General features: G+C 71.8%; 51 protein-coding genes and 2 pseudogenes (2 of these 53 running past the window's edge). 26 read left to right on the top strand and 27 right to left on the bottom strand.

Going from position 1 to position 55,721, the window contains the following annotated elements; genetic code table 11:
- A protein-coding gene (locus tag ACZ58V_RS07760) for a class I SAM-dependent methyltransferase (RefSeq protein ID WP_471288920.1) crosses the window boundary here: on the top strand, window positions 1-177 show its 3' portion. Its footprint begins 672 nt before the window's first position; 177 of the gene's 849 nt are visible here — the last part of the coding sequence; its start codon lies off the left edge, out of view; its stop codon occupies window positions 175-177.
- 17 nt (window positions 178-194) lie between these two features.
- Here ACZ58V_RS07760 and ACZ58V_RS07755 read toward each other — a convergent pair whose 3' ends face one another.
- On the bottom strand, window positions 195-992 hold the full coding sequence (locus tag ACZ58V_RS07755; protein WP_471288918.1) for an SDR family NAD(P)-dependent oxidoreductase: 798 nt from the start codon (window positions 990-992) through the stop codon (window positions 195-197).
- A 63-nt stretch (window positions 993-1,055) separates the two neighbouring features.
- Here ACZ58V_RS07755 and ACZ58V_RS07750 point away from each other — a divergent pair, with 63 nt between their 5' ends.
- Window positions 1,056-1,532 (top strand): DUF4396 domain-containing protein, encoded by a 477-nt coding sequence (locus ACZ58V_RS07750; RefSeq protein ID WP_471288917.1) that lies wholly within the window; start codon window positions 1,056-1,058, stop codon window positions 1,530-1,532.
- Between the two features lie 27 nt (window positions 1,533-1,559).
- Here the strand turns inward: ACZ58V_RS07750 and ACZ58V_RS07745 are convergent, their stop codons facing one another.
- A complete protein-coding gene (locus tag ACZ58V_RS07745; RefSeq protein ID WP_468185715.1) occupies window positions 1,560-2,705 on the bottom strand; it encodes a winged helix DNA-binding domain-containing protein in 1,146 nt (381 codons plus the stop codon).
- 143 nt (window positions 2,706-2,848) lie between these two features.
- Here ACZ58V_RS07745 and ACZ58V_RS07740 point away from each other — a divergent pair, with 143 nt between their 5' ends.
- Together ACZ58V_RS07740 and ACZ58V_RS07735 are read left to right on the top strand one after the other, a co-directional pair.
- The gene (locus ACZ58V_RS07740) at window positions 2,849-3,523 is read left to right on the top strand and encodes a hypothetical protein (protein WP_468185718.1); all 675 of its coding nucleotides are present in this window, start codon (window positions 2,849-2,851) and stop codon (window positions 3,521-3,523) included.
- Window positions 3,524-3,671: 148 nt separating this feature from the next.
- A complete protein-coding gene (locus ACZ58V_RS07735) occupies window positions 3,672-4,304 on the top strand; it encodes a sigma-70 family RNA polymerase sigma factor (RefSeq protein ID WP_468185720.1) in 633 nt (210 codons plus the stop codon).
- A gap of 60 nt (window positions 4,305-4,364) precedes the next feature.
- Here ACZ58V_RS07735 and ACZ58V_RS07730 read toward each other — a convergent pair whose 3' ends face one another.
- The 4 genes from ACZ58V_RS07730 to ACZ58V_RS07715 all read right to left on the bottom strand — a co-directional run bounded on the left by ACZ58V_RS07730 (window position 4,365) and on the right by ACZ58V_RS07715 (window position 10,303).
- A complete protein-coding gene (locus ACZ58V_RS07730; protein ID WP_471288913.1) occupies window positions 4,365-5,573 on the bottom strand; it encodes a type III PLP-dependent enzyme in 1,209 nt (402 codons plus the stop codon).
- Window positions 5,570-7,315, bottom strand: coding sequence for an IucA/IucC family protein (locus ACZ58V_RS07725; RefSeq protein ID WP_471288912.1), 1,746 nt, complete (start codon window positions 7,313-7,315; stop codon window positions 5,570-5,572). Before ACZ58V_RS07725 ends, ACZ58V_RS07730 begins: the two co-directional genes overlap by 4 nt.
- 88 nt (window positions 7,316-7,403) lie before the next feature.
- Window positions 7,404-9,134: an IucA/IucC family protein gene (locus tag ACZ58V_RS07720; RefSeq protein WP_471288910.1), complete on the bottom strand. Its 1,731-nt coding sequence runs from the start codon at window positions 9,132-9,134 to the stop codon at window positions 7,404-7,406.
- On the bottom strand, window positions 9,131-10,303 hold the full coding sequence (locus tag ACZ58V_RS07715; RefSeq protein WP_471288909.1) for an ATP-grasp domain-containing protein: 1,173 nt from the start codon (window positions 10,301-10,303) through the stop codon (window positions 9,131-9,133). The genes ACZ58V_RS07720 and ACZ58V_RS07715 overlap by 4 nt, the downstream gene beginning before the upstream one ends.
- 167 nt (window positions 10,304-10,470) lie before the next feature.
- On the opposite strand from ACZ58V_RS07715, the gene ACZ58V_RS07710 reads away from it, so the two are divergent.
- Window positions 10,471-11,310, top strand: a complete 840-nt coding sequence (locus tag ACZ58V_RS07710) for a (2Fe-2S)-binding protein (protein WP_468185732.1) — start codon at window positions 10,471-10,473, stop codon at window positions 11,308-11,310.
- A gap of 7 nt (window positions 11,311-11,317) precedes the next feature.
- Here the strand turns inward: ACZ58V_RS07710 and ACZ58V_RS07705 are convergent, their stop codons facing one another.
- From ACZ58V_RS07705 to ACZ58V_RS07695, 3 genes and pseudogenes are all read right to left on the bottom strand, one after another.
- On the bottom strand, window positions 11,318-12,127 hold the full coding sequence (locus ACZ58V_RS07705) for an alpha/beta fold hydrolase (RefSeq protein ID WP_471288907.1): 810 nt from the start codon (window positions 12,125-12,127) through the stop codon (window positions 11,318-11,320).
- Between the two features lie 31 nt (window positions 12,128-12,158).
- Entirely contained in the window at window positions 12,159-13,541 is a 1,383-nt protein-coding gene (locus ACZ58V_RS07700; protein ID WP_468185738.1) for an FAD-binding oxidoreductase, read from the bottom strand.
- Between the two features lie 104 nt (window positions 13,542-13,645).
- Window positions 13,646-14,472, bottom strand: a pseudogene (locus ACZ58V_RS07695) (cytochrome P450 family protein); the annotation flags it as partial.
- Window positions 14,473-14,518: 46 nt separating this feature from the next.
- Here ACZ58V_RS07695 and ACZ58V_RS07690 point away from each other — a divergent pair.
- Window positions 14,519-15,390, top strand: a pseudogene (locus tag ACZ58V_RS07690) (amidohydrolase); the annotation flags it as partial.
- Window positions 15,391-15,406: 16 nt separating this feature from the next.
- Here ACZ58V_RS07690 and ACZ58V_RS07685 read toward each other — a convergent pair.
- Genes ACZ58V_RS07685 through ACZ58V_RS07675 form a run of 3 tightly spaced genes read right to left on the bottom strand, consistent with a single transcriptional unit; the run spans window position 15,407 to window position 18,050 of the window.
- Window positions 15,407-16,288, bottom strand: coding sequence for a metal ABC transporter permease (locus ACZ58V_RS07685; protein WP_471288906.1), 882 nt, complete (start codon window positions 16,286-16,288; stop codon window positions 15,407-15,409).
- Window positions 16,285-17,133: a metal ABC transporter ATP-binding protein gene (locus ACZ58V_RS07680; RefSeq protein WP_471288903.1), complete on the bottom strand. Its 849-nt coding sequence runs from the start codon at window positions 17,131-17,133 to the stop codon at window positions 16,285-16,287. Before ACZ58V_RS07680 ends, ACZ58V_RS07685 begins: the two co-directional genes overlap by 4 nt.
- Window positions 17,130-18,050 carry a metal ABC transporter solute-binding protein, Zn/Mn family gene (locus ACZ58V_RS07675; protein ID WP_468185747.1) on the bottom strand — a complete coding sequence of 307 codons (921 nt, stop codon included), beginning with the start codon at window positions 18,048-18,050 and terminating at the stop codon, window positions 17,130-17,132. The genes ACZ58V_RS07680 and ACZ58V_RS07675 overlap by 4 nt, the downstream gene beginning before the upstream one ends.
- A 174-nt stretch (window positions 18,051-18,224) precedes the next feature.
- Here ACZ58V_RS07675 and ACZ58V_RS07670 point away from each other — a divergent pair, with 174 nt between their 5' ends.
- The 4 genes from ACZ58V_RS07670 (at window position 18,225) to ACZ58V_RS07655 (ending at window position 21,173) form a co-directional block, all read left to right on the top strand.
- Window positions 18,225-18,905: a helix-turn-helix transcriptional regulator gene (locus ACZ58V_RS07670; RefSeq protein WP_468185749.1), complete on the top strand. Its 681-nt coding sequence runs from the start codon at window positions 18,225-18,227 to the stop codon at window positions 18,903-18,905.
- The gene (locus tag ACZ58V_RS07665) at window positions 18,902-19,879 is read left to right on the top strand and encodes a pyridoxal-phosphate dependent enzyme (RefSeq protein ID WP_471288899.1); all 978 of its coding nucleotides are present in this window, start codon (window positions 18,902-18,904) and stop codon (window positions 19,877-19,879) included. Before ACZ58V_RS07670 ends, ACZ58V_RS07665 begins: the two co-directional genes overlap by 4 nt.
- A 141-nt stretch (window positions 19,880-20,020) precedes the next feature.
- Window positions 20,021-20,377, top strand: coding sequence for a cupin domain-containing protein (locus tag ACZ58V_RS07660; RefSeq protein WP_189722058.1), 357 nt, complete (start codon window positions 20,021-20,023; stop codon window positions 20,375-20,377).
- A gap of 91 nt (window positions 20,378-20,468) precedes the next feature.
- A complete protein-coding gene (locus ACZ58V_RS07655; protein WP_471288897.1) occupies window positions 20,469-21,173 on the top strand; it encodes an SDR family oxidoreductase in 705 nt (234 codons plus the stop codon).
- A 12-nt stretch (window positions 21,174-21,185) separates the two neighbouring features.
- Here ACZ58V_RS07655 and ACZ58V_RS07650 read toward each other — a convergent pair whose 3' ends face one another.
- Both ACZ58V_RS07650 and ACZ58V_RS07645 read right to left on the bottom strand, forming a co-directional pair.
- Entirely contained in the window at window positions 21,186-22,550 is a 1,365-nt protein-coding gene (locus ACZ58V_RS07650; RefSeq protein ID WP_468185758.1) for a vWA domain-containing protein, read from the bottom strand.
- Window positions 22,547-23,404: an AAA family ATPase gene (locus ACZ58V_RS07645; protein WP_471289922.1), complete on the bottom strand. Its 858-nt coding sequence runs from the start codon at window positions 23,402-23,404 to the stop codon at window positions 22,547-22,549. The genes ACZ58V_RS07650 and ACZ58V_RS07645 overlap by 4 nt, the downstream gene beginning before the upstream one ends.
- 139 nt (window positions 23,405-23,543) lie before the next feature.
- On the opposite strand from ACZ58V_RS07645, the gene ACZ58V_RS07640 reads away from it, so the two are divergent.
- The gene (locus ACZ58V_RS07640) at window positions 23,544-24,116 is read left to right on the top strand and encodes a TetR/AcrR family transcriptional regulator (protein WP_468185761.1); all 573 of its coding nucleotides are present in this window, start codon (window positions 23,544-23,546) and stop codon (window positions 24,114-24,116) included.
- 69 nt (window positions 24,117-24,185) lie between these two features.
- Here ACZ58V_RS07640 and ACZ58V_RS07635 read toward each other — a convergent pair whose 3' ends face one another.
- Entirely contained in the window at window positions 24,186-25,493 is a 1,308-nt protein-coding gene (locus ACZ58V_RS07635; RefSeq protein ID WP_471288894.1) for an FtsX-like permease family protein, read from the bottom strand.
- Window positions 25,494-25,496: 3 nt separating this feature from the next.
- Window positions 25,497-26,285, bottom strand: a complete 789-nt coding sequence (locus tag ACZ58V_RS07630; RefSeq protein WP_468185768.1) for an ABC transporter ATP-binding protein — start codon at window positions 26,283-26,285, stop codon at window positions 25,497-25,499.
- 155 nt (window positions 26,286-26,440) lie between these two features.
- Between ACZ58V_RS07630 and ACZ58V_RS07625 the strand changes: the two genes are divergently transcribed.
- The gene (locus tag ACZ58V_RS07625; RefSeq protein WP_471288892.1) at window positions 26,441-27,235 is read left to right on the top strand and encodes an SDR family NAD(P)-dependent oxidoreductase; all 795 of its coding nucleotides are present in this window, start codon (window positions 26,441-26,443) and stop codon (window positions 27,233-27,235) included.
- 1 nt (window position 27,236) lies between these two features.
- On the opposite strand, the gene ACZ58V_RS07620 is transcribed toward ACZ58V_RS07625, so the two are convergent.
- From ACZ58V_RS07620 to rhaI, 6 genes are all read right to left on the bottom strand, one after another.
- Window positions 27,237-27,884, bottom strand: a complete 648-nt coding sequence (locus tag ACZ58V_RS07620) for a LutC/YkgG family protein (protein WP_468185774.1) — start codon at window positions 27,882-27,884, stop codon at window positions 27,237-27,239.
- The gene (locus tag ACZ58V_RS07615; protein WP_471288889.1) at window positions 27,881-29,359 is read right to left on the bottom strand and encodes a LutB/LldF family L-lactate oxidation iron-sulfur protein; all 1,479 of its coding nucleotides are present in this window, start codon (window positions 29,357-29,359) and stop codon (window positions 27,881-27,883) included. The genes ACZ58V_RS07620 and ACZ58V_RS07615 overlap by 4 nt, the downstream gene beginning before the upstream one ends.
- Window positions 29,356-30,111 (bottom strand): (Fe-S)-binding protein, encoded by a 756-nt coding sequence (locus ACZ58V_RS07610; RefSeq protein ID WP_468185780.1) that lies wholly within the window; start codon window positions 30,109-30,111, stop codon window positions 29,356-29,358. The genes ACZ58V_RS07615 and ACZ58V_RS07610 overlap by 4 nt, the downstream gene beginning before the upstream one ends.
- Before the next feature lie 70 nt (window positions 30,112-30,181).
- Window positions 30,182-31,630: a rhamnulokinase gene (locus ACZ58V_RS07605; protein WP_468185783.1), complete on the bottom strand. Its 1,449-nt coding sequence runs from the start codon at window positions 31,628-31,630 to the stop codon at window positions 30,182-30,184.
- The gene (locus ACZ58V_RS07600; protein WP_468185786.1) at window positions 31,627-33,666 is read right to left on the bottom strand and encodes a bifunctional aldolase/short-chain dehydrogenase; all 2,040 of its coding nucleotides are present in this window, start codon (window positions 33,664-33,666) and stop codon (window positions 31,627-31,629) included. The genes ACZ58V_RS07605 and ACZ58V_RS07600 overlap by 4 nt, the downstream gene beginning before the upstream one ends.
- A gap of 107 nt (window positions 33,667-33,773) precedes the next feature.
- Window positions 33,774-34,934: an L-rhamnose isomerase gene (rhaI, locus tag ACZ58V_RS07595; RefSeq protein ID WP_468185788.1), complete on the bottom strand. Its 1,161-nt coding sequence runs from the start codon at window positions 34,932-34,934 to the stop codon at window positions 33,774-33,776.
- A 272-nt stretch (window positions 34,935-35,206) separates the two neighbouring features.
- On the opposite strand from rhaI, the gene ACZ58V_RS07590 reads away from it, so the two are divergent.
- The 11 genes from ACZ58V_RS07590 to ACZ58V_RS07540 all read left to right on the top strand — a co-directional run bounded on the left by ACZ58V_RS07590 (window position 35,207) and on the right by ACZ58V_RS07540 (window position 47,002).
- A complete protein-coding gene (locus ACZ58V_RS07590) occupies window positions 35,207-36,724 on the top strand; it encodes a sugar ABC transporter ATP-binding protein (protein ID WP_468185791.1) in 1,518 nt (505 codons plus the stop codon).
- Entirely contained in the window at window positions 36,721-37,761 is a 1,041-nt protein-coding gene (locus ACZ58V_RS07585; RefSeq protein WP_382577205.1) for an ABC transporter permease, read from the top strand. Before ACZ58V_RS07590 ends, ACZ58V_RS07585 begins: the two co-directional genes overlap by 4 nt.
- On the top strand, window positions 37,754-38,728 hold the full coding sequence (locus tag ACZ58V_RS07580) for an ABC transporter permease (protein ID WP_468185794.1): 975 nt from the start codon (window positions 37,754-37,756) through the stop codon (window positions 38,726-38,728). The genes ACZ58V_RS07585 and ACZ58V_RS07580 overlap by 8 nt, the downstream gene beginning before the upstream one ends.
- A gap of 108 nt (window positions 38,729-38,836) precedes the next feature.
- Complete coding sequence (gene rhaS / locus ACZ58V_RS07575) at window positions 38,837-39,919, top strand: rhamnose ABC transporter substrate-binding protein (RefSeq protein ID WP_359892833.1); 1,083 nt, start codon at window positions 38,837-38,839, stop codon at window positions 39,917-39,919.
- A 32-nt stretch (window positions 39,920-39,951) separates the two neighbouring features.
- Window positions 39,952-40,272: an L-rhamnose mutarotase gene (locus tag ACZ58V_RS07570; RefSeq protein WP_359892830.1), complete on the top strand. Its 321-nt coding sequence runs from the start codon at window positions 39,952-39,954 to the stop codon at window positions 40,270-40,272.
- 16 nt (window positions 40,273-40,288) lie between these two features.
- Window positions 40,289-41,713, top strand: coding sequence for a BNR repeat-containing protein (locus ACZ58V_RS07565; protein ID WP_468185800.1), 1,425 nt, complete (start codon window positions 40,289-40,291; stop codon window positions 41,711-41,713).
- 88 nt (window positions 41,714-41,801) lie between these two features.
- Entirely contained in the window at window positions 41,802-42,827 is a 1,026-nt protein-coding gene (locus ACZ58V_RS07560; RefSeq protein ID WP_468185803.1) for a LacI family DNA-binding transcriptional regulator, read from the top strand.
- Window positions 42,828-42,945: 118 nt separating this feature from the next.
- Entirely contained in the window at window positions 42,946-44,247 is a 1,302-nt protein-coding gene (locus ACZ58V_RS07555) for an alpha/beta fold hydrolase (RefSeq protein ID WP_471288885.1), read from the top strand.
- 253 nt (window positions 44,248-44,500) lie between these two features.
- Window positions 44,501-45,235 (top strand): PIG-L deacetylase family protein, encoded by a 735-nt coding sequence (locus tag ACZ58V_RS07550; RefSeq protein WP_471288883.1) that lies wholly within the window; start codon window positions 44,501-44,503, stop codon window positions 45,233-45,235.
- 11 nt (window positions 45,236-45,246) lie between these two features.
- Window positions 45,247-46,140: an RNA polymerase sigma factor SigJ gene (gene sigJ, locus ACZ58V_RS07545; protein WP_471288881.1), complete on the top strand. Its 894-nt coding sequence runs from the start codon at window positions 45,247-45,249 to the stop codon at window positions 46,138-46,140.
- Between the two features lie 31 nt (window positions 46,141-46,171).
- Window positions 46,172-47,002 (top strand): pentapeptide repeat-containing protein, encoded by an 831-nt coding sequence (locus ACZ58V_RS07540; RefSeq protein ID WP_468185815.1) that lies wholly within the window; start codon window positions 46,172-46,174, stop codon window positions 47,000-47,002.
- Here the strand turns inward: ACZ58V_RS07540 and ACZ58V_RS07535 are convergent.
- Complete coding sequence (locus tag ACZ58V_RS07535; protein ID WP_471288878.1) at window positions 46,964-48,460, bottom strand: cytochrome P450; 1,497 nt, start codon at window positions 48,458-48,460, stop codon at window positions 46,964-46,966. The genes ACZ58V_RS07540 and ACZ58V_RS07535 overlap by 39 nt on opposite strands.
- A gap of 109 nt (window positions 48,461-48,569) precedes the next feature.
- Between ACZ58V_RS07535 and ACZ58V_RS07530 the strand changes: the two genes are divergently transcribed.
- Both ACZ58V_RS07530 and ACZ58V_RS07525 read left to right on the top strand, forming a co-directional pair.
- On the top strand, window positions 48,570-49,178 hold the full coding sequence (locus ACZ58V_RS07530) for a TetR/AcrR family transcriptional regulator (protein WP_471288875.1): 609 nt from the start codon (window positions 48,570-48,572) through the stop codon (window positions 49,176-49,178).
- 85 nt (window positions 49,179-49,263) lie between these two features.
- Window positions 49,264-49,992, top strand: a complete 729-nt coding sequence (locus ACZ58V_RS07525; RefSeq protein ID WP_471288874.1) for a DUF2470 domain-containing protein — start codon at window positions 49,264-49,266, stop codon at window positions 49,990-49,992.
- Here ACZ58V_RS07525 and ACZ58V_RS07520 read toward each other — a convergent pair.
- From ACZ58V_RS07520 to ACZ58V_RS07505, 4 genes are all read right to left on the bottom strand, one after another.
- Entirely contained in the window at window positions 49,960-51,150 is a 1,191-nt protein-coding gene (locus tag ACZ58V_RS07520) for a lactonase family protein (protein WP_471289920.1), read from the bottom strand. The two genes, ACZ58V_RS07525 and ACZ58V_RS07520, sit on opposite strands and share 33 nt — an antisense overlap.
- Before the next feature lie 294 nt (window positions 51,151-51,444).
- Window positions 51,445-52,704, bottom strand: a complete 1,260-nt coding sequence (locus tag ACZ58V_RS07515) for an FUSC family protein (RefSeq protein ID WP_471288872.1) — start codon at window positions 52,702-52,704, stop codon at window positions 51,445-51,447.
- An 87-nt stretch (window positions 52,705-52,791) separates the two neighbouring features.
- Window positions 52,792-53,286 carry an FBP domain-containing protein gene (locus ACZ58V_RS07510; protein ID WP_471288870.1) on the bottom strand — a complete coding sequence of 165 codons (495 nt, stop codon included), beginning with the start codon at window positions 53,284-53,286 and terminating at the stop codon, window positions 52,792-52,794.
- A gap of 133 nt (window positions 53,287-53,419) precedes the next feature.
- Window positions 53,420-53,995: a PAS domain S-box protein gene (locus tag ACZ58V_RS07505; protein WP_471289919.1), complete on the bottom strand. Its 576-nt coding sequence runs from the start codon at window positions 53,993-53,995 to the stop codon at window positions 53,420-53,422.
- Window positions 53,996-54,216: 221 nt separating this feature from the next.
- Between ACZ58V_RS07505 and ACZ58V_RS07500 the strand changes: the two genes are divergently transcribed.
- Window positions 54,217-55,721 carry the 5' end (the start) of a bifunctional cytochrome P450/NADPH--P450 reductase gene (locus ACZ58V_RS07500; RefSeq protein ID WP_471288868.1) on the top strand. Its footprint extends 1,675 nt past the window's final position, so only the first 1,505 of its 3,180 coding nucleotides appear in the window; its start codon is at window positions 54,217-54,219; the stop codon falls past the right edge of the window.

The raw sequence follows: 55,721 nt of genomic DNA, 5'->3' as shown, positions 1-55,721 counted from the left end.
GTCGCCTGGGTGTTCTCCATGTCGTTCTCGGCTCCGCATCTCTTCGAAGAGCGCCGGGACGACTTCGAGGCGGACCTGCGGCTGCTGTTGCGCGAGGCCTCGCCGTCGGGCCGGTTCTCCGAACGGGCCCCGAGCACGGAGATCTTCGTGTGGCGGAAGGGCCCGGCCGCTGCCTGAACGAAGGGTCGGCCGCGTCAGTGGACGGACATACCGCCGTCGACGTAGACGGACTGTCCGGTGACGTAGGCGGACGCCGGGCTCGCCAGGAAGACGGCCGCGCCCGCGAAGTCCTCGGCCAGGCCGTTCCGCCCGATCAGTGTGCGGGTGGCGAGGGCGGCCACCTTCTCCGGATCCGACGAAAGGCGCTTGTTGAGCGCTGTCATGACGAAGCCCGGCACCAGGACGTTGCAGGTGACGCCGCGCGGCGACCACGCCTCGGCCTGGGAACGCGCCAGCGCCTCAAGACCGCCCTTCGAGGCACCGTACGCGCCGCTCTGCACGAACGCCCGATGTGCCTGCTGCGAGCTGATGTGCAGGATCCGCCCGAACCCGCGCTCCGCCATGCCCGGGCCGAAGCGCTGCCCCAGCAGGAAGGGCGCCTCGAGGTTGACTGCCATCGTGAGGTCCCAGACCTCCTCGGTGAGTTCGTCCATCGGCGGGCGCAGATTGATCCCGGCACTGTTGACGAGAATGTCGGGCTCCCCGAACGCCTCGACCGCCCGCTCGGCGGCCGTCCGCACACCCTCACGCGTGCTCAGATCCGCGCTGACCCACGCGGCGCGGCAGCCCTGAGCCGTCAACTCCTCGACCGTCGCCGTCAGTCCGGCCTCGCCACGGGCCACGACCACGACGCTCGCGCCGGCGCGGGCGAGCGCACCGGTGATGGCGCGCCCGATACCCGAACTACCGCCGGTGACCACCGCGACGCGGCCGTCCAGGGAGAACAACTCGGAGAGATACGCCTGCGTTGACGCGGTCGCCTGTGTCGTCATGACCCGACACTCTAAGCGGATGGATCACGAGGGAAGCACGCGGCTGCCGCATACTGGCACGTCATGGACCACACCCCTCACCACCCCGAACGGCACCCGCGCGGGCCGGCGTCCTGGGGGACCGCCGTGAAGGCGACGCTGCACTGTCTGACGGGGTGTGCGATCGGCGAGATCCTCGGCATGGTCATCGGCACCGCGCTCGCGTGGGGCGACGTGCCCACCATGGCCCTGGCGATCGGGCTCGCCTTCCTCTTCGGCTACTCGTTCACCCTGTTCGCGGTCCTGCGGGCCGGCCTCGGCCTCAAGGTCGCGATCAAGGTCGCCCTGGCCGCGGACACGGTCTCGATCGCGGTGATGGAACTCGTCGACAACGCGATCATCGCGCTCACCCCGGGCGCGATGGAGGCCCACCTCACGGACGGACTGTTCTGGTCCGCGCTGCTGGGCGGATTCGCGGTCGCCTTCCTGATCACGACCCCGGTCAACAAGTGGATGATCGGCCGGGGCAAGGGCCATGCCGTCGTGCACGCCCACCGCTGACGTGAAGTCGCCTACGGCACAGGAGACTCACCCGCGGCCGGTGAGCAGGCGTACGTGCCCGTCGGGGAGTTTCGGCCACCAGTGGTGGTAGCGGCGGTAGACCTCGGTGTCGCGGTCGGTCAGGAGTCTTGTCAACGACGCGGCCTCCTCCGCGAGACCGTCCCACGTGGTGCGTGGCAGGTCGTGGAACGCCGTGGCCTCGATGCCGCCGTCGATCGCGCGCCACACGCCGGCGACCCGGCCGTCGACCAGGAGGGTGGGCAGCACGTCACCGTTGACGCGGATCACCAGACGGCGGTAGTCCGGGGGGATCACGCGGCTGCGGTCGGCGTGGGCCAGCAGGACGCTGTCCCACATGGCCATGAGCCGCGGTGGGGCCGGGGTGTCCGCCGGTGGGCGCGGGGCGTCCGGTACGTCGAACAGGACCGTTCCGTCCGGTCCGCGCAGCTGCTCCACCGCGTCGGACAGGGAGAGGAGCGCCTGGCGTACGGGCTGCCGCGGCAGCATCGCGAACTGCGCCACGTCCGCGACCGACGCCGGCCCGAAACCCTTCAGATACCGCAGGATGAGCTGCCCGAGCGCCTCCGCCGCCGGCTCCCGGCCCGTCGGCACGGGACCGGTCCGCGCCGCGACGAACGACGCCCGGGTGCCGAACGACCACGGCCCGCCGGTCGGGAGGTGCAGCAGCGGCGCGTACCCCTTGAGTCCCCACCACGCGCCGGCCTTCTTGTCCGCGCCGACCCGGTCCTCCAGCCAGGCCTGAAGCTCCGCGGCCGTCCGCGGCCGGTCGGCGAAGTCCAGCAGCTCCGGGACGAGGGCCTCGCCGTCGGCCGGTGTGAGACCCGCGGCGGCGAAGCGGTAGCCGAGCCGTGAGGCGTACAGCGTCTGCTGCATCGCCTCGCGGAACACCTGGTAGTCGTCCGCGTGGACCGCGTGCAGCGTGATCCGCATCAGGGTCGCCTTGACCACCGCACGCCGTGCGAAGGCGTCGTCCAGTTCGGCCGGAGAGAAGCCGGCCAGCCGGTTCCACAGCGCCACGTACGGCGAGGCGGCATGCTGCGCCTGGAGCGCCACCACACGCCGCACGGCCTCCCCGGCCCCCATCACCTCCCGGCCCAGCAGCATCTGACGGCCGAGGGTCGCCCGGTTGAGCTCCTGCGCGGTGATGTCCACGCCGGGGATTCTGCCGTGACCCGACCGGAGGCATCGATTCCTGGACAGTGGCCTGGATCACACGTCACGGATTGAGTATCAGGGCCGGGCGATTTCCGTACCCAGGGGTGACGGGGTGGGGCCGGATGCGAAGATGAGGCGCCATGACAGCTGGGTGGTGTGCTCGCGCGACACGGGCCGCGGTGTTCGCGGCCGTCTGTGTCGTGCTCGCCGCCCTGGGGCACGTCATGATGTCCGGCGACCATGTGCCCCTGTCGACACTGGTGGCCGGCTGGGCCGTGACGGGTGCGGCGGGCTGGTGCCTGGCGGGCCGCGAGCGCGGACTCCGGCTGGTCGTCGCCGTCGCCGTGATCGTCCAGACCGGACTGCACTCGGCTTTCTCGCTCGTGCCGGCGCCGGCCTCCGGGGCGGTGGGTGGCACGGACTCCATGGACACGCCCTCCATGGGTCATGGCATGGGATCCATGAGTCACGGCATGGGATCCATGGGGCACGAAATGGGCTCCATGTCCCACCACATGGCGTATACGGGACACACCCCGGGCGGTGACTCGTCCCTCGGTATGCTCGCCGCCCACCTGCTGGCCGCGCTGCTGTGCGGTCTGTGGCTGGGTCACGGCGAACGGGCGGTCTTCCGGCTGCTGCGCGCCGTGGGCAGCCGGCTGGCCGCGCCGCTGCGGCTCCTGTTCGCCCTTCCCACGCCGCCGCCCCCGCCCGCGCGCGTACGGCGTTGGTCCTCGGACCGCGCGCCGCGCCTTCTCCTTCTCGTCCACGCGATCACCTCTCGAGGACCGCCCGTGGGGGCCGCTGCCGCCTGACGGCAGCCGGCAGTCCCGGGGCAGCACTCCGCGCGCCCCGGTCTCGGTCGTGCGTCTGTGCGTCACGCCGTACGGATGCGGCCGTATCCCCGCTCACCGGGCCGCACGCGCGTTTCGCGTGCCCCCGGAATTCCGAGAAGGACACCAGGTGATCACTCCTGCCCTGCCCCTTTCATCCGAGCGATGCCCGTCGGCCGACGAGTCGATAACCGCCTGGGCGCTGGCCGCTCGCGGCGGCGACTCCGCCGCCGTCGACCGTTTCGTGCGCGCCCTGCACCGTGACGTCATCCGCTACGTCGCCCACCTGTGCGCCGATCCGCAGGCCGTGGACGATCTGGCGCAGGACACGTTCCTGCGGGCGCTCGGCAGTCTGCACCGGTTCGAAGGCCGTTCCTCGGCGCGCGTCTGGCTGCTGGCCATCGCAAGGCGTGCGGTGGCGGACAGCCTCCGGTACTCCGCCGTCCGCCCCCGCCCGGCCGATCTGGCGGACTGGGAGCTGGCGGTCGAGCTCGCCCAGCCGCGCGGCCTGCCCGGTTTCGACGACGGCGTGGCTCTGGTCGAGCTGATGGACGGACTGCCCGAGGAACGGCGCGAGGCGTTCGTCCTCACGCAGCTGCTCGGTCTGCCGTACGCGGAGGCCGCCGCGCTGAGCGACTGCCCGGTCGGCACGGTCCGCTCTCGGGTGGCCCGTGCCCGGGCGACGCTCTTGGCCCTGCTCGCTGAGGCGGAGCAGACGGTGACACCGGCTGGGCCGCGGTCACCCGCCCTGGCCGCGGCCTGACGTACCACGGCCCTCGGTGCCCGCCGGCTCCGTCCGGCGGGCACCCCGCTCGCAAGCGGCTCAGGAGGACTGGGCGTCGTCGTCCAGGAAGTGGAACCCGGGCCCGGGATGCATCAGGAAGTCGTGATGCGAGATGTTCCAGGCGTAGGCACCCGCCAGGGAGAACACCACCCGGTCCCCGGCCCTGAGTTCCGGCACCGGTACCCGGCGGGCCAGCACGTCCTTCGGTGTGCACAGCTGCCCCGCGAGCGTGATGGGCCCGCTCCTCGCCGCCGGTCGGGGCCAGGGGTGCGGCCAGGAGTCCACGGGCAGGACGGAGCAGGGCTGGTCGTGTCCCTTCGTCGCCGGGGTGCGCAGATGGTGCGTGCCGCCCCGGACGACGGCGAGCTCCTCGCCGTGGCTGTGCTTCACGTCCAGCACCTCCGTGGCGTACCAGCCGCAGTACGCGGTGAGCGCCCGCCCCGGCTCGATCCGCAGTGTCAGCCCCGGACGCGCCTCGGTGAGCCGGGCCAGCCCCTCGCCGTACGCGGCCCAGTCGAAGCGGCGCTCCGGGTCGGCGTAGTCGACGCTCATGCCGCCCCCGACGTTCACCTCCGCGACCGGCACACCGAGCCCCGTGGCCCAGCCGACCACGCTCCCCGCGACCCCCAGCAGCTCGGCCGCTCCCAGCCCGCTCGCCAAGTGGGCGTGTACGCCGCGCAGTTCGATGTGCGGATATGTCCCGTCGGCGAGCGCCCGGATCACGGACTCGGCCCGGGCGGGGTCCATGCCGAAGGGCGTCGGCCGCCCGCCCATCGCCAGCGAGCTCCCGGCGAGCGAGCCGTCGGGCACCGGCAGGTTGACGCGCGGCAGCACCGCGACACGCCGCCGGGGCGCGACGCGGCGGGCCAGCTCGGCCAGCACGCGCAGCTCGTGCTCGCTCTCGACGTGGAAACGCTCGACGCCCCGCTCCAGCGCGGCCGTCACCTCGTCCGGCGTCTTGCCGGGCCCGCCGAAGGCCAGCGGCCGGCCCGGCACCGCCTTGGCGACATGCGCGAGTTCACCGCCGGACGCGACCTCGTATCCGTCGACACAGGGCTCCAGCGCGGCCAGGATCTCCGGCTCCGGGTTGGCCTTGGCCGCGTAGTACAGCTCGACCCGCCCGGGCAGCGCGGCCCGGATCCCGGCGGCGTGTGCGCGCAGGGCCGCCAAGTCGTAGAGGTAGGCGGGGAGTTCCGGGGACGGCAGCGACAGGGAACGCTCGCGCACCGCGGGTGTCGGGTGGGTCATCGGGAGCTCCTCTTCGCCTCGTGCAGCACCTCTTCGCCCAGCGGCGACGGCAGCCGGACGTATCCGGCCCGGCGGTCGGCCTTGCGCTCCCAGCGGGTGAGCAGGTTGGTCTTGGCGGGCAGCGGCACCCCGGCGAGCAGGGCGGCCAGGCGGGGTGGGCAGCCGTGCCGGTCGGCGTAGGCGCGCAGCGTGTCCCGTACGCGTGCCCACAGTGCCGCCTCCGTCTCCGGGTGCAGGTCGGAGAGGGCCGCGAGCATCTCGGCCACGTGGTTGACGAGCAGGCAGTACACGACCCGGTCCCAGCCGCGTCGCGCGTCGTACGTCATCGGTCCGGCCACCTCGGGCGGCAGCGCGGCCAGTGTCTCCGTGTGCTGCTCGGGCACCAGCTTGGTGCCCTCCAGGTCCCGGAAGAGGACCTGGGCGGGCCGGCCGGTGCCGTCGACGCAGAGCAGCACGTTCTGCAGATGAGGCTCCAGGACCAGGCCGTGGTCGAAGTAGGCGGCGAGGACGGGCGGCAGGAGGAGGTCCAGGTAGGCCGACCACCAGTCGAGCGCCGTGGCCGCGTCCGCCCCGGCGAGGAGCCGGGAGACCTGGGCGGCACCCGTCGGGTACTCGTCGGCGACGGCGGCCGCGAGCAGCGGAGTGGTGCCGGGGGCGAGCCGCCGGGACAGTCCCTCGCGGACGATGACGCCGAAGCCCTCCAGCAGGTCGCGGTCCGGCACGCCGTCGGGGCCGGGCAGGGCGAGGGTACGGTACGCCGGTTCGCGGAGCACGGCACTGCCGGCGAAGCGCCCGGCCAGGTCGGCCAGGGCCGGGGCCAGCGCCCGGGTGAGGGCGACCGCCCCGGTCAGCTCGTAACTGCTGTTCTTGCGCAGACAGTTGGTGATCCGCACGTTCAGGCTGAACTTCAGGAACGTCTCCCCGTCGTACAGCGTGCGCACGGACGCCGTGGCCGCGAAGGGCCGGCCGCCCGGACCCAGGTCGAGCACGTCACCGCGGTCCAGGGCGGCGCGCAGCAGCGGGTGCTCCCGGAGCGTCTCGTACTGCCAGGGGTGGGCGGGCAGCAGCCGGTAGCCGGCCGGGACCTCCGGGCGCTGCCGGTCCAGGGCGGCGGTGGCCCACGGCTCCGCGCTCTCCTGGGCGATCAGGTGCTCCCGTACGGCGAGGTGCCGCAGCGGGAAGGAGGCACCCGTCTCGGGTGCGTACGCGGCCCAGGAACGCGGGTCGCCGGTGCGGGCCTTGGGCGTGGGGTGGAAGCGGTGCCCGAAGAGCAGGGACTGCTCGGAGGCGAGGTAGGCGGACAGCGGGTCGCCCGGAGGCTCCGGGACCTCCGGCAGGGCCGGCCGGGCGGTGAGCGCGCTCTCGACGGCCGCGTGGCTGGAGGCGACCTGCGCCAGGAACTCCTCGTTGCGCACACCGGTGCGCAGCGACAGCTCGTCACGCGTGTACTCGGCCAGCCGCCGCCAGTCCACGTCCGCCCAGCCGCCGGCCCGCTCCTCGCGCACCGGGCCGGTGAACCGGTGGGCGCCGAGCAGCGACGTACGGCGCAGGGTGACACACAGCAGCACCCCGCGGCGGGGCAGCCGCAGCAGCAGACGGCCGTCGGCGACGACGGTCTGCCGCTCGGGCCCGGACACCTCGCGCAGCAGACAGTTCAGCAGGGTGTGGGCCACCACGTCGTCGGCGGTGGGCAGGCGGACCGGTGCGGCGGTGCGGCCGGGAGATTCGGTCAGCGGGGGCATGGCAGGCTCCAGCGGTTGCGCGGCTTCGTGGGAAGGAGGGGCGAGTACGGGGGACGGACGGCGGAACCGGCGGTCCGGCTCGCGGCTCTCATGGCGTACTCCGGGACGGCAGCAGGTAGTTGGGCCCGTTGGTGTAGTGCTTGTTGATGTCGGCGGCGCCCGACCGCTCCTTGCTGAGCAGCGTCCCGGCGGTGACCATCGCCTTCACCGGCAGTTCCGGGGCGTCGAGGACCCGGGCGCGCAGGACGTCCCCCGCCTCGCCGCCGAGCCGCTCCACGGCCTCGGTCAGCCGTTCGCGCACCAGCCGCAGCAGCACGGGCAGCGGGGCGCGGCCGTGCCGGGCCAGCCCGAACGCGTAGGCGCCCGCGCACAGATGGACGGTGATGGTGGCGAAGAGGTCGGCCACCGGCCCGTCCTCCGTGTCGAGGACCCGGGGGTCGTCGAAGTCCCACCGGCCCGGGAGCCGGGCGTGCAGCCGTCGTGTGTCGACGCGCGGCCCGTCGTTGTCCTTGAACAGCAGGCGGAGGCTGCCCGGCCGCAGTACCAGGGAGATGTTCTGCTGGTGAGACTCCAGCGCGACGCCGTACCCGAACAGTGTGGTCTGCCAGTCGAACAGCAGCGTCAGACAGGCGTCGAGCAGGGCGAGCGGGTCGCCGTCGTGGAAGCGGTCGGCGAGATGGTCGACGACCAGCCGGCCGTCCGGCGCCTCGGCGAGGAGCGCCGCCATCGGCACGACGACCGAGTCCTCGAGACCGGCCGGGTGGCGGCGGCACAGCACGGCCAGCAGTTCGTGTCCCGCGTGGGCGTACGTGGTCTCGTCGGCGTGCAGGATCGTGTCCCGGAACCGGGGCTCGCGAGCGACCACGTCTTGGATGAGCCGCTGCCCGACGGCCCCGTCGACGAGCGTGCCGGGCTTGACGGACCGCTTGTTGCGCAGCCCCAGCGAGGAGGTGGCTAGGGGCAGTTTGAGGTGCAGCGCCGGTTCCGCCACGGTCGCCACCGTCCGCATGGACAGAGTGGGCACGACGTCGAGGCAGCCCCGTTCGGCCAATATCGCCCGCCCGCGCAGGCCGGTGGCGCGTAAGGCCGCGTCGAGCGGAGGGCCGACGGTCAGCGGGTGCACCGGCAGGGCGAGGTGCGTGCGCTCCAGCCCGGCCAGACCGAGCCGCCCGGGCGTGGGCCACAGCTCGGGAAGCGTGCCGGTCAGCAGGACGGCGTCCCGGGGCACGGCGAGCCAGCGCAGCGGGAACCGCGGATGGAACTCGGGCGCGTACGACCGCAAGTGCTCCTCGTCCAGCCCCGCCCGGCCGCGTGCGGTCGGGTACACCGGATGGTCCAGACGGGCGGCGAGCGTGTCGAACGCCGGACCACGGCCGAGGCCGGTCCAGCGTGCCGGATCGGCGCCGTGGCGGTCGGTCAGCCGCCGGGCGACGGCGTCGCGGGTGTCCGCGTGCAGCCGTAACGTGGCCAGAGTCTGCCGGCACTCCTGGGCGAAGGCGTCGAAGCCGGCCCGGTCCTCGGGCTCGGCGAGCGCGCGCAGCGCGTCCAGCACCTCTGCGTACGACGTCAGCTCGGCGCCGTCCGACGCGCGCAGGAGCAGCGGCAGCCGGGCGGCGTACTCGCACTGGAAGCCGTCCTCTGCGACCGGCAGCAGCAGAGCGTCTCCACCGGCGGTGAGCCGCAGCCAGGGTCCGTCCGGCCGGTGGACGAGGGTGCTCCGGGCGCGCAGTCCGACGACGTCCTCGCGCAGCAGCGCGCTCAGCACCCGGGTGAGCAGTTCGGACGCGCAGGTGTCCGGCGCGGGTGGCAGTACGGTCACGCCCGGATCTCCCAGCGGAGGGTGGCCAGGAAGTCGGCGGCCACGCGGTCCACGGTGTCCTGGTCGGTGCCGGTGGCCCGCAGGACGCCGAGGTAGTCGCGGTTGGTGCGGTACAGCTCGTGACGCTCGCCCACCGCCCGTAGTGGACGGTACGTCAGGCACACTCCGTCGACGCCGAGCTCGGTGGCGGCCGGGGCTTCGGTCAGGGTCCCGGCCCGGTCGGCGCACGGGTACTGCAGGAGGGCGGCGCGGTCGCGGCGGGCACCCGGACCGGGCGGGAGCGGTTCGCCCAGGTGGGTGCGGAGGATGTGCTCGAACAGCGGGATGCCGAGGAGCCGTTCGAGCAGCAGGTCGCACTGGTCGCCGATGGCCCGGTAGTTGACCTCGATGATCCGTGCCCGCCCCTCGTGCACCACGAACTCGGTGTGACAGGCGCCGAATCCGACGCCGAGCGCGTCCAATTGGGTGAGGACCTGCGCGACGACCGGCTCCGGGTGGGCGGGGACGAAGGTGAGGCGCTGCTCGACGAAGTGCGGCGGCGGCGACAGTTCGGTGCGGAAGCCGCCCAGGACGTGCCGGGCCCGGCCGTCGCCCAGCGTCTCCAGCGTGCACAGCTCGCCGGGGAGGTACTCCTCGACGACCAGGGCGGTGCCCGGCCGGCGCTCCAGGATCTCCTTCGCGCGGATCGCCAGGTCCTCGGGGCCGTTCACGAGCACGACGTCCTCGCTGGCCACGCCCTCACGGGGCTTGACGACACACGGGTAGGGCGCGTCCAGGGCGGTCGGCGCGGTGAGTTCGGCCGACCAGACGGTGTCCGCTCCGGCGGCGGCCAGCCGGCGGCGCGTCTCCGCCTTGTCCTTGCAGCGCAGGGTGGCCCGCCAGTCCTTGCCGGGCAGGCCGAAGTAGGCGGCGGCCAGGGCGGCCTGGGTCTGGAGGTGGTCGCTGTTGGTGAAGACGGCACCAGGGCTGTCGTGGGCCGAGATCCGCGACACGACGGCCCGGAAGTCCCGCACGTCACACTCCAGGACCTCGACGTCCGGGCGGGTTCTCCGGTGGGCGTCGGGCTGGTCGGTGAGGACGGTGACGTCCAGGCCCAGCCGGGCGGCGGCGGGCAGGAAACCCTCGGTGACGGAGTCGGTCGGATTGAGGGCGAGCAGGTACAGGCGCATGGCGGTCTTCCATTGGTGGGTGGGGGCGGCGGGCAGCCCGCGCGAGACCCCCGTGACGTGGACGGCCCTTGATCGGCCGGGCGTTCACGAGCGCGTCCGACGATCTTGTACCTTAGGTTAGCCTTGCCTATCCAATCGCGGGTTGCAACTGCCCGTAGGAGTGATCGATGCGCACTGTCCTGGAGTCACCGCCGACCCTCGCCTCCGTCCTCGGTACCGCCTACCGGCGGTTGACGGGCATCTGCGAGGCGCTGACCGTCGAGGTCGCGGACCCCCGGACGGCTTGCGATCAACAGACGGTCACCGGCGCCGAACTGATGTCGGATCAGTCAACCCTCGACGCCTTCCTGGAGGCCGAGGCGACACGCATCCACACCCGGTTCGCCCACACCCCCCGCCCCCACGTCACCGCCTCACGCGCCCTGCACGACTACGCCTGGTCGGTCGCCCTCCTGATGAGCGGCGTCTGGTACCTCGAGCGCCGGGTGCCGCGCGTCCGGCCCCAGTCGGTGCGCCTGGACCTCGCGGCCGGGGCGTACACGATCACGCCCGAGCCCCGCGTCGCCTGCCTGCCCGGCGACCCCGTCGCCGCGCTGCCCGGCGCGGTGACCGTCGCGGGCGAGGAGGCCCTGCGGGCCGAGCTGCGCGCCGCGGTCGCCGACCACATGCGCCCGCTGCTCACCGCCCTCGGCCCCGCCGTGCGTCGCGGACCGCGCGCCCTGTGGGGCATGGTCGGCGACGACCTCGTCTCCGGGATCTGGTACCTGGGCCGGACCCTCGGCCGCGAGGAGGACGCCGTACGCGCGGCGACCGCGCTGCTCCCCGAACCCGTCAGCCCGTACCCCTCGGGAGCGGACTTCCGTCTGCTGACCGGCACCGACGGCCGCCGTCACACGACCCGCACCCGCGCCGGCTGCTGCCTCTACTACGCCATCCGGCCCGACGAGGCCTGCGGCACCTGCCCCCGCACCCGCGACACGGAACGGCTGCGCCGGCTCGAGGAGTGACCAGCCGTCAGTCTGCTGCCTCCACCTCTCGCCAGAACGCGTCGACCCGCGCGTTGAACACCTCCGGCACCTCCTGGAACGGCTGATGAGCCTCTCCGGGCAGCACCTCGAACTCGGCGTCCGGGATGCCCTCCGCGACCTCACGGCCGAGGCGCGGCGGTGTGGCCAGGTCGAGTTCGCCGGAGAGGACGAGGGTCGGCGCGGTGATGCCGCCGAGGCGGTCGGACGTGTCGTGGCGGGAGAACGCCGCGAGCTGGCGTCGGAAGGCTTCGGCGGACTGCGGGTGTTCGAAGGCCAGCGTCTCGTCGATGAGACGGTCGACCAGGCCGTCGGAGTGGGCGCGTGGCGTGTAGATCCACAGGTAGAACGCCTCGAGCATGGCCCGTTCGTTCGGGGCCCGCTCCACCATCCAGTCCCAGAACCGCGTCATGGCGCGGAAGTAGGGGTCCGGGCGCGCCGTCGTGCTCATCAGGACCAGGCTGCGGACGAGGCCGGGATGCCTCAGGGCCAGCTCCTGGGCGATGAAGCTGCCTCCCGAGAAACCGGTCACGTGGGCGGTGGGGATCTGGAGCGTGCGCAGCAGTGCGGCGGCGTCGTCGGCCATCCGGGGCATGGTGAGCGGCCCCTCGGGCAGGGGTGTACGCCCGGCGCCCCGGTTGTCGAAGGCGGTGAGCCGGTAGCGGTCCGCGAGCCCGTCGAGCTGTGGCTGCCACGCCTCGACGGGATCCCCGAGACCCGAGATGAGCAGGACGTCGGGCCCCTGGCCCCGTCGCTCGACCCAGAGCTCCACGCCGCCGGCGTCGATCATCTGTCCCATGGCCGCCTCCCGGAGCAGGGAACCGTGGTCGTCACCCTCGCGCCGGCGCGATGTTCTGGTTGGCGTGGAACAGGTTGTCCGGGTCGTAGGTCCGCTTGACCCGGGCGAGCCTGTCGTAGTGGTCGCGGTACGTCGCCCGGACCCGCTCCTGGCCCTCGCCCGTCCCCATGAAGTTCACGTACGAGCCGCCCATGGAGTACGGGTGCAGTTCCTCCTGGTAGTCGACGCACCACTGCCTGATGGCCCCGGCGTTGACCGGATCGGGGTCCACACCGGCGAAGACGCCCGACCAGACCGCGTCCCGGTAGCTCCACGCCGTCTCGTCCGGGCCCACCCGGTGGGCCGCCCCGTCGACCGGGTAGAGGTGCATCAGCGAGAGCTGGGTGGGGTTGTTCTCCCCGTACTTGAGATGCACGTCCAGGGCGGCGTCCGGGATGTGGTCGAAGAAGTCGCCGCGCCAGTACCACTGGTAGCCGGTCGGGATCAGTTCGTCGAACATGCTCTGCAGCCCGACGTAGGGCATCGGTGTCGTGAAGTGGAAGGCCGGCGGTCCGGCCTCGTGCACCACGGAGAGCGTCTCGTCGAGCCGGTCCAGGTCGCCGGTGTGGCACCAGACGATGCCGCACACCTTCCGCCCGTGGAGCTCCTCGGGGAAGGGCGGGCCGGGCGGGACGACGAAGACGTTGAAGAAGCCGTACACGTCCTCGGGCGCCTGGGGGAGGAACTCGCGGTACCACGCCAGCGCCTCGCGGGCGTGCTCGACCGGCCAGACGGTCACCCCGACGCCGACCGTGTCCACCGGGTGCAGCCGGTAGGTGAGGGAGGTCGCGATGCCGAAGTTGCCGCCGCCTCCCCGCAGGGCCCAGAAAAGGTCGGGGTGCTCGTCCGCGTCGGCGGTGATGTAGCTGCCGTCGGCGAGTACGACGTCGGCGGCGATCAGGTTGTCCGCGGTCAGGCCGTACTTGCGGGTGAGATAGCCGTGTCCGCCGCCGAGGGTCAGGCCCCCGACCCCGGTCATGGAGATGATGCCGGTCGGGGTGGCCAGGCCGAAGGCGTGCGTGGCGTGGTCCAGGTCGCCGAGCTGAGCGCCACCGCCGGCCTGCGCGGTCCTCGCCGCCGGGTCGACGCGCACCCCGCGCATCGGCGACAGGTCGATGGTGACGCCGTCGTCCACCAGGCACAGGCCCGGGCCGCTGTGCCCGCCGCCCCGGACGGCGAGTTCCAGGCCGTGATCGCGGACATAGGTGACCGCGGCCATGACATCCGCGGCGTCCGCGCACCGCACGATGGCGGCGGGGTGTTTGTCGATCATCGCGTTGTAGATCCTGCGGGCCTGGTCGTACTCCGCGTCCCGTGGGCCTATGACCGGCCCTCGCAGCGTGGTCCGCATGTCTTCCAGGGTGGCGCTGTTCATGACGATCTCCTCGGGACGCGTGCCCGTGCTGATATCACCAGCCTCCCGCCGACCGCGCGGCTGTGCACGTCCGGCCGAGAGCCACCGCCCGGCTGTCCGCGGATTCAGGTCAGGGTGACCTCCACCGGCAGCTTCTTGATGCCGTTGACGAAAGTGGACCGCACCCGCGGCACGTCAGCTCCTCGAACATGATCCGGATCTCGGTGCTGCCGCCCAGTTCCACGTCGCGCGTGGCGGTGCGGCGGAAGTGGTAGACGGGGGAGGCCCAGCGCAGGAACTCCTCCACCGCGAGCGGGATCAGCGAGGGGTCCTCCCGGAGGCGGGCCAGCTGCTCGGGGGGCTGGATCAGGGCCAGCATCGAGTGGGAGATGGTGTGCCGGGTGGTCTCGTTGCCGGCGACGACCAGGAGCAGGAAGTAGTGGTCGAAGTCCTGCGGGGAGAGCGGCACACCGTCCCGGGGGGTGGTGTTGACCAGCCGGGAGACCAGGTCGGTGCCGTCGCCGCCGCGTCGCCGGCGTGCCAGCTCCCGGCCGTACTCGAAGACCTCCAGCGAGGCGGGCGAGCGGAACGGCAGATCGCGGTACCGCTCGCTCTCCCCGCTGTGCAGCAGGACGTCCGCGTAGCCGGGGTCGGTGTGGCCGATGATGCGGTTGCCCCAGTCGATCAGCCGCTGGTTGTCCTCCGGGGGCACGTCCAGCAGCCGGGCCAGGACGTTGATCGGGAAGTCCGCCGAGACGTCCTCGACGAAGTCGAAGCGGCCCTTGGCGGGCGCGGCGTCGAGGGTCCGTGCCGTCAGTCCGCGCAGGAAGTCGGTGTAGCCGCTGATCACGTTCGCGCCGAACTGCCGCTGGATCAGGCTGCGCAGCACCCGGTGCCGGACCCCGTCCAGTTCGAGGATCGAGGCGCGTTTCTTGATCTGGTCGTCGTCGACCCGCGCCCTCCCTCCTCGCCGTCAAGCAGGGCACCTTCTACCGGGCCTCCTGCCCGCCCCCATGGGCGGATCCGCCGACGACGTCCGCAAGGGCCTGGCCGAACTGTGCCGCCCCGAGTCGGCCGACCCCCGGCTGCTGCGGGCCATCGGCGTCAAGGTCTTCGGCGACGGCGTACCGCCCAACCGCACGGCGTGGATGAACGAGCCCTACCCGGAAGGCGGTCACGGCGCCCTCTGCGTGCACGGCGACACCCCCGCGCTCCAGGCGGACGAACTGCGCGAGATGATCCGGGTCGCCCACGAGGCCGGCTTCCAGCTCGGCGTGCACGTCACCGGGGACCGGGCCATCGACACGGTCGTGGACGCCTTCGTCGCGGCGAACACCGCCGCCCCCCCCGCCCCGACGCCCGCCACTACGTCATCCCCGGCGACTTCATCAGCCCCGGCAGCCTGGCCGAGCTCGCCGCACACGGCTATGGCGTCAACATGAACCCCGCCATCAAGTGGACCATCTCCGACCTGATGGTCGAGGTCGTGGACCCCGAACGCTCCGCCTACCAGTGGCCGGTGCGCTCCGCGCTCGACGCCGGGGTACGGGTCTGCGCCAGCTCCGACGCCCCGATCACCGAGCCCGACTGGCGGCAGGGCGTGGCCTCGATGATGCTCCGCGAGTCCAAGGCCAGCGGCCGGACCAGCGGCCCCGAACAGTGCGTGCCGCTCACCGACGCCCTGCGCGCCTACACGGCCACCGCCGCCTGGCAGGACTTCGCCGACGACTGGAAAGGCACCCTCGAACCGGGCCGGGCCGCCGACCTGTGCGTCCTGGACCGGCCGCTGCTGGGCCTCGACCCGCACGAGATCACCGAAGTGCGGGTGGACCTCACCGTGTTCGACGGGCGGGTGGTCTTCGAACGCTGAGCGGCCGGCCGGCGCGTCACGCCGCCCGCACCACCGCCCTCTTCGCTCCCCACCGCCGGGTCCGGTACCCGCCGGCCACCCGGCACACCGCGTAGATGCCGAACGAGATCGTCGTGACGTAGGGGCTGATGGGGATGCTGCTGCCCAGCGCGAGCAGGATGCCGCCCTCGATCGAGGCCAGGGCGAACAGCACGCTCAGCACGGGCAGCAGTACCGGCGACGCGGTGACGCGGGCGGCGGCAGCGGCCGGTGTGACGACCAGCGTGAGCACCAGCAGCGCGCCGACGACCTGCACCGACAGGGCGACCGCGAGCCCGAGCACCAGCATGAAGCCGAAGGACAGCGCCCGCACCGGCACCCCGCGCGCCTCGGCCACGTCCGGGTCGGTGCTGGCGAAGGCGAGCGGACGCCACATGACCGCCAGGGCGATGAGCACCAGCACGGACGTGCCGAGCAGCCATGACATCTGCGGGGTGTCCACGGCCACGATCTGCCCGGTGAGCAGTCCGAACTTGTTGGCCGCCCGGCCCTTGTAGAGGGCCAGGAAGAGCACGCCCAGGCCCAGCCCGAACGGCATGATGATGCCGATCACCGAGTTGCGGTCCCGGGCCCGCGTCCCCAGCACCCCGATGGCCCCGGCCGCGAGGAGCGAGCCGGCGATCGAGCCCGCCACGATGTTCGCGCCCAGCAGCAGCGCCGCCGAGGCGCCCGCGAAGGACAGTTCGCTGATGCCGTGCACCGCGAACGGCAGGTCCCGCATCAGCACGAACACCCCGGCCAGCCCGCCCACGAGCCCCAGCGCCACGCCCGCGACGAGGGAGTCGCGGACCAGGGCGAGGAGTTCGCCGTAGTCGGTGAAGTCGAAGATCTGGTGCCAGATCCCGGCGGCGAGTGTCATGCGCGCACTCCGTCCGTCTCGTGCGTCTGCTCGGGATGGTGTGCCGGTGCGGCCGGTTCGTCGGGCGCGCCCGCGACCACCACCCGGCCGCGCACCCGTACGACGTCGACCCGCGTGCCGTAGAGCCGGGACAGCGACTCGGAGGTCAGCACCTCGTCCGGGGTGCCGACGCGGTGGCCGCCGGGGGCCAGGTACAGCACCCGGTCGACCATGCCCAGCACCGGGTTGACCTCGTGCGTCACGAAGACCACCGCCGTGCCGTGGGCGTGGCGCCGGGCGTCGATCAGTTCGGTGACGGCCCGCTGATGGTTCAGATCGAGCGACAGCAGCGGCTCGTCGCACAGCAGGAGCCGCGGGTCGGTGGCCAGGGCCTGCCCGATGCGGACGCGTTGCCGTTCGCCGCCGGACAGCATGCCGAGCGGGACATCGGCGTAGGCCGAGGCCCCGACCGCCTCGAGGATCTCGTCCACCCGGCGGCGGACCCCGCCGGTGCGCAGCCGTGGCCCGAAGCGGTGCCCGTCGATGCCGAACCGTACGAGGTCCCGGGCGCGCAGCATGGCCTGGGCGGACAGCGCGGCCTGCTGCGGGACGTAGCCGATGTCCCGGGCGGCGTCGCGCGCGGGGCGGCCGAGGACGGTCAGCGTCCCGGCGGACAGCGGCCGGCGGCCCAGCAGCGCCCGTACGAAACTGGTCTTGCCCGCGCCGTTCGGCCCCAGCACGGCCAGGAACTCCCCGGCGCGTACGTCGAGATCGAGGCCGCTCCACACCCCGCGGGCGCCGTACGACAGGGCCGCGCCGCGCAGACTGATGACAGGAACGCCGTCCTGCCGGGATATCGCGGTCACTTGGCCAGCGCGCCCGCGAGCGCGTCGACGTTGGCGGTCATCCAGCCGAGGTAGTCCTTGCCCTTCGGCAGGGTCTCGGTCACGGGCACGACGGGGATGCCGGCCGCCTCGGCCGCCGCCTCGGTCTTCTCGGTCTGCGGGCCGGAGGTCTGCTCGTTGTAGACGAGTGCCTCGACCTTCCTGCCGCTGAACAGCGCCAGGTTCTCCTGGAGGATCCGCGGGGAGACGTCGTCACCCTCCTCGATCGCCTCGCTGAACTCGGCGGGCGTCCGGTTGACCAGACCGCTCGCCTCGGTCATGTACAGCGGCACGGGCTCGGTGATCGCCACGCCCGCGCCGCCGTGCTCCTTCTTGATCCGGGCTTCCTTCGTCTCCAGTGGCCTGAGTCCGGCCTTGAAGGCGGCGGCGTTCCTCTTGAAGACGGCCGCGTCGGTAGGGTCGGCCTCGGTGAGGGCCGCGGCTATCCGGTCGGCGACCTTGGCGACGGTGGGGAAGTCGTACCAGACGTGCTCGTTCAGCTCGCCGCCCTTCGGCGCGGTCTTGCCGGACACCTCGACCGCGTTGATCACCTGGGCGGAGTCGTTGTGGCCGCCCTTCAGCATGCGGTCGACGAAGCCGTCGTAGCCGCCGCCGTTCTCCACGACGACCCGGGCCTTGGAGAGGGCGAGCTGGTTCTGGGGGTCGGCCTCGTAGGAGTGCGGGTCCTGGTCGGGGTCGCTGATGACCGAGGTGACATCGACTCTGTCGCCGCCCACGTGCCGCACGATGTCGCCGTAGACGTCCGTGGAGGCGACCACCGCGACGCGGGCCGGTGTGCTCTTGCCGCCGGCGGAGTCCGACGAGCTGCCGCAGCCCGCGAGAAGGGCCAGTGACGCGCTGGTCAGCAGCGCCAGGCGGCGGGACGTGGACAGGGGCATGGCTCCTCCAGGGCGGACACGCACAGGGGTACTTGGCAGCGCCACGCTAGATGGGAATGAATGTCAAGAGCGGGTTCTGGTTGAAGTCATGTGAAAACCATTGCCAATTGTTGAAGCTGGGGCCCGGATCGATCTGGACTAGAAATCCAGACATTGGACGCGTAGTCTAAGTCCATGCGAGAGACTCTGACCGCGGAACGGGATGCGATCCTCGCCGCGCTGACGCCGGTCGTCGAAGGGATCGCCGCGACCTTCGGGCCGGTCTGCGAAGTCGTGCTGCACGACTATCGGAACCCGGAGAAGTCGGTGGTCGCCGTCGCCGGATCGGTGACCGGGCGGACGGTGGGCGGCGCGATGAGCGAGATCGGCATGCGCGTCCTCGCCGGGGGCGACGAGGCGGCCGACGAGCTGAACTACGTCACCCGCACCCGGAACGGGGCGCTGGTGAAGTCCTCCACGATGGTGCTGAGAGATTCCACGGGGGCCGTGTTCGGCGCGCTCTGCGTCAATGTGGACGTCAGTGCCGTCAGTCAGGTCCACGGCCTGCTCGGCGCCCTCGCCGGAATCCGTCCCGAGCCGACGGAACTGCCGACCACCACCTTCGGCAACGACATCGACTCCGTGGTCGACGCCCTCGTCGACGTCCACCAGTCGAAGCAGCGGGGGAGCTGGGCGGAACTGGACCGCGCGGAGCGCCTGGAGCTGTTCGGCGGGCTGGACACGCGCGGCGTCTTCGCCGTGCGGGGCGCGGTCGAGCAGGTCGCCGCCCGGCTCGGCATCTCCCGCGCCTCCGCCTACAACTACCTCTCCCAGGCCCGGGCCGCCCACGACACTTCCACCGGAGGATCCGCGTGACGACCACCACCCCACCGGTCACCCTCGACGACGTCCGGGACGCCGCCGCCCGGCTCAAGGGTGTCGCCCACCGCACCCCGGTGCTGCGCTCCCGCACCCTCGACACGCTCGCCGGTGCCGAGATCCATCTCAAGTGCGAGAACTTCCAGCGCGTCGGCGCCTTCAAGTTCCGCGGCGCCTACAACGCCGCCTCCCGCCTCACCCCCGAGCAGCTGTCCCGGGGCATCGCCGCCTACTCCTCCGGCAATCACGCCCAGGCCGTCGCCCTGGCCGCCCGCGAGCTCGGCACCACCGCCGTGATCGTCATGCCGGAGGACGCCCCGCCGTCGAAGAGGGCGGCCACCGCCGGCTACGGCGCCGAGATCGTCACCTACGACCGCTACACCGGCGACCGCGTGGCCATCGCCGAGGCCCTGGCCGCCGAGCGGGGCCTCACTGTCATCCCGCCGTACGAACATCCGCACGTGATGGCCGGCCAGGGCACGGCCGCGCTCGAGCTCCTCGAAGAGGTGGGGGAGCTGGGGGCGATGGTGACACCGGTCGGTGGTGGCGGGCTCATGGCCGGGAGTGCCACGGTGGCCAAGGGGCTGCACCCGGACATCCGGATGATCGGCGTCGAACCGGAGGCCGGAGACGACACCAAGCGCTCGCTGGAGGCCGGACGGCGCATCAGTGTCCCGGTGCCGCACACCATCGCCGACGGACAGGCCCTGCACACACCGGGCGAACTCACCTTCTCCGTCAACCGGCGGCTCGTCGACGAGATCGCGCTGGTCACCGACGACGAGATCAGGGACGCGATGCGGTTCGCCTTCGAACGCCTGAAGATCGTCCTCGAGCCGAGCGGCGCCACCCCGCTCGCCGCCCTGCTGACCGGCCGAGCGGGCCGTCTCCCGCGCCGCGTCGGCGTCATCGTCTCCGGCGGCAACATCGACGCCGGGCGTTTCGCCGAACTCTGTGGAAACGAGGTCTGAGGGGCGTTCTTCGGTTGGCGGCCCCGGATGGACGGGCGGACGATTGAGGGGTAGGAGGCCGGCCGCCGACGGCGGCGTCCAGGGCCGCCGGGGAGACCGGCCCCCCGGCCGCGGTGCGACGCGGCCGGAAGGGAGCGCGTCATGTTGGAAGTGAAGACGCTCGACAAGCCCGACGAGCGGCGTGATTTCCCCCGCGGTCACCTCGAAGCCGTCCACATGACGGATCTCGACTTCGCCGTGGCGACCTTCGAGCCCGGCTGGCGCTGGACCGAGTCCGTGGCCCCGATCGCGGGCACCGACACCTGTCAGATGCACCACAACGGCTACGTCCTCCAGGGCCGCATGCGCATCCGCATGGACGACGGCGGCGAGATCGAGGTCGGCCCCGGCGACGTCTACGTCGTCTCGCCCGGACACGACGCCTGGGTCGTGGGCGACGAGCAGGCCGTGGTCTACGACTTCCAGGGGCAGACGGCGAGGGAGTTCGCGAAGAAGTAGCGCTCCCTTGCTCTTTGGAAACCGATCGGTTTACGCTTCCCTCGCGGGAAACCGATCGGTTTCCTGTGTGGAGAACGTGAGGGAGACCCCTATGACCGCCATCGAAGGTTCCGTCGCGCTGGTCACCGGCGGCAGCCGCGGCATCGGCCGGGCCCTGGTCGAGGCCCTGTACGAGCGGGGTGCCGAGAAGGTGTACGCCACCGCTCGCGACCCGCGCACCGTCACGCACCCCGACGCCGTGCCGCTCGCGCTGGAGGTCACCGACCCCGCGTCCGTCGCGGCGGCCGCCGAGCAGGCGCAGGACGTCACCCTGCTGATCAACAACGCGGGCGCGTCGGTGAACGCGAACTTCCTCGACTCGCCCGTCGAGGACGTCCGCCGCGAGTTCGAGACCAACTTCTACGGGCCGCTCCTGGTGACCCGGGCCTTCGTCCCCGCCATCGAGCGCAACGGCGGCGGCCACATCCTCAACGTCCACTCCGTGCTGTCGTGGATCGGCCTCGCCGGCTCCTACAGCGCGTCCAAGGCGGCCTTCTGGTCCCAGACCAACTCGCTGCGCCTCGACCTGAAGCCGCGTGGCATCGAGGTCACCGGTCTGCACGTCGGCTACGTCGACACCGATCTGACCGCCGCCGTCGACGCTCCGAAGTCCACGGCCGAGAGCGTCGCGGCCCAGGCCCTCGACGGGATCGCCTCGGGCGCCTACGAGGTCCTGGCCGACGACCTCTCCCGGCAGGTCAAGGCCGGGCTGGCGGCCGACCCCGCCGCTCTCTACCCGCAGCTCGCCGTCGCCTGATCACGCCCTCGGTCACACCGGCAGCAGTCGCGCCACCAGCGCGCTGAGCTGTCCGACATTGCGGCACTCGTGCATCTCGACCAGCTCGGCATAGAGCGGCGCGACGGAATCGCCCGTGCCCCACAGGGAGCGCTGCTCGGGGTTCAGCCAGTAGACGCGGCGCGCCCGTTCGGCGATCCGCCGCACGGCGGGCGGATTCGGGTCGCTCCGGTTCGTCCGGGCGTCACCGAGGACGAACACGGTCGTGCGCGGACCGACCGCGTCGCCGTAGGCCTCGGCGAACTCGCCCAGCGCCGTGCCGTAGTCGCTGCTGTCGTGCCATCCGGTGAGGGTGGCCTCCGCCCCGATACGGGCGCTGAGCCCCTCCGGGTCCGCGGTGCCGTGCCGAAGGAGCGCGGTCACCTCGTCGACCCGGTTGACGAAGGCGAACACCCGCACCTTGCTGAACTGGTCGTGCAGCGCCTGGACCAGCAGCATCGTGAAGTCCGAGAAACCCGACACCGACCCCGACACATCGCACAGCAGCACCAGTTCGGGGCGGGCCGGGCGGCGCCGGCGCAGCACCGGCTTCATCGGCACCCCGCCCGTCGACAGCGAACCGCGCAGCGTCCGCCGCAGGTCGATCGTGCCCCGGGAGGCGCGGCGGCGCCGGGCCGCGAGCCGGGTCGCGAGCTTGCGGGCGAGCGGCTGGACCGCCCTGCGCAGCTCGGCCAGCCGGGCCTTCCCGGCGAACAGGAAGTCGACCCGGTCGGCGGTCGGGGCCACCGCCCGCCTCGCGATCTCGTCCCGGTCGCGCCGCTCGGCGACCCGGCGCCGCGCCTCCGTGGCCACCAACGCGCGGAAGCTCTCGATACGTCGCCGGATCTCGTCCTCCAGCAGCCGGTCGGCGAACCCCGAACTGCCGCCCTGCCCGCGCACGGTGTCGCGGACCCGGGCGAGCAGGGTCTGCGGGCGCAGCCGTTCGAGCGCCTGGTACGACGACCAGCCGTCCGACTCCGGCGAGGAGCCGTAGCCCCCGAAACCGTCGACCGCCTCGACCGCAAGCCGGCCCAGCAGCGCCTGGTCGTCGGCGGCCAGTGCGGCGGCCAGCCGGTCACGCAGATCCTCCCGTCCGGCGGCCTTCTGCTCCGGACCGCCGACACCGCGCGGGAAGTACAGGTCGAAGACCGGGTCGAACACCTGCCGTTGCCCGGTGCCGTGCAGCAGCGTCGCCGCCAGCCCCTCGCGCAGCAGCTCCCGGTCCGTGAGACCGAGCGCCTCGATCGCCTGCCCCGCGTCGACCGTCTCGCCCGTGCCGATCCGGATGCCGTGCGCGCGCAGCGCCCCGACCAGGGACGTGAGCCGCTCCGCGACACCCGCGCCCGCCGGGGTGGTCACAGGGCGTCCAGGTCGAGCTTGGCGCTCGCCTTGAGGACGTCCTCCTGATGCTTGAGGAGCACGCCGAGGCTGGCCCGCACGACCGTCTCGTCCAGGGTGCCGACGCCCAGCGCGAGCAGCGTGCGCGCCCAGTCGATGGTCTCGGCGACCGACGGCACCTTGCGCAGGTCCATCGCCCGCAGCGCGCCCACGACCCGGACGACCGAGCGGGCCAGTGCCTCGTCGAGCCCCGGCACCTTCAGCCGTACGATCCGGCGCTCCAGCTCCTCGTCCGGGAAGCCGATGTGGAGGAAGAGGCAGCGGCGGCGCAGCGCCTCGGACAGCTCCCGGCTCGCGTTGGAGGTGAGGACGACGAAGGGGCGGCGCGTCGCGGTGATGGTGCCCAGCTCGGGCACGGTCACCTGGAAGTCGCTGAGCACCTCCAGGAGCAGGCCCTCCACCTCGACGTCCGCCTTGTCGGTCTCGTCGATCAGCAGCACTTTCGGGTCGTCGCCCCGGATGGCGGTCAGCAGTGGCCGCGTGAGCAGGAACTCCTCGCTGAAGATGTCCGTGCGCGTCTCGTCCCACGACTCGTCGCGGCCCGCGCTGATGCGCAGGAGCTGCTTGGCGTGGTTCCACTCGTACAGCGCCCGGGACTCGTCGACCCCCTCGTAGCACTGGAGGCGCACCAGCCGCGCGCCCGCGACCTCGGCGACGGCCTTGGCCAGCTCCGTCTTGCCGACCCCGGCCGGGCCCTCGACCAGCAGCGGCTTGCCCAGGCGGTCGGCGAGGAAGACGGTCGTGGCGACGGCGGGCGAGGCGAGATACCCGGTCTCGGCCAGCCGTGCGGAGACGTCGTCGACGGATGTGAACAACGGGGCCTCCAGAGCGGCGGCGATGGTCAGAGCACTATCCAAGCGCTTGTTCAGCCAGGATGTCACGGGGGTTCCGCTTACCGGAAGGTGGTAGACCGATCGGTTTCCCCGCTTCCCGGGACGGGGTAGCCTCACCTCCATGGCCACCACAGACAAGGCGTCCACCAGGGACCGGCTGCTCGACGCGGCGGCCGAGATCTTCTACCGCGAGGGCGTCTCCGTCGGCGTGGAGGCGCTGTGCCGCAGCGCCGGGGTCTCGAAGCGGTCCATGTACCAGCTCTTCGCGAGCAAGGACGAGGTCCTGGCGGCGAGCCTGGCCCGGCGGCTCCCGGAGTACGAGGCACGGCTGGTGCCCGGCCCGCAGGAGGAGACCGGCACTCCGCGCGAGCGGATCCTGCACGTCTTCGAAAAACTGGAGAAGGCCTCCGCCGAACCCGCCTACCAGGGCTGCCCCTACCTCGCCGCGCTGGTCGAACTCAAAGACCCCGAGCACCCGGCCAGTGCGGTCGCCCGAGGGGCGAAGGAGTGGCTGCTGGGCTTCTTCCGCGCGCGGGCCGAGGAGGGCGGAGCGCGGGACGCGGAGCTGCTCGCCCGGCAGCTGATGCTGGTCTTCGACGGGGCCGGAGCCCGGGCGGGGGCCGGCATCGAGACGCTGGACGGCCTGACCACGGCGACCGTGACCGCGCTGCTGGACGCGTCCGCCATGCGGTGAAGGGTCGGCCGCCGCAGCGACCGCCCCCCCTCGCGGCCGCCGCAGCGACCCTCGCAACCGTCCTGTTCGTCACGCCACCGCGACCGCCCCGACAGCCGGAGTGCGCAACGTCCGCCGGGCCGTGGCCAGGCTCGTGCCCAGCGTCACCACCGCCGCGACCGCGACGACCGCCGCGCCGATGCCGAAGAACTCACCCGGCACCACCTCGTCGGTGCGCGCCACGGTGAAGGGCACGACCCCCGCCAGCGCCGCCAGCGTGCCGAAGAACACCCCCGTGACCATCAGGATCAGCCCTTCGACCCCCACCAGCCCGAGCACCTGCCCCGGAGTCGCCCCCGCGAGGCGCTGCTGCCCGAACTCCCGGACCCGGTAACTGGTCGCCGCGTAAAGCGAGTTGACCAGCATGACGCACACGAAGACCACGATGATCCCGACGACCGTGAAGTTGAGCGTCTCGAGGTTCTTCGCGTCGACCGACTTGACCGTTCCCGAAGCCTCGACGGCATCGCTCTCCACCGCCTGCATGGTCAGCGTCGCCGTGGCGACCGCCGTGAACAGGATCAGCGACATCAGGATCCCGGCGAGCTGCCCGGCCCGCTCGCGCAGATTGCGCACCGCCAGCCAGCCGCTCGCGCCGCCGAGCGGCAGCCGGTCCAGCACGGCCGCCAGCAGCCGCGGCGCCCGCAGCGCGCAGCCGACGGACAGCAGGATCGCCCCGTACGCCGGCGGCGCCATCAGCGCGGCGTCCGTCGCCGAGAACACGAACGTCGAGGTCGCCGACGCGGCACCCGCCACCAGAGCCGCGTAGGCGAGGACCGTCCGCGCCCGGCCCCGCTGCCGGCTCCCGCCCGTCGCCCGCCGCACGGCGAGGAACGCGGCCCCCACGGCGGCGGACAGCGTGATGCCGATGCCGGACGAAAGCGCCACCGGACCGAAGGAGTGGCCGACGGACCGCGCGACCTGACCGCTGTCCTGGAACACCTCCAGCAGCGCCCGGCCGCCGAGCAGCGCCGGGACGACCGCCAGCGCCGCGCCCACCAGGGCCACGGCCAGCGCCTCACCCACGACCATCCGCTTGATCTGCGCCGGAGTCGCCCCCGAGCAGCGCAACAGCTCCATCTCGGCGGCCCGCTGACGCACGTTCACCGTCAGCGTCGAGGCGATCGCGAAGAACACCAGCAGGGTGCCGTAGCCGCCGACCACGCCCGCGGCGGTGGAGAGGGTCTCCTTGCTCACCGGGTCCACGCCCGGCTGCCCGGCCGTGTCGTGCATCGAGTTGAACGTCATGACGATCGTCGCGCCGAGGAACGCGGACAGCAGGGTCGCGAGGAACCGCCCGGGCCGCTGCCGTATCGACCGCATCGCGAGAACGAACACGGCTCACACCCCCGCTCGCACGTCGTCGCCCAGGTGCGCCAGCCGCTCCGCGACCGCGTCGGCCGTCGGCGCGTCCATCCGGCCCGCGAGCCGGCCGTCCGCCAGGAACAGCACGGTGTCGGCGTACGAGGCGGCGACCGGGTCGTGCGTCACCATCACCACGGTCCGGCCGTGCACCCGCACCGCCTGCCGGAGCAGCCGCAGCACGTCCCGCGCGCTGCGCGTGTCCAGCGCGCCCGTCGGCTCGTCCGCGAAGATCACCCGCGGTTCGGTGACGAGCGCCCGGGCGATCGCGACCCGCTGGCGCTGACCGCCCGACAGCTGATCGGGCCGGTGTCCGAGCCGGTCACCCAGTCCCACCGCCGTCAGCACCTCGCGGACCCGCTGCCGGTCCACCCGCCGCCCGGCCAGCTTCAGCGGCAGCACCGTGTTCTGAGCGACGGTCAGTGTCTCCAGCAGGTTGTACTGCTGGAACACGAACCCGATCCGTCCGCGCCGGAACTTCGTCAGCTCGGCCTCGCCGCCACCCGTCAACTCGGTGCCGTCGACCTGCACGATCCCGCTGTCGGGCCGGTCGAGACCCGCCGCGCACTGCAGCAGCGTCGACTTGCCGGAACCGGACGGCCCCATCACCGCCGTGAACGTGCCACGCCCCAGACCGAGCGTCACACCGTCCAGGGCGGTCACGGCGCTGTCGGCGCTCCCGTACGTCTTGGTGACCTTGACCAGCCGCAGCGCCTCGACGGCGGGTCCCGGTTCCTGGTCCTGTCGTGGGCCCCTCGTGCGCACCATCGTCGTCCCCCTTCGTCCGACACGCCCTGTGTCTCGTCCTCGACGCTACGGAGAAGGTGACGTGACCACACTGGCCGCAGAACCCGTATCGGAGGGTGTACTCAGCGACACCCCGGGGGTACCCGATCAGACCGGCACGGAAAGGGTTGACAGGCATGCAGATCGATCTGAAGGGCCGCACCGCGCTGGTGACCGGCTCCACGCAGGGCATCGGCGCCGCGATCGCCTCGGGCCTGGCCCGGGCGGGCGCCAGGGTGGGTGTCAACGGCCGCTCGTCCGGGCGGGTGCAGGAGGCCGTGGACCGGATGCGGGGCGAGGCCCCCGGCGCCGACCTGGTGCCCGTGGCCGCAGACGTGACGACCGAAGAGGGCGCGCGGCAGGCGGTGGACACCCTGGGGCAGGTGGACATCCTCGTCAACAACCTCGGCGTCTTCGAGTCCGCGGACCCCCTGGAGATCAGCGACGACGAGTGGCGGCGCTACTTCGAGGTCAACGTCCTGGCCGCCGTACGCCTCACCCGGCTCGTCCTGCCCGGCATGACCGAACGCGGCTGGGGACGGGTGCAGTACATCGCCAGCGACTCGGCGGTCGTCATCCCCGCCGAGATGATCCACTACGGCATGTCCAAGACCGCCCTGCTCGCGGTGAGCCGGGGCTTCGCCAAGCAGGCGGCCGGCACCGGAGTCACGGTGAACTCCGTCATCGCCGGGCCGACCCACACCGGCGGCGTCGAGGACTTCGTCTACCAGCTCGTCGACCGCGACCTGCCCTGGGACGAGGCCCAGCGCGCCTTCATGCGACAGCACCGTCCGCAGTCCCTGCTCCAGCGGCTGATCGAGCCGGAGGAGATCGCCAACATGGTCGTCTACCTCGGCTCCGACCAGGCCTCCGCGACCACGGGCGGTGCCCTGCGCGTCGACGGCGGCTACGTCGACTCGATCCTGCCCTGAATCAGTCCTCGCCGACGAGGATCACCTCCAGGGTGCGCGGACCGTGCACCCCCTCGACCCGGTCCAGCTCGATGTCACTGGTCGCCGACGGCCCGGAGATCCAGGTCAACGGCCGCGCCGGGTCGAGGCGTTCGAGGCCCTGCGGCACCGACGAGACGACCTGCCCGGGAACGCGGACCACGCAGATGTGGTGGTCCGGGACGAGGGTGATCCGGCGCCGGCCCTGGTCGGGCGAGCCGTCCAGCACGATCGTCCCGGTCTCCGCGATCGCCACCGCACAAGCCGTCACCACGCTGTCCACCCGGTCGAGTTCGGCCGGAGTGCTCTCCGCCCGGTCCGCCACCCGAGTCACCCCGGTCCGCTCCAGCCACGCCGAGTCCAGCCCGGGCGGCGCCAGCACCGAAGCCGACCCGCGCTTGTCGAGCAGCCCCGCGATCAGCGCGGCCAGCCCCTCGGCGTCCGTGCGGTGCACGACGGCCCGGTAGTCCGCCAGGTTCTCGGCCAGCAACTCGACGGTCTGCTCGACACTCCGGTCCCCGTGCTCGCGCACATAGTCACGCGAAAACGCCTGCTCGTACGGGGTGTCGTCCCGCGGCACGTCGGCCAACGCGCGCCGCACCCGGCCCAGGATCCGCTCCCTGCTGTTCACTTGGCCCCGTCCTTCCCGCCACGCGTGCGCTGCCACCAGTCCCGGAACGGTTCGGCGGGCACCGGCGGCAGATCCCGGGTCCCGCTCCAGGCCCGGCCGGGCCCCGGCAGCGTACGGGGATGGAAACGACGGGTCCGGGAGGCGGCGCGCTGGCCGGTGCGCAGCGCGCCCGGGTGCGTGAACGCCCAGCGGGCCGCCCGCATCGCCGCACGCTCGGCGGCATGCCCCTTCGCGGGCCGCAGCACCACCTTGTTGCCCTCCCGGGTGACCTCACCGCCCTCCACGACCCGTTCCCGCAGATGCACCAGCACCTCCGGGATGTCGATGGCGACCGGGCACACCTCGTAGCACGCCCCGCACAGCGAGGACGCGTACGGCAGCGAGGCGTCGATCTCGCTGGCCGTGCCCCGCAGCTGGGGGCTGAGGATCGCGCCGATCGGGCCCGGGTACACCGATCCGTAGGCGTGGCCGCCGGCCCGCTCGTACACCGGGCAGACGTTGAGACACGCCGAGCAGCGGATGCAGCGCAGCGCCTGCCGGCCGACCTCGTCGGCGAGGGTGTCGGTGCGGCCGTTGTCCAGCAGCACCAGATGGAAGGTGCTCGGCCCGTCCTGACCGGTCGTGCCGGTCCAGGTGGATGTGTACGGGTTCATGCGCTCGGCCGTCGAGGAACGGGGGAGGGTCTGCAGGAACACCTCCAGGTCCTGCCACGTGGGCACGATCTTCTCGATGCCGACGACCGAGATCAGCGTCTCGGGCAGGGTCAGGCACATCCGGCCGTTGCCCTCCGACTCCACGACCACCAGGGTGCCCGTCTCGGCGACCATGAAGTTGGCGCCGGAGATGCCGACCTTGGCGCGCAGGAACTTCTCCCGCAGATGCAGCCGGGCCGCCTCGGCGAGTTCGGCGGGCGTGTCGGTCAGGCCCTCGGGGGCCGGGCGGCCCCACTCGCTCATCTCGGAGCGGAAGATGTCCCGGATCTCGCCCCGGTTGCGGTGGATGGCCGGGACGAGGATGTGCGAGGGCCGGTCCTTGCCCAACTGCACGATCAGCTCGGCGAGATCGGTCTCGTAGGCGTGGATGCCCTCGGCCTCCAGTGCTTCGTTGAGCCCGATCTCCTGCGTGGCCATCGACTTGACCTTGACGACCTCCGACTCGCCGGTCATCTTCACGAGCTGGGTGACGATCTCGTTGGCCTCGTCCGCGTCGGCGGCCCAGTGGACGATGCCGCCCGCCGCCGTGACCGACTCCTCCAACTGCTCCAGGTAGCGGTCGAGATGGCGCAGCGTGTGGTCCTTGATCCGCTTGCCCGCCTCGCGCAGCTCGGCCCAGTCGGACACCTCCGTCACGGCCTTCGCCCGCTTGGCGCGGATGGTGTGCGTGGCGTGCCGCAGATTGCCGCGCAGGGTCTCGTTGCCCACGGCCTCCCGCGCGGCCTCCGGAAACGCCGGCATGCCGAGATACGTCCCGCTCATACGGCCGGTTCCTCCTCCGTGCTCGCCAGGATCTCCGCGATGTGCACCGGCCGCATGCCGGTCCGCAGCCGGGTCATCGTCCCGCCGATGTGCATCAGACAGGAGTTGTCGGCCGCGCACAGCACCTCCGCGCCCGTCGACTCGGCGTTGCGCACCTTGTCGGTGCCCATCGCCGCCGAGACATCGGCGTTCTTCAGGGCGAAGGTGCCGCCGAACCCGCAGCACTCGTCGGCCCCCGGCAGCTCGGCAAGCTCCAGCCCCTTCACGGCCTGGAGCAGCCGCCGCGGCCGGTCGCCGAGCCCGAGTCCGCGCAGTCCGTGACAGGTCGGGTGGTACGTCACCGTGTGCGGGTAGTACGCCCCGACGTCCGTCACGCCCAGCACGTCCACCAGGAACTCCGTGAGCTCGTACGTCTTCGGCACCACCGGCGCCAGCGTGGCCGCCAGGGTGTCCCCACGCCCCTCGGCCCGGGCCCGCTCGCCCATCCGCGGATACAGCTCGCGCACCATCGCCCCGCACGACCCGGACGGCGTCACGATCGCCTCGTACGCACCGAAGACATCGGAGAAATGCCGGGCGAGCGGCTCGGCCTCGTGACGGTATCCGGTGTTGTAGTGCGCCTGTCCGCAGCAGGTCTGCGCCATCGGGAAGTCGACGTCGACGCCCAGTCTGGTCAGCAGTTTCACCACGGCGCGCCCGGTGTCCGGATACAGCGTGTCGTTGACGCAGGTCAGGAACAGGGCGACACGCATCGCGGCTCCTAGTGGTCGATCATCGGATGAGTGAAGCGTAGTGCGGGGACGAGGGCCAGGGGAGACCCCGTCAGTCCCCGGCGAGCCGGTCCTGCGCGGCGCGCCACCGCTCGGTCCCGCCCCGCGGCTCGTACCGCGTGAGCGGCTGCGTACGGACGAGCAGCCGCCGCATCCCCGCCAGGTCACCGACCAGACCGTGCGCCCGCGCCTGCACCAGCACGTTCCCCAGGGCGGCCGCCTCAGTCGGCCCGGCGACCACCGGCAGCCCGCAGGCGTCGGCGGTCAGCTGGCACAGCAGCGCGTTGCGCGTGCCACCGCCCACCACATGCACGACGTCGACCGGATGCCCGGCGAGCCGCTGCGCGTCCCGCACGGCCTTGCGGTGCGCGAGGGCGAGGGAGTCGAGGATGCAGCGCGTCACCTCGGCCGGCGACCCGGGCACGGGCTGCCCCGAGGCCCGGCACGCCTCGGCGATCCGCTCGGGCATCCGCCCCGGCGCGAGGAACGCCGCGTCACCGGCGTCGACGACCGACCGCAGCGCCGGCACCTTGGAGGCCTCCAGCAGCAGCGCCCCCAGATCCGTCTCGCCCCAGGCCCGCACGCACTCCTGGAGCAGCCAGAGCCCCATGATGTTGCGCAGATACCGGACCGTGCCGTCCAGCCCCAGCTCGTTGGTGAAGTTGGCCGCCCGGCTCTCCTCGGTCAGTACCGGCGTGTCCAGCTCCAGACCGGCCAGGGACCAGGTGCCGGTGCAGATGTACGCGAACCGCTCGCCCGAGGCCGGTACGGCGGCGACGGCGGACGCTGTGTCGTGCGACCCGACGGCCGTCACCGGCACGGGACCGGTCAGCCCCGTCTCCTCCAGCACCTCCGGCCGCAGTACCCCCGCCAGGTCCCCGGGCTGCCGCAGCGGCGCGAACAGCCCGAGATCGATGCCCAGCCGCTCCGCGACCCCGTACGCCCAGTCCCGCGTGCGCGGATCGATCAGCTGGGTCGTCGAGGCGTTGGTCAGCTCCGTGCCCTGCTCACCGGTCAGCCAGTACGTCAGCAGATCCGGCATCAGCAACAGCCGCCGGGCCTGGGCGAGCTGGGCGGTGGAACGGGCGGCGGTCAGCTGATACAGGGTGTTGAAGGGCGCGTACTGAAGCCCCGTAGCCGCGTACAGCTCCTCGGCGGGCACGGTCGCCCACACCTTCTCCGCGACGCCCTCGGTACGGCTGTCGCGGTAGTGCACCGGGTTGCCGAGGAGCGCCCCGTCGGCGTCCAGCAGGCCGTAGTCCACGGCCCAGCTGTCGATGCCGACGGAGTCGACCGGCCCGGCCGCCCGCAGCCCGTCCAGCACCCCGGCGTAGAGCCCGAGCACATCCCAGCGCAGCCCCTCCGGCACTCGCACCGGCCGGTTGGGGAAGCGGTGGGCCTCGCTCAGCTCCAGCGAGTCCGAGCCGACCCGGCCGGCCATGACGCGCCCGCTGGACGCGCCGAGGTCGACCGCGGCGTACGACTTCACACCCGCGCTCATCGCAGGAAGGCGGCCGCGACGCCGGCGTCGACCGGGATGTGCAGTCCGGTGGTGTGGGTCAGGTCCCCGCCGGTCAGGGCGAAGACGGCGCCCGCGACATGCTCGGGCAGCACCTCGCGCTTGAGGATGGTCCGCTGGGCGTAGAACTCACCCAGCTTCTCCTCCTCGACCCCGTACACGGCGGCCCGCTTCGCCCCCCACCCGCCGGCGAAGATCCCGGACCCGCGCACGACACCGTCCGGGTTGATGCCGTTGACCCGGACGCCGTGCTCGCCCAGCTCGGCGGCGAGCAGCCGCACCTGGTGGGCCTGGTCGGCCTTGGTGGCCGAGTAGGCGATGTTGTTGGGCCCGGCGAACACGGCGTTCTTCGACGCGATGTAGACGATGTCGCCCCCGAGCCCCTGCGCGATCATCACCCGCGCCGCTTCCCGCGACACCAGGAAGGACCCGCGCGCCATGATGTCGTGCTGCAGATCCCAGTCCTTGGCGGAGGTCTCCAGCAGCGGCTTGGAGATCGAGATGCCCGCGTTGTTGACGACGAGATCGACTCCGCCGAAGGCCAGCACGGCCGCCCGGAACGCCTCGGCGATCTGCTCCTCTGACGTGACGTCCACCGTCACGGCGACCGCCTTGTCCGCCCCGCCCAGTTCCTCGGCGACGGCTTGGGCGTTCTCACCGTTGAGGTCCGCGACGACCACACACGCGCCCTCGGCCACGAGCCGGTGCGCGATGGCCTTCCCGATCCCGCTGCCCGCACCCGTGACGAGCGCGACCCGTGTGGCCAGTGCCTTGGGCTTCGGCATCCGCTGAAGCTTGGCCTCCTCCAGCGCCCAGTACTCGATACGGAACTTCTCCGACTCCTCGATCGGCGCGTACGTGGAGACGGCCTCGGCGCCCCGCATCACATTGATGGCGTTGACGTAGAACTCCCCGGCCACCCGGGCGGTCTGCTTGTCCTTGCCGAACGAGAACATCCCCACCCCCGGGACCAGCACGATCGCCGGGTCGGCGCCGCGCATGGCGGGGGAGTCGGGCAGGGCGTGCCGCTGGTAGTAGGCGGCGTACTCCTCGCGGTACCCGGCGTGCAGTTCCTTGAGCCGGGCGACGGCCTCGTCGAGCGGCGCGGCCGGCGGCAGGTCGAGGACGAGCGGCCGGACCTTGGTCCGCAGGAAGTGGTCCGGGCAGGAGGTGCCCAGCGCGGCCAGCCGCGGATGCTCCGCGCTCGCGAGGAAGTCGAGAACGACCTCGGAGTCGTCGAAGTGCCCGACCTGGGGCCGGTCCTGGGAAGCGAGGGCACGGACGTACGGCGCGAGCGCGGCGGCCCGCTCCCGGCGCTCACCGGCGCTCAGCGCGGCGTACCCCTCGATCACCGGCCCGAAGGGCTCGGCCTTCCCCCGCTCGGCGAGGAACGCCTCGGCGGTCCGGATGATGTGCAGCGAGTTCCGCTCGCACTCCTCGGAGGTGTCACCCCAGGCGGTGATCCCGTGCCCGCCGAGCACGCACCCGATGGCCTGCGGATTGGCCTCCTTCACGGCGGCGATGTCCAGCCCGAGCTGGAACCCGGGCCGCCGCCAGGGCACCCACACCACGCCGTCCCCGAAACACTCGGCGGTCAGCTTCTCCCCGTCGGCCGCACAGGCGAGCGCGATCCCGGAATCAGGATGCAGATGATCGACATGCGCGGCCCCGACCAGCCCATGCATGGCGGTGTCGATCGAAGGAGCCGCCCCACCCTTCCCGTGCAGGCAGTAGTCGAACGCGGCGACCATCTCGTCCTCGCGCTCCACCCCCGGATACACATCGACCAGCGCCCGCATCCGATCCAGCCGCAACACGGCCAGCCCGCCCTCGGTCAACGTCCCCAGATCCCCACCGGACCCCTTGACCCACATCAACTCCACATCACCCCCGGTGACGGGATCGGTCTCGGTGCCCTTGGCGGAGGCGTTGCCTCCCGCGTAATTGGTGTTGCGGGGATCGGCCCCGAGCCGGTGCGAACGAGCGAGCAGCGCGGCGGCCTCAGGATGGATAGCCATGAATGCCAGTTCCTTTCAAGGGAGAGTGGATCTTCTAGGGGCGCGGGGAACTGCGCGACCAGCCACAACCGGCCCGCACCCCGCGGACAACAGATCTCGGCGGACGCTTACGCACCCCACCCCGCCTGCTCCCCACCAACCCGCTCGGCAACGATCTTCTCCGCCCACCCGGACCGCCGGTACGCCGCCATCGGCTCGGGGTCCAACCCCATTTCCTCCCGCACCTCCCGAAGCAGCGGCCGCACATCCGTGTTGTACGCGTCCATCACCACGGCATTGGCCTCCAACACATCCCCCGCCCCCTGAGCCGCGCGCAGCGCATCCCCATCGACCAGCAACGCCTTCGCCGTGGCCTCCTGCACATTCATCACCGACCGAATGATCGCCGGAATCTTCGCCTCGATGTTGTGACACTGATCGAGCATGAACGCGACCTCAGGCGTGAACCCCCCACCCCGAATCACCTCGTACATGATCCGGAACAACTGGAACGGATCCGCGGCCCCCACCATCAGGTCGTCATCCGCGTAGAACCGCGAGTTGAAGTCGAACGCCCCGAGCTTCCCCTCACGCAACAGCGTCGCCACGATGAACTCGATATTGGTCCCCGGCGCGTGATGCCCCGTGTCGACCACGACCTGCGCCTTCGGCCCGAGCTTCAGACAGTGCGCATAAGCGGTGCCCCAGTCCGGAACATCCGTCGTGTAGAACGCCGGCTCGAAGAACTTGTACTCCAGCAGCATCCGCTGCCCCTCGCCCAGCCGCTCGTAGACCTCCGCGAGCCCCTCGGCCAGACGGTCCTGCCGCCCCCGGATGTCGTCCTGCCCGGGATAGTTCGTCCCGTCGGCGAACCACAGCTTCAGGTCCGTCGACCCTGTCGCGTCCATGATGTCGACGCACTCCAGGAGATGATCCACGGCCTTGCGCCGCACCGCCGCGTCCGGATGGCAGATGCTCCCGAGCTTGTAGTCGTCGTCCTGGAAGGTGTTGGAGTTGATCGCGCCGAGCCGCACACCACGCCGCTCCGCGTGCTTCGCCAGCGCCGAGTAGTCGTCGACCTTGTCCCACGGGATGTGCAGGGCCACCGTCGGGGCGACCCCCGTGAACTCGTGCACCTTCGCCGCGTCGTCCAGCTTCTCGTACGGATCGCGCGGCACACCCGCCTGCGCGAACACCTTGAACCGGGTGCCCGAGTTCCCGTACGCCCACGACGGCGTCTCGACGGCCTGGGTCTTGAGAGCGGTCTTCGCCGCGGCGAGCTCGGTCACGTCAGGGCTCCTGTGGCATCGGGTCGTAACGACCACTGAATGAAACGATTCAGGACGCGAAGCTATGGGCCCCCCGAAGGGGTGTCAACCCCTCCGGCTCACACGGTTTCCCGTGACCGGCGCGTGACCTTCTGTCCTCGAACTGGCGTCGAAATATTTTCGACCGGTACCCATTGACGTGACATGCGCGGCCCGCCTAACGTCCCGGCAACCCAGTTGAAACCTTTCACGACGCCGGGAGGGCCTCCTGCCGGCGTCGTCGAGGAGCCCTCATGACCCACCCGTCCACCACGGGTCCGGCCCCGGTTCTGGCACTGAGGGACGTGTCCAAGTCCTTCGGCGCGGTCCGCGCACTGCGGGACGTCTCCCTGGAGCTGTTCCCCGGGGAGGTGCACGCCCTCGCCGGCGAGAACGGCGCCGGCAAGTCCACCCTCATCAAGGCGCTCGCCGGAGTGCACCGGCCGGACGCCGGCCAGGTGCTGCTCGACGGCGCGCCCGTCGTCTTCAACGGCCCCGGCGACGCCCGCGACGCCGGCATCGCCGTGATCTACCAGGAGCCCACGCTCTTCCCCGACCTGTCGATCGCCGAGAACATCTACATGGGCCGCCGCCCCAAGCGCGCCCTCGGCAGGATCGACCACAAGGCCACGCACAACGCGACCGCCGCCCTCATGGAGCGCCTCGGCGTCGAACTCGACCCCGACCGGCCCGCCCGCGGCCTGTCCATCGCCGACCAGCAGATCGTCGAGATCGCCAAGGCCCTCTCCTTCGACGCCCGCGTCCTGATCATGGACGAGCCGACCGCCGCCCTCACCGGCAGCGAGGTCGCCCGCCTCTTCGGCGTCGTACGCACCCTGCGCGACCAGGGCGCCGCCGTGCTGTTCATCTCCCACCGGCTGGAGGAGATCTTCGAGATCTGCCGGCGGGTCACCACCCTGCGCGACGGCGCCTGGATCGCCAGCGAGCCCCTGGACGGCATGACCGAGGACGACCTCGTGCGCCGCATGGTCGGTCGCGACCTCGACGAGCTGTACCCCAAGCAGGACGTGACGCCGGGCGAAGTCGCCCTGAGCGTGCGCCGTCTGACCCGCGAGGGCGTGTTCACCGACGTCTCCTTCGAGGTGCGGCACGGAGAGATCGTCGGCCTCGCCGGGCTCGTCGGCGCGGGCCGCACCGAGGTCGCCCGGGCCGTGTTCGGCATCGACCGCTGGGACGCGGGCGAGGTCTCCGTACAGGGCAAGGCCCTCGTCAACGGCGCCCCCTCCACCGCGATGTCCGCCGGACTCGCCCTGGTCCCCGAGGACCGGCGCGCCCAGGGCCTGGTGATGGACATGTCCATCGAGCGGAACATCGGCCTCACCGGGCTCCGTACGACCGTCAGGGCCGGGCTCATGGACCGCGGTGCCGAGCGCAGCCGCTCCCTCGACTGGGCCGTCAAGCTCCAGGTGAAGTACGCCCGGATCGCCGACACCGTCAACACCCTGTCCGGCGGCAACCAGCAGAAGGTCGTGCTGGCCAAGTGGCTGGCCACCGGCCCCAAGGTGCTGATCGTCGACGAGCCGACCCGGGGCATCGACGTCGGCACCAAGGCCGAGGTGCACCGGCTGCTGTCCCAGCTGGCCGCCGACGGCGTGGCCGTCCTGATGATCTCCTCCGACCTGCCCGAGATCCTCGGCATGGCCGACCGCGTGCTGGTGATGCACGAGGGCCGCCTCACCGCCGAGATCCCGCGCTCCGACGCCACCGAGGAAACCGTGATGGCCGCAGCCACCGGGAGGGCCGCCGCATGACGGTCGTCACTCCCCGAGAGGCCCCCGTGGCCGACGTGCCCAAGTCGAGCGGCACGCGGCTGGTCGACCGGGTCTTCAAGATGCGCGAACTCGCCATCCTGGTCGTGTTCCTGGTGATGATCGCCGTCACCCAGGCCGGCAACAGCGAGTTCCTGTCCGAGCAGGGCATCAAGGACCTGCTGCTGAACGCGACGATCCTGGTACTGGTCGCCACGGGCCAGTCCCTGGTGGTCATCACGAGGAACGTCGACCTGTCCGTCGGATCCACGCTCGGCATCAGCGCGTTCGCCGCCGGAACGTATCTCCAGGGCGGCGGCAACCCGGTCGTGGCGATCGCGCTGGCCGTCCTGCTCGGCATCGGCTTCGGACTGCTCAACGGACTCCTCGTCAGCCTCGGCCAGGTGCCCGCGCTCGTCGTCACCCTCGGCACGCTCTACATCATCCGCGGCATCGACTCCATCTGGGTCGGCTCCCGCCAGATCACCGCGGCCGATCTGCCCGGCGGGTTCGTCGACTTCGGCTCCGGCGGCATCTGGGCGGTGCCGTACCTGGCACTGATCGCCCTCGCGGTGCTGGTGGCGACGGCGTACTACCTCAAGCACTACGGCAGCGGACGCGAGCTCTACGCCCTCGGCTCCAACCCGGAGGCCGCGCGCCTCGCCGGCATCCCCGTCCGCAAGCGGATCCTCGCCGCGTACACCTTCTGCGGCGCCCTCGCCGGACTCGCCGGCGCGATGTACCTCGCCCGGTTCGGCAACGTCGACTCCGGCACCGGCAACGGCTACGAACTGACCGTCGTCAGCGCGGTCGTGGTCGGCGGCGTCGTCTTCACCGGCGGCTCCGGAAGCGTCTACGGCGCGGCCCTCGGCGCGCTGCTGCTGACCTCCATCAACAGTGTGCTGCCCGCCCTCGGTGTCAGCTCGGTCTGGGTGCTCGCCATCAACGGCATCCTGCTCATCCTCGCGATCGCGGTCGACCGGGTCGTCGCGCTGCGCGTGGCCTCCGCCCTGAAGAAGAGGAACGCCCGCCATGGCTGACATCTCCCTGAGCCGAGCGATCCGCTGGGATACGGTCGTCGGCGCCCTGCTCGTCGTGGTCCTGCTGTTCTCCTTCGGGTTCGTCGACGGCTTCGGTAACGCGCTCAACCTGTCGTTCCTGATCGGCAGCACGCTTCCGATCGCGCTCATCGCCCTGCCGATGACCCTGCTGGTGGTGTCCGGGGAGATCGACCTGTCCGTGGCGTCCACCGCCGGTCTGTCCGGTGCCGTGATGGGTGGCTTGTGGAACCAGGGCATGACCATCGAGGCGATCATCCCGATCTGCCTGTTGCTGGGTGTGGTGTGCGGGCTGGTCAACGGCCTGCTGGTGACCAGGCTGGGACTGCCGTCCCTCGCCGTCACCATCGGCACGCTCGCCGCCTACCGGGGTATCGCGCAGATCGTGCTCGGGTCCGACGCGGTGACCGACTTCCCCTCGCAGTACCTGGAGTTCGCGTCCGGGCGCATCGGCGACACGTTCATCCCGTACGCTTTCCTGCCGTTCCTCGTCCTGCTCGCCATCGCCGTGGTCGCGCTGCACGCCACGCCGTTCGGACGCTCGCTGTTCGCCATCGGCGCCAGCGAGGAGGCCGCGCGGTTCGCCGGCATCCGCGTCAAGCGGCAGAAGCTGCTCCTGTTCACGCTGACCGGGTTGATGGCCTCGCTGACCGGCGTCTTCTGGGCCCTGCACTACGCCAGCGCCCGCTACGACAACGCGACGGGGCTCGAACTGTCGGTCGTGGCCGCGGTGTTGCTCGGCGGGATCGACTTCGACGGTGGCAAGGGCACGTTGGGTGGTGCGATCGCCGGGGTGTTCCTGCTCGGCGCGCTGCAGAACGTGATGAGCCTTCAGGATGTCTCGGCGCAGTCGCAGATCGTCGTGACCGGTGTGCTGCTCGTGCTTTCCGTTCTTGGGCCGCGGGTGGCTCGGCAGATCGCCGTTCTGCGTGCTCAATCGTCCGGCTGACCGGCGGCTTGTGGCTGGTCGCGCCCACGCGGCGGAGCCGCAGATCGATACAGCCCCGCGCCCCTGAAGGCAAGGGCGTCCCCCTCCACCTCGTTCAAAGGAAAAGCCATGCGTAAGTCGACTCTCCGCCGCAGCTGTGCGGCGCTCGCCACCGCCACCTCCCTCGCCCTGGCCCTCACCGCATGCGGCGGCACCACCAAGAAGGACGTGGCGAACGAAGGGGCATCCGCCGCCACCGCCGGCAAGGCCGATCCGAACGCGGCCACCAAGAAGGGCCTCACCGTCGGCTTCCTGCCCAAGCAGGTCAACAACCCGTACTTCACCTCCGCCGACAAGGGCGGCGAGAAGGCGCTGAAGGAGCTGGGCTCCAGCTACAAGGAGGTCGGTCCGTCCAGCGCCACCGACACCTCCGGGCAGGTCAGTTACGTCAACACGCTCACCCAGCAGCAGGTCGACGCGATGGCCGTCTCCGCGCAGGACCCGGGCGCCCTGTGCACCGCGCTCAAGCAGGCCATGAAGAACGACATCAAGGTCGTCACGTACGACTCCGACACCACGGCCGACTGCCGCAACGCCTTCGTCTCGCAGGCGTCCGCCGAGGACCTGGGCCGCACCGAGGTGCAGCTGCTCGCCAAGCAGATCGACTACAAGGGCGAGATCGCGATCCTGTCCGCCGCGCAGACCGCGACGAACCAGAACACCTGGATCGACTTCATGAAGGACGAGCTGAAGAAGCCCGAGTACAAGAACATGAAGCTGGTGAAGACCGCGTACGGCAACGACGACGCCCAGCAGTCCTTCCAGCAGACCCAGGGCCTGCTCCAGGAGTACCCGAACCTGAAGGGGATCATCTCCCCGACCACCGTCGGCATCAAGGCCGCCGCCCAGTATCTGTCGGGCTCCAAGTACAAGGGCAAGGTCAAGCTGACCGGCCTCGGCACCCCGAACGACATGCGCAAGTACGTCAAGAACGGCACCGTCGAGGCGTTCGAGCTGTGGGACCCGGCCAAGCTCGGCGAGCTGGCAGCCCGTACCGCCGTCGCCCTGTCCTCCGGGCAGATCACCGGCAAGGAGGGCGAGACCTTCAAGGCCGGCTCCATGGGCGAGTACACCATCGGCAAGGACGGTGTGATCAGCCTCGGCAAGCCGACCGTGTTCGACGCCAAGAACATCGACCAGTTCAACTTCTGATCACTGGATTCCGATCACCGAAAGGGGTGTCGATGCAGCGCGTGTGCTTCCTGCTGAAGGTCAGGGCGGACCGCCTCGACGAGTACCGCGAGCGGCACGCCACCGTGTGGCCCGAGATGCTCCAGGCGCTCTCGGAGACCGGCTGGCACAACTACTCGCTGTTCCTGCGCGAGGACGGACTGCTGGTCGGCTACCTCGAGACCGAGGACTTCGCAGCCGCCCAGGCCGGAATGGAAGCCACCGACGTCAACGCCCGCTGGCAGGCGGAGATGGCGCCGTTCTTCGAGTCGCTGGACGGCGCCCGGCCCGACGAGGCCATGAAACCGCTCACGGAAGTGTTCCACCTCGCATGACGATGGAGTCCATGAGATGCACAGACGCACGCTGCTGGCCGCCGCCCTCGCCGGGGCCGTGGTGACCCCCGCCCTCGCCTCCGGCACCGCCCGGGCCGCCGACCCGGGGCCCTCCGTGACCCGGACCGGCACCACCACGCTCGACGGCCAGGCCGTCTTCTTCGTGTCGTACGACGGACTGGTCAACAACAACGCGTTCCAGAAGAACGGCCTGCTGACCTACAAGGGCTACCAGTACGCCGTCTGGTACACCGCCGACCGCAACGCCGTCGTCGGCCGCCGCGCCCTCGGAACGAGCACCTGGTCCACCGTGAAGGTCGGGCACACCCTGCGGTACGACGACTCCCACAACGTCATCTCCATGGGCGTCTCCAAGACCGACGGCCGGCTGCACCTCAACATGGACTCCCACAGCGACGGCTTCACCTACGTCAAGTCGGTCGCCGGGCTGATGGACAACCCCGGTGGACTGAGCTGGACCGCCGCCCGTTTCGGGGCGCCGCAGTCGACCCTCGACGGCCTGGCGCTGACCTCGCAGTTCACCTACCCGCAGTTCGTCTCCACGCCCGACGGCAAGCTCCAGCTGAGCTACCGCGTCGCCGTCTCCGGCAACGGCCGCAACGCGCTCGCCGAGTACGACGGCACCAAGTGGACCAACCTGGGCGAGTGGTCCAGCTCGACGGGGACCTACTCCAGCGAGCACGGCTCCTCGACCGCCCGGAACATGTACCTGCACGGCATCGACTACGACCGGAACGGGCGGCTGCACTCCTTCTTCACCTGGCGCGAGCAGAACGGCGCCGTGATGTGCGACGGCGGCGGCATCAGCAACCACGACACCGGCTATGTCTACTCCGACGACCGGGGCCGCACCTGGCGCAACAACGCCGGCAGCGTCGTCGGCGTCACCGGCGGCTCCGACAAGGTGTCCGTGAACGACGCCGGGCTGGTCGTGGACCCGCTGAACCCGGACCACTCCCTGATGAACCAGGAGAGCCAGTTCACCGACTCCGCTGGCCGGCCGCACGCGATCATCTCCTACGTCCCCGGCCGCTTCGGCCAGTGCACCACCGACTACGTCGCGAACCGGACCGCCAACGGCCGCGCCTTCCACGTCCGCAGGAACGCCTCCGGCACCTGGCAGAAGACCGAGATCCCGGTCCCGCTGAACTCCAGCCAGCGCACCAAGCTGATCCTGGACAAGTACGACAACGCGTACGCGATCTTCCCCTTCGGCCGGATCGCCGGCGCTTCCGCGGCCTCCGGATACACCGACTGGAAGATCCTCTTCGACGGCAGTGGCCTCAACGCCTTCGGCGAGGTCGTCATCGACGAGACACGTGTCGGGCAGGACGGCGTGCTGTCCTTCATGTACCAGGAGAAGTCCAGCGGTACGACGCCCTCGGCGCTGCACGTCGTCGACTTCCGTCTGCCCGCCTGACCGGACCCGGTCGCCGGGGCGGCATGCCGGTAATGTGAAGCCGCTCCGGCCGCCGCCCCCTCTTCCCCCTTCTGGAGGTCCCTGTCCGATGTCCCAGTCGGTGGGTATCAAGGACGTCGCCCGTGCCGCCGGAGTCTCCGTCGGCACGGTGTCGAACGTGATCAACCGCCCGGACTCGGTCGCGACCGAGACCCGGGCCCGCGTGCAGTCCGCGATAGACCGGCTCGGTTACGTCCGCAGCGAGTCAGCGCGGCAACTGCGCGCGGGCCGCAGCCGGATCATGGGGCTGCTCGTCCTCGACATGGGCAACCCCTTCTTCGTCGACGTGGCACGCGGCGCCGAGCGTGCCGCCCGCCAGGCCGGACTCGGCGTGATGGTCTGCAACAGCGCCCAGAACCCGGGGGAGGAGGCCGACTATCTCTCGCTCTTCGCCGAGCAGCGTGTGCGCGGCGTGCTGCTCACCCCCGCCGACGCGACGGGGCGCAACATCGAGGCCTTCCGCCGGCACGGCATTCCGTTCGTCCTGGTCGACCGGGTCGCCGAGGGCACCACGGAGTGCTCGGTCTCCGTCGACGACGTCGCGGGCGGCGCACTGGCGGTACGCCATCTCGTCGACGCCGGGCACCGCTCGATCGCGTATGTCAGCGGCCCGCCCGGCCTCAACCAGGTCCGCGACCGGCGGACCGGCGCCCTGGAAGCGCTCGCCGAGGCCGGGCTCGGCCCCGACGCGCTGCGCGAGCTGCCCACCGAACGGCTGGACGTCGCCGCGGGCCGCGACGCCGGCGCCCGGCTGCTCGGCCTCGCCGACCGGCCGACCGCCGTGTTCTGCGCCAACGACCTGCTCGCGCTCGGCGTCCTGCAGGCCATGTACGCGGCGGGTGTCGGTGTCCCCGACGACCTCGCCATCGTCGGCTACGACGACATCGAGTTCGCGGCCGCCGCGGCCGTCCCGCTCACCTCGGTACGGCAGCCCGCCGTCACCATGGGCGCCATGGCGGCCGATCTGCTCCTGGAGGAGACGGAGGCGGAGGGCGCGGTGAAGCCGCACGAGCACCGCCGGGTCGTCCTCCAGCCGGAGCTGGTGGTCCGCCGCTCCAGTCTGTCCGCCCGCTGAGCCCACCGAGCCTGAACGGCCGTTCAGCAAGGTTTCATGATCCGAAGGGCCCACCCGCGGACGTTCCCTGTGATGAACTGGGACGCGGTCCGAAAATCCGTCCGTCCCGGGAGCCCTGTTGACCGTCAGCTACCGCCAGCCCGGAGTCGTCCTCACCGACCGCCGCTTCACCGTCCCTCTCGACCACGACCGCCCCGAGGGCGACACGATCGAGCTGTACGCCCGCGAGGTCGTGGCGAGCGGCAAGGCCCACCAGGACCTGCCCTGGCTGCTCTATCTGCAGGGTGGTCCCGGCTTCGGCGCGGACCGCTCCGTCGGCAGGCCGGGCTGGCTGGGCAGGGCCCTGAAGGAGTTCCGCGTCCTGCTCCTCGACCAGCGCGGCACCGGCCACTCCACGCCCGCCAACCGGCAGACGCTCCCGCTGCGCGGCGGCCCCGCCGACCAGGCCGACTACCTCACCCGCTTCCGCGCCGACTCGATCGTCCGCGACTGCGAGGCCATCCGCCCGCTGGTCACGGGCGGCGCGCCCTGGACCGTCCTCGGCCAGAGCTTCGGCGGCTTCTGCGCGACCAGCTACCTCTCCCTCGCCCCCGAGGGCCTGGCCACCGCCGTGATCACCGGCGGGCTGCCCGCCCTCGACGCCCACGCCGACGACGTCTACCGGGCCGCCTTCCCGCGCATCGAACGCAAGGTCGCCGCCCACTACGCCCGCTACCCGCAGGATGCCGAACGCGCCCGCCGGATCGCCGACCACCTGCTGACACACGACGTGGTCCTGCCGAACGGCTACCGGCTCACCGTCGAGGCGTTCCAGTCCCTCGGCATCCTCCTCGGCACCGGTGACGGCACCCACCGCCTCCACTACCTCCTGGAGGACGCCTTCGTCCGCACCCCGCAGGGCTTCACCCTGTCCGACGCCTTCCAGGAGCAGGCGCAGGGCATGCTGTCCTACGCCCGCCACCCGCTGTACGCCCTGGTCCACGAGGCGATCTACGGCCAGGACGGCCGGCCCACCGCCTGGTCGGCCGAGCGGGTCCGCGCCGAGTTCCCGCGGTTCGACGCGGCCAAGGCGCTCGCGGGTGACGAGCCGCTGCTGTTCACCGGCGAGTCGATCCACCCCTGGATGTTCGACTGCGACCCGGCCCTGCGCCCCCTGCGCGACACCGCCGACCTGCTCGCCGCCCGCACCGACTGGACGCCCCTGTACGACGCGGCCCGCCTGGCCGCCAACAAGGTGCCGGTCGTCGCGGCCGTCTACCACGACGACATGTACGTCGACACGGACCACTCTCTGCGGACCGCCCGCACGATCCGCGGCCTGCGCACCTGGATCACGGACGAGTTCGAGCACGACGGTGTGCGCACCGGCGGCTCCCGCGTCCTCGACCGGCTGCTGGCCATGGCGCGCGACGAGGCCTGAGACCGGCGGCCCGGACAAGGGGCCTGCCGTTTGGATCACGCCGCAGACGCGGGGTCTGGCACGCACATCTGCGGCGTTGTCGTCACTCGCCGACTCCCCCACGCTCGGCTGCGCTCGCGCGGGCGGTGCCCCCATCGCGTCGACTCCCTCCTCCGCCTTGCAGCTGCACGCACCAGACCCCGCTCACCGGCGCTGACGAGAAACCGCCAGTTCCCTGCGACCTGATCCAAACGACAGGCCCTAGTCTGCCGACATGACGACCACTCAACTCCAGCCCATGCCCGACGACTGGCGGCGTGCCCTCGCGGTCGTGGCCCACCCGGACGACCTCGAGTACGGCTGCTCGGCGGCGATCGCGGCCTGGACCGACGGGGGCCGCGAGGTCGCCTATGTGCTGGCGACCCGGGGCGAGGCGGGCATCGACACGCTGGAGCCGGAGAAGTGCGGCCCGCTGCGGGAGCGCGAGCAGCGGGCGAGCGCGGCGGTGGTCGGCGTCTCGGCCGTGGAGTTCCTCGACCACAAGGACGGCGTCATCGAGTACGGCACCGCCCTGCGACGCGACATCGCCGCCGCCATCCGCCGGCACCGGCCCGAGCTGGTCATCACGCTCAACCACCGGGACACCTGGGGCGGCGTCGCCTGGAACACCCCGGACCACGTCGCGGTCGGCCGCGCCACGCTCGACGCGGCCGGCGACGCCGGCAACCGGTGGATCTTCCCGGAACTCGTCGAGCAGGGCCTCGAGCCGTGGGACGGAGTGCGCTGGGTCGCCGTCGCCGGTTCCAGCACACCCACCCACGCCGTCGACGCGACGGCCGGCCTGGAGCGCGCGGTGGCCTCGCTGCTCGAACACCGCACCTACATCGAGGTGCTGACCGACCAGGACCCGGAGACGTACGTCCGCGGCTTCCTGACCCAGCACGCCGAGGCCACGGGCGAGCGGTTCGGGGGAAGGCCGGCGGTGGCGTTCGAACTGTTCAGCAGATGACGGGGGAGAGCATGGCAGGCAGCGAGGAACTGGCCGACCGGTTCGAGGAACACCGCGGGCACCTCAGAGCGGTCGCGTACCGCATGCTGGGATCCCTGACGGAGGCGGAGGACGCCGTCCAGGAGGCCTGGCTGCGGCTGAGCCGCACCGACCCGGACGACATCCAGAACCTCGGCGGCTGGCTCACCACGGTGACCGGCCGCATCTGCCTCGACCTCCTGCGCTCGCGCACCGCACGCCGTGAGGAGCCGATGGACGACGTCTTCGTCCCGGACCCGGTGCTCAGGCCCCTGTCGCACGTCGACCCGGCGGAGGAGGTGCTCCAGGCCGACTCGGTCGGCCTGGCCCTGCTGGTCGTCCTGGAGAACCTGGAGCCCGCCGAGCGGCTCGCGTTCGTGCTGCACGACATGTTCGCCGTGCCGTTCGACGACATCGCGCCGGTCGTGGAGCGCAGCCCGGCCGCGACCCGGCAGCTGGCGAGCCGTGCCCGGCGCCGGGTGCGCGGTGCCACCCCGTCGGCCGAGCCGGACCTCGGCCGGCAGAAGGAGGTGCTCGACGCCTTCCTGGCCGCCTCGCGCGGCGGCGACTTCGAGGCGCTGCTCGCGCTGCTGCACCCGGACGTGGTGCTGCGGGCCGACTCGGGTGCCCTCGTGCGGGGCGCTGCCGCTTCCAAGGTCGTCCAGGGCGCGAAGACGGTGGCGGAGCAGGCGCTCATGTTCGCCCGGTACGCGCGGTCCGCGCGGCTGGTGCTGGTCAACGGCTCGGTCGGTCTCGTCCACGTGCCCGAGGGACGAGTGCAGTCCGTCATGGGGGTCACGATCGCCGACGGCCGGATCACCGGCATGTACATCCTGGCCGACCCGGAGCGGCTGGCGCGTCTGGAGGCGCCCGGACTCACGGGCTGACCGACGTTCTTCGTTTTGTACGCTGAACGTCATGCGAGATCACCAAGCCGCGCGAGCGGAACTGCGCGGCGACTGCGAGCGGTGTTTCGGGCTGTGCTGTGTCGCGCTGCCCTTCGCGCGATCGGCGGACTTCGCGGTCGACAAGGACGCCGGAACACCCTGCCGCAACCTCCAGGACGACCACCGCTGCGGCATCCACGCCGGACTGCGGCAGAAAGGGTTCACCGGCTGCACCGTCTACGACTGCTTCGGCGCCGGACAGCAGGTCTCGCAGATCACCTTCGGCGGTCAGGGCTGGAGGTCCGGGCCTCCGGAGCACGCCCGCCGCATGTTCGACGTGTTCCCGGTCGTCCGGCAGTTGCACGAGCTGCTGTGGTACCTGACCGAGGCGCTCGCGCTGCCCGCGGCCCGACCGGTCCACGCGGATCTGCGCACGGCCCTGGAGAAGACCGAGGAGCTCACCGGCGGCACCCCCGGGGAACTCGCCGAGCTGGACGTGGCGGCGCACCGCCAGGAGGTCAACGTCCTGCTGCTGAGGACGAGCGAACTGGCCAGGGCCGGCATCAAGGGCCGTAAGAAGAACCGCCGGGGCGCGGACCTCATGGGCGCCCGGCTGAAGGGCGCAGACCTGCGCGGCGCCGATCTTCGCGGCGCCTACCTCATCGCCGCCGACCTCACCGGCGCGGACCTGCGGGGCGCCGACCTGATCGGTGCCGATCTGCGCGACGCGGATCTCACCGACGCCGACCTCACCGGGGCGTTCTTCCTCACCCAGCCGCAGCTGAACGCGGCCCGGGGGAGTGCAGGGACCCTGTTGCCCGAGTCAGTCAGCCGCCCCGGGCACTGGAGAGCGCAGCTGTGAGGCCGGCTCCCGCACCGGGGTCCGTCGCTCCGGGTGCAGCCGCAGACCCTCCGGCATCAGCGTCAGCCGTTCCGTGACGCGCAGCCGGTAGGCCGGGTCGGACCGCAGCTCGTAGCGGCGCAGCAGCAGACCGAGCACCAACGTCGCCTCGTGCAGCGCGAACTGGCGTCCGATGCACGCCCGCGCCCCGGTCCCGAACGGCTTGAAGGTGTGCGGGGCGCGGGACCGCACGGCCATCGCGTCGAAGCGGTCCGGGTCGAACCGCTCGGCGTCCGCGCCCCACACCTCGGGGTCCCGGTGCAGCATCGGCGTCAGCACCAGCGTCCACGCCCCGCGCCGCATGGGGTGCTCCCCGGCCAGCACCGTGTCCTCGCGTGCCTCCCGGGCGAAGGCGGGCGCGGTGGGCCACAGCCGCAGCGACTCGTCCAGCACCCGCCGGACGTAACGAAGTCGGGCCACCTGCTCATAGGCCGGTTCCGCCGTGTCGCCCCACACCCGGTCCACCTCGGCGCGGGCCCGGGCCGCGGCCTCGGGGTGCCGGGAGAGGTAGTGCAGGGCGAAGGAGAGCGCGCCCGAGGTGGTCTCGTGGCCCGCGACGAGGAAGGTGATCACCTGACGGCGGACGTTCTCCGGCGAGAGCCGCTCCCCGGTCTCCGGGTGGGCCGTCTCCAGCATCCTGTCCAGCAGGTCGCCGTCGCCGCCGCCGGTCGCGCGCCGGGCCCGGACCAGCTCGTCGACCGTGCGGTTGAGGTGGGCGATGTCGGCCGCGTTGCGGCGGCTCGCGCTCCGCAGCAGCAGCGGGGCCAGCGGGAAGGGCACGGTGTTGAGCCGCTGCGCGTAGGTGAGCGTGCCGACCATCGCGGTCACGAAGGGATGCGGCCGGCAGCGCTCGAACGACCCGAAGTCGTGCCCGAATCCGGTCCGGGAGATCGTCTCCAGCGTCAGCTTCGTCATGTCGCCGGGCACGTCCACCGACCGGCCCTCCGTCGCCGCCCGGTCCCAGTGCTCCGTCAGCCGCCGCGCGACGTCCAGCATCATCGGGTGGTAGCCGGCCATGGCCTCGCGGCTGAACCCCGGGGCGAGCACGTCGTGCGCCAGCTGCCAGTTGGGCTCGTGGTTGTACGCCGTGAACAGGCCGTCCCCGGCGACCGGCCGCAGGTTGGCGATGCCGAGCCCCACGTGCTTGGCGAACCGCGACTCGTCCGCGAGATCGGCCGCGTGCCGGGCGCCCCACACGAACACGAACTCCTTGCCGAAGGCCTTCCGCCGGAAGACCGGCCCCAGCCGCCGGGCGTACCGCAGCGAGTCCTGCAGGGGAGTGCGCCGGTTCACGCCCACCACATCACCGAGCAGCGGGATCCGGCGCGGCGGATGCGGAATGCGGTCCAGCTCGGGCCAGCCCAGCTCGGCACTCCGGAACCCCTTGGGCCCTGCGGCCCGTATCGGCGCCTCCGTCATGACGCGATCTCCCTTGATCCGGCGGCGGGTTCGCACGTGTTGTACGTGGGTTCAATAGCGCGGTTCAGTCTGGTCCCGTTGTTGAACCGGCGTCAAGTAAAGTGCCGGTATGGCCGCGAACCAGGGCGGGCGGACCCGCCGCCGGCTCAGCACCGAGGAGCGCCGGGAGCAGCTCCTGTCGGTCGGGGCGCGGCTTTTCTCGGAGAGCCCGTACGACGACGTGTGGATCGAGCAGGTCGCCGAGATCGCCGGGGTGTCGCGAGGGCTGCTGTACCACTACTTCCCGGCCAAGCGGGACTTCTTCGCGGCGGTCGTGGAGCGCGAGAGCGAGCGGATGCTGCGCATGACGGCGGCGGTTCCGGGCGTCCCCGTGCGCTCGCAACTCGCGGCCGGTCTCGACACGTTCCTGGAGTACGTCCGGGCCCACGCGCACGGCTATCGCGCCTTCCACCGTGCTGACGCGGCCGGGGACCAGGCGGTGCGGCGGGTCTACCAGCGGGCCCTGGCCGCGCAGGAGCGGCAGATCCTCGCCGCCCTCGCCGCGGACCCCGAGTTCGGCCCGGCCTTCGAGGAGCGGCCGGAGGTGCGGCTCGCCGTGCGCGGCTGGCTGGCGTTCACCACGGCCGTCTGTCTGGAGTGGCTGCGCGACGCGGAGTTGGGCCGGGAGCAGGTGCGCGAACTGTGCGCCCGCGCCCTGCTGGGTGTGCTCACTCCCTGATAGGCCTCGTAAAGATCACGTGACGTGGTTGGCTCACACCCGGATCTTCGATAGGTTAGGCAAGGCTTACCTAAGGAGGTCTGGGATGGGTGACGACAGCCAAAGCTGGACGGCGGCCCCTGCCGCGGCGGAGCGGGCGCGCTCGGTGCTCGCCGCCGCGTGGTCATGCTCGGTGACCGCGGAGGGTACGCGGGAGGAGCTGGTCGGCGCGCACACGGTGACCGAGGACGGCAGGGTGCTCGTCAACGTGCCGGAGGACAGCGCCCTGCTCGCGGCCGCGATCTGCGCGCCCCGCGGCGAGCCGTCCGCGGTGCTGGAGTTCGCCGATGTCGCGCCCGTCCCCGTGCGGAACCGGATCCGCGCCCGGCTGTGGCTCGCGGGCTGGTTCGCCGTGGAGGAGGGGCAGCTGGCCTTCCGGCCCACGCGGGTCGTACTGCGGCAGTCGTCCGGTGCCGTGGTCGTGGACCTCGACGAGTTCGCCGCCGCCGTGCCCGACCCGCTCACCACGGCCGAGGCCCGGCTGCTGACGCACCTCGCCGACTGCCACGCCGACGCCGTCGAGCGGCTCACCCGGCTCGTGGAGCACGACAGCCTGCACGGCGCCGTCCGCGTCCAGCCGCTCGCCGTGGACCGGCACGGACTGACGCTGCGCATCGAACGGTCCCGCGCCCACGGCGACGTACGCCTGGCGTTCCACGCGCCCGCCGACGACGTCGCGCAGCTCACCGAGCGCATGCACGTCCTGCTCACCCAGGCGAGCGCCGCGTCCTGCCCGCGGGCCCTACAGCGGCAGCGCACAGACGGCGACCGGTGAGGGAAACGGTTCGCCGACGCGCCGCAGCGCACCGTTGGTCTCGTCCACGTGGAAGACGGTGACGGTGTTGGACTTCTGGTTCGCCGCGAACAGCAGCGTGCCCTCCGGCGAGAAGGCGATCTGGCGGGGGAAGTCCCCGTCCACCGGCACGGTGTCCAGCAGTCGGAGCCGGGCACCGTCCGCCTCGATCGCATAGCGCGTGAGGCTGTTGGCGCCGCGGTTGGCCAGATAGGCGTACCGGCCGTTCGCCGTCACCAGGAGCTGCGCCGGGTAGTTCGTGCCCGAACCCGTGCCCGTGGACTGCGCCTCACCGACGGTCACACGGCCGGAGGCCGGATCGAACGTGCAGACGGCCACCGTGTTGTCGACCTCGTCGGCGAGGTAGGCGTACCGGCCGCCGGGGTGGAACGTGAGGTGACGCGGTCCGGCACCCGGCCGGGTCCGCGCCCGCGACACCTCGGTGAGCGTGCCGGCCTTCTCGTCGAGCCGGTACGTGTAGAGGGTGTCCGTGCCGAGGTCCACGGCGAGCACGTGCCGCCCGTCGGGGCTGGTGAAGATCTGGTGGGCGTGCGGCCCGTCCTGGCCCGGACCGGGCGGCGGACTGGAGTGCCTTACGAGGTCGGTGCGCTCGCCGAGGGCTCCCGAGGAGTCGATCGGATGCACGGCCACGCTGCCCGAGCCGTAGTTCGCGCTGAGCAGCCAGCGCCCGCCCGGATGCACCGACAGATGGCAGGGGGCCGCGCCCCCGGTGCTCCGGCTGCCGAGAACCTTCCGGTCGGACAGCCGGACGGCGGTCACGGCGCCGTCCTCGCGTTCGTTCACCGCGTACAGCGTGCGGCGGTCCGGGTGGATCGCGAGATACGACGGGTCGCCGACGCCCGTGACGGTGCCGGTGCCGGTGATCCGGCCCGTCTCCGCGTCGTAGGTCGCGAGGCCGATGCCCTTGCCGCCGCCTTCGACGGAGGTGTACGTGCCGAGGTACAGGGGGCGGGGCCCGGAAGGCCGCCGGGCCTCTGCGGACGGACTCGGCTCGGGGGCCGACGGGGTCGTCGAGGCCGAGGGCGCGGGCGCCTTGTCACAGGCCGGGAGCGCCGCCGCGGCGGATCCTCCTGCCAGCGCGCCGACGAACCGGCGCCTGCTCCAGCCACCACTGCCCATGTCGCCCCTCAGGTCGTCACTCGTCCCCGTCGCGACAGCCACCTTTGCGTGGATCACCCACCGGGTGCAACAACGGCACCGCGCGTTGCGCGAGACGCAACGTGCCTCGGCCGCCTACCGGTCCCCGTCCTCGACTGGACGGCCCCGGCGCGTTCCCCGGTCACCGCACCACCTGCCCGGGCGCGGGCTCCTGTCACGGCTCGTGATGGTCCCCGAGCCGGTCGCCGGCCGGCTCGACGGCCCTGCCGCGTCCGGTGGGGGCGAGGCCCTCCGTGTCTTGGTCGCCCGCGTCCCTCAGCGAGAACGCCCGTCGAACCCGGCGCGGTCCCGCCACAGCTGTTCCGTGACGCCCAGCCGCTCACGCAGTCGCGTCAGCCGGGGCATCCGTGCGCGCTGCTCGCGCGACACGCGGTCCAGTTCCTCGAACAGGCGCCGGGTGCGGTGCTCGGTGTCGAGCTCGTCGAGGATGCGGTTGACCTCCGTCAGGACGGCGCCCGGAAGCTGCCAGTGGCCAGGGGCGCGTTCGGCCTCCTCGCGCAGCAGCAGGGCGAGCTTGTCGCGGGTGCCCGCCGCGGTGCGCAGTTCGGCGGCGAGACGTTCCTCGGCCGACTCGGCGCTCGAGCTGAGGTGGGTGGTGACCAGCACCGCGAAGCTCACCACCGCGTCGGCGATCTCGGACAGCAGCTGCTCCAGGGCGGCACCCGTCTCGGCCTCGAACAGCGGCTTGGGTTCGCGCTCCTTCGCGAGGTCGGTGAGGGAACGCGCGAGCACGCGCAGGACGACCGTGCAGATCTCCAGCGTGTCCAGGCCGGTGCGCATCACGACCCGGTGCAGCACGCTGTCCTGCACGCGCGGGTTGAGCCGCAGACTGTCCTCGGCCTGTCTGAGGGCCGCGTCCACCTCGACGATGTCGTGGTCCAGACGCCGCGCCTCGTGCAGCCGCTCCGCCGCGCGGTCCACGGGCGTTCCGCGGGCGGCCTCCTCGCCCATGCGCAGCATCAGCTGCCGCAGCCGGCGGGCCAGATCCTCGATCGACTCGCCCGCCTCCTCCACCCACACCGGCGGAGCCAGCAGCAGATTGCAGGCGAGCCCGACGGTCGCGCCGATCAGCGTCTCCACCACCCGGGCCCAGGCGGTGTCCCCGACAGTGGTGACCCCGAGGACCAGCATCGCGCTGATCGCCACCTCGGGGACGTACTCCTCCACCCGGACCAGCCGTCCCACGACCAGCGCGGCCACGAGGAGCATCGCCAGGCTCCACCAGGTCAGGCCCACCAGCAGGCTGAACGCGATGGCGACGAGGACTCCCGTGACCACGGCGTTCACCCGGCGGAAGCCGTTGGTGAGCGTGGCGTACAGCGTCACCTGGACGACCAGCAGCGCGGTCAGGGGAGCGGTGAGAGGTGCGGCCGCCGGCTCGGGGCTCAGCCGCAGCGCGATGACGTACGCGATCGTCGCCGCGGTCGCGGACCGGAACGTCTGGACGACCACGGGATCCCGGCGCTTGTGCATGATCCGCGTGGCGTGCGCCGTCCACTCGCGTACCTCTCGCATCCTCGGGCTGTTCCCCTTCGCCTGGCGCATCGAACGCATCCATGAAGGACGTTAGCGCCGCGGGAAAACAGGGGCGACCGAGGACGCTCAGGCGTACACCTTGTCGAGGAAGGCGGCCAGCCCGTCCGTGGTCCGGTCGATCTGCTCCGCCAGGGTGAGGCTCTCCTCGAGACGGGACCCGCTCTCCGGGACCTTCTTCCCGCGTACGTAGAGGGAGCAGGCGAGGTCGGTGCACATGTACACACCGACGGAATTCCCCTCACGCCCGGCCGCCCCGGCCTTTCTGGCGGTCATCAGCGAGACCCCGCCCCGCGGGTGCGTCGTCAGGCACAGCGAACACATGCTGCGCTGCAGAGACCCCCGCTGCGCGGGCTGGAACCGCATCGTCACCCCGACGAGCCGGCCTTCCCGCTCGGTCACGAGATAACTCCGATCGGGCGCCCCCGGATCCCGCCACCCGAGGAAGTCGAGATCGTCCCAGGGGCGTTCCCCGAGATCCCGGGGGACGGCCAGGCGCTTGGCTTCTCCCTTCGAGCAGTTGATGAACGAGGTGCGGATGTCCTGCTCGGTGAGCGGCATCATGGGAGGGCTCCTGGTTGTCTTCGGCATTGATCTCAGCGTTGCCCTCGACCAAACCTAGGGGTCCTAGGTTTTGGGGGCCAGGTCAGGTTAGACAGCCGCGACGAAGGGGGCGAGCGGTTTTCCCGGAGGTGTCTCAGTCCGGGTCCGCCGCCGGGGCCTCCGGCGGCCACACCCCTGGGGCCAGTACCCCCAGCGCGTAGGCGCGGGCCACCAGTTCCGTGCGGTTGGCGGCGTGCCAGCGGGAGGACAGGCGGCGCAGGTGGTACGTCACGCCGTCGGTGGTGAGGCCGGTCTCGCGGGCTGCCCGGGCCGTCGTGGCGCCCGCTGCCAGCAGGGCCAGGATGCGGGCCTCCGCCGGGGTGACCCGTTCGGCGGGCGGGGCGCTACGGGCCTCGTGCTCGCCGTCCACCCGCAGCATCACCAGCAGGGCGGGCGTCTCCTCCACCGTGTCGCTCACCGGGTCCGCCGTCAGCTCCCCGTACCGCTCCGCTCCGCCGGGTGCCCGCCAGCGGACCGACACCTGGTAGCGCGAGCGGTGCCGCAGCCGCAGCGCCTCGGCGATCCGCTCCACCTGCGTCGCCTCCCGCGGGCTGAACAGCTCCAGCACGTCACGGCCGCGCAGCCGCCCCGGCGTCGTACCGCACTCCGCGGCCATCGCCGGGTTCGCGAGCAGCACCGCGCCGTACACGTCGCACACCGCGACCGGCATCGCGACCCGGTCGAAGAGGAGCAGGGCGCGGTTGCGCCACGTCACGGCCTCGTGCCGGGCCAGGTCCACGAGCGTCTCCTGCCACGCCGGGTCGCTCCCGCGCAAGAGCGACGCATCTGCTTGCACTACACAATCATGTAGGGGCGCGGCACCGTCCGCCGGGCCCCGTGGATCACGCTGGATCGCAGTACTTCCGTACCGCGAAAGGCAGTTGCCGCGTCATGCCCCCCACCGGACAGACCTCCCGCCCCGCAGACACCCGCGACGACATCCCCGTCGCCGACATCACCGCCACCGGCCCCGGCCCCGCGCCCATCCAGCAGGCCATGGCCCTGATGCGCGAGCACGGGTCCGCGTTCGTCCGGCGGCTGTACGGGCGGGACACCCTGTTCGTGGGCGACCTGGACCTGGTCGCCGACCTCGCGGACGAGCAGCGGTTCGCCAAGCACATCGGACCCGGCCTGGAGAACGTGCGCGAGTTCGCCGCCGACGGCCTGTTCACCGCCTACAACGAAGAGCCCAACTGGGCCAAGGCGCACGACATCCTCATGCCCGCCTTCGCGCTGGGCTCGATGCGGACCTACCACCCCGTGATGCTGCGGGTCGCCCAGCGGCTCATCGCGTCCTGGGACCGCGACGCCGGTGCGGGGAAGCCCGTCGACGTGCCCGGCGACATGACCCGCATGACGCTCGACACCATCGGACTCGCCGGCTTCGGGTACGACTTCGGCTCCTTCGAGCGGGACGAGCCGCACCCCTTCGTCGAGTCGATGGTCCGCTGCCTGGAATGGAGCATGACCCGCCTCGCCCGCGTCCCGGGCCAGGACTACTCGGCGCGGGACGCGGCCTTCCGCGACGACTCCACCTACCTCGCCCAGGTCGTCGACGAGGTCATCGCCGCCCGCACCGGCACCGACCAGAGCCAGGCCGACGACCTCCTCGGCCTGATGCTCACCGCCGAGCACCCGGCCGACGGCACCACGCTCGACACGGCCAACATCCGCAACCAGGTCATCACCTTCCTCATCGCCGGGCACGAGACCACCTCCGGCGCGATGTCCTTCGCGCTGTACTACCTCGCCAAGCACCCGACCGCGCTCCAGATGGTGCAGCGCGAGGTCGACGAGATGTGGGGCGACGCGGCGGACGTCGAGCCGACGTACGACGAGGTCGGCCGGCTGACCTACACCCGCCAGGTCCTCAACGAGGCGCTCCGGCTCTGGCCCACGGCCGCCGTGTTCGCCCGGCAGGCCCGCGAGGACACGCTGCTCGGCGGCCGGATCCCGATGCGCGCAGGGGACTCCGCCCTGGTGCTCACGCCGATGCTGCACCGGCAGCCCGTCTGGGGCGACAACCCCGAGCTGTTCGACCCCGCCCGCTTCACGGCCGAGGCGGAGGCGGAGCGCCCGGTGCACGCCTTCAAGCCGTTCGGCACCGGTGAGCGCGCCTGCATCGGCCGCCAGTTCGCGCTGCACGAGGCGACCATGCTGCTGGCCATGATCGTGCACCGCTACCGGCTGGGCGACCACGCCGACTACCGTCTCGACATCAAGGAGACCCTCACCCTCAAGCCCGAGGGCTTCACCCTCGCGCTCACCCCGCGCACCTGCGCCGACCGCGTCCACACGCCGCTGCCCGGTGCCGCCCCGCTCCAGGACACCGGCTCGGCCGAGCCGCGGGACCTGCCCGCGCGCGTCCGCCCCGGCACCGCCGCCCTCTTCCTGCA

The sequence above is a fragment of the Streptomyces sp. NPDC040589 genome (assembly GCF_055594445.1).
Note: the sequence above shows the minus strand (reverse complement) of the source record. Positions and strands in the feature narration are given on the sequence as shown.

Bases quoted from the DNA above. Each gene is read 5' to 3' on its own strand.
- ACZ58V_RS07505 (WP_471289919.1), bottom strand. From the start codon at position 53,995: ATGCCGGTCGCGGTGTGCGACGTGTACGGCGCGGTGCTGCTCGCGAAC.
- ACZ58V_RS07580 (WP_468185794.1), top strand. From the start codon at position 37,754: ATGGCTGACATCTCCCTGAGCCGAGCGATCCGCTGGGATACGGTCGTC.
- ACZ58V_RS07520 (WP_471289920.1), bottom strand. From the start codon at position 51,150: ATGGGCAGTGGTGGCTGGAGCAGGCGCCGGTTCGTCGGCGCGCTGGCA.
- ACZ58V_RS07550 (WP_471288883.1), top strand. From the start codon at position 44,501: ATGACGACCACTCAACTCCAGCCCATGCCCGACGACTGGCGGCGTGCC.
- ACZ58V_RS07540 (WP_468185815.1), top strand. From the start codon at position 46,172: ATGCGAGATCACCAAGCCGCGCGAGCGGAACTGCGCGGCGACTGCGAG.
- sigJ (WP_471288881.1), top strand. From the start codon at position 45,247: ATGGCAGGCAGCGAGGAACTGGCCGACCGGTTCGAGGAACACCGCGGG.
- ACZ58V_RS07700 (WP_468185738.1), bottom strand. From the start codon at position 13,541: ATGAACAGCGCCACCCTGGAAGACATGCGGACCACGCTGCGAGGGCCG.
- ACZ58V_RS07625 (WP_471288892.1), top strand. From the start codon at position 26,441: ATGCAGATCGATCTGAAGGGCCGCACCGCGCTGGTGACCGGCTCCACG.
- rhaS (WP_359892833.1), top strand. From the start codon at position 38,837: ATGCGTAAGTCGACTCTCCGCCGCAGCTGTGCGGCGCTCGCCACCGCC.
- ACZ58V_RS07670 (WP_468185749.1), top strand. From the start codon at position 18,225: ATGCGAGAGACTCTGACCGCGGAACGGGATGCGATCCTCGCCGCGCTG.
- ACZ58V_RS07515 (WP_471288872.1), bottom strand. From the start codon at position 52,704: ATGCGAGAGGTACGCGAGTGGACGGCGCACGCCACGCGGATCATGCAC.
- ACZ58V_RS07525 (WP_471288874.1), top strand. From the start codon at position 49,264: ATGGGTGACGACAGCCAAAGCTGGACGGCGGCCCCTGCCGCGGCGGAG.
- ACZ58V_RS07535 (WP_471288878.1), bottom strand. From the start codon at position 48,460: ATGACGGAGGCGCCGATACGGGCCGCAGGGCCCAAGGGGTTCCGGAGT.
- ACZ58V_RS07630 (WP_468185768.1), bottom strand. From the start codon at position 26,285: ATGGTGCGCACGAGGGGCCCACGACAGGACCAGGAACCGGGACCCGCC.
- ACZ58V_RS07605 (WP_468185783.1), bottom strand. From the start codon at position 31,630: ATGAGCGCGGGTGTGAAGTCGTACGCCGCGGTCGACCTCGGCGCGTCC.
- ACZ58V_RS07705 (WP_471288907.1), bottom strand. From the start codon at position 12,127: ATGGGACAGATGATCGACGCCGGCGGCGTGGAGCTCTGGGTCGAGCGA.
- ACZ58V_RS07740 (WP_468185718.1), top strand. From the start codon at position 2,849: ATGACAGCTGGGTGGTGTGCTCGCGCGACACGGGCCGCGGTGTTCGCG.
- ACZ58V_RS07590 (WP_468185791.1), top strand. From the start codon at position 35,207: ATGACCCACCCGTCCACCACGGGTCCGGCCCCGGTTCTGGCACTGAGG.
- ACZ58V_RS07510 (WP_471288870.1), bottom strand. From the start codon at position 53,286: ATGATGCCGCTCACCGAGCAGGACATCCGCACCTCGTTCATCAACTGC.
- ACZ58V_RS07660 (WP_189722058.1), top strand. From the start codon at position 20,021: ATGTTGGAAGTGAAGACGCTCGACAAGCCCGACGAGCGGCGTGATTTC.
- ACZ58V_RS07675 (WP_468185747.1), bottom strand. From the start codon at position 18,050: ATGCCCCTGTCCACGTCCCGCCGCCTGGCGCTGCTGACCAGCGCGTCA.
- ACZ58V_RS07710 (WP_468185732.1), top strand. From the start codon at position 10,471: ATGCGCACTGTCCTGGAGTCACCGCCGACCCTCGCCTCCGTCCTCGGT.
- ACZ58V_RS07565 (WP_468185800.1), top strand. From the start codon at position 40,289: ATGCACAGACGCACGCTGCTGGCCGCCGCCCTCGCCGGGGCCGTGGTG.
- ACZ58V_RS07560 (WP_468185803.1), top strand. From the start codon at position 41,802: ATGTCCCAGTCGGTGGGTATCAAGGACGTCGCCCGTGCCGCCGGAGTC.
- ACZ58V_RS07755 (WP_471288918.1), bottom strand. From the start codon at position 992: ATGACGACACAGGCGACCGCGTCAACGCAGGCGTATCTCTCCGAGTTG.
- ACZ58V_RS07530 (WP_471288875.1), top strand. From the start codon at position 48,570: ATGGCCGCGAACCAGGGCGGGCGGACCCGCCGCCGGCTCAGCACCGAG.
- ACZ58V_RS07585 (WP_382577205.1), top strand. From the start codon at position 36,721: ATGACGGTCGTCACTCCCCGAGAGGCCCCCGTGGCCGACGTGCCCAAG.
- ACZ58V_RS07750 (WP_471288917.1), top strand. From the start codon at position 1,056: ATGGACCACACCCCTCACCACCCCGAACGGCACCCGCGCGGGCCGGCG.
- ACZ58V_RS07615 (WP_471288889.1), bottom strand. From the start codon at position 29,359: ATGAGCGGGACGTATCTCGGCATGCCGGCGTTTCCGGAGGCCGCGCGG.
- ACZ58V_RS07610 (WP_468185780.1), bottom strand. From the start codon at position 30,111: ATGCGTGTCGCCCTGTTCCTGACCTGCGTCAACGACACGCTGTATCCG.
- ACZ58V_RS07685 (WP_471288906.1), bottom strand. From the start codon at position 16,288: ATGACACTCGCCGCCGGGATCTGGCACCAGATCTTCGACTTCACCGAC.
- ACZ58V_RS07655 (WP_471288897.1), top strand. From the start codon at position 20,469: ATGACCGCCATCGAAGGTTCCGTCGCGCTGGTCACCGGCGGCAGCCGC.
- ACZ58V_RS07715 (WP_471288909.1), bottom strand. From the start codon at position 10,303: ATGCGCCTGTACCTGCTCGCCCTCAATCCGACCGACTCCGTCACCGAG.
- ACZ58V_RS07730 (WP_471288913.1), bottom strand. From the start codon at position 5,573: ATGACCCACCCGACACCCGCGGTGCGCGAGCGTTCCCTGTCGCTGCCG.
- ACZ58V_RS07570 (WP_359892830.1), top strand. From the start codon at position 39,952: ATGCAGCGCGTGTGCTTCCTGCTGAAGGTCAGGGCGGACCGCCTCGAC.
- ACZ58V_RS07640 (WP_468185761.1), top strand. From the start codon at position 23,544: ATGGCCACCACAGACAAGGCGTCCACCAGGGACCGGCTGCTCGACGCG.
- ACZ58V_RS07600 (WP_468185786.1), bottom strand. From the start codon at position 33,666: ATGGCTATCCATCCTGAGGCCGCCGCGCTGCTCGCTCGTTCGCACCGG.
- ACZ58V_RS07725 (WP_471288912.1), bottom strand. From the start codon at position 7,315: ATGCCCCCGCTGACCGAATCTCCCGGCCGCACCGCCGCACCGGTCCGC.